Genomic DNA, 56425 nt, shown 5'->3' on the forward strand with positions numbered 1-56425 from the left:
TGACAAGGGCAGAGAACAGACAATAATGATATGATGCAGCAGATGAAGGAGGTCAGCTTTGGACATATTTTTAGTCGTACTCGTACTTTTAACCATTATCGCGATCTCAAATATCGTAAATCGGTTTGTCCCCTTTATCCCGGTGCCTTTGATTCAGGTGGCGCTCGGTATCATTGCGGCGTCATTTCCGCAGGGGCTTCATTTTGAACTGAATACTGAATTGTTTTTTGTTTTGTTTATCGCGCCGCTGCTTTTTAACGATGGAAAACGGACGCCGCGTGCGGAACTTTGGAATTTAAGAGCGCCGATTCTGCTGCTTGCGCTCGGGCTTGTGTTTGCCACTGTGATTGTCGGCGGTTACACGATTCATTGGATGATTCCGAGCATTCCGCTGGCCGCCGCGTTCGGGCTGGCGGCGATCCTGTCACCGACTGACGTTGTCGCGGTCAGCGCACTGTCAGGGCGTGTGAAGATGCCAAAAGGCATTCTGCGTCTCCTTGAAGGAGAAGGACTGATGAATGACGCATCCGGCCTGGTCGCTTTTAAATTTGCGATTGCGGCTGCCGTGACGGGCGCATTTTCGCTGGCGCAGGCCGCCTTCAGTTTCGTTCTGATTTCAGCCGGCGGTTTACTCAGTGGTGTCGTCATTTCTTTTTTGATTATCCGTTTTCGGCTGTTTATGCGGCGCCTCGGCATGCAGGATGTCACGATGCATATGCTGATTCAAATTCTGACGCCGTTCGTCATCTATCTCGCGGCTGAAGAAATCGGCGTTTCCGGCATTTTAGCGGTTGTGGCCGGCGGCATCACGCATGCGGTGGAGCAGGACCGTCTTGAATCAACGATGGTCAAACTGCAAATCGTCTCTTCAAGTACGTGGAATATTATTTTGTTCATTCTGAACGGTCTTGTTTTCGTTATTTTAGGTGCGCAAATACCGGACGTGGTTTCCGTCATCTTTAATGATACCGCGTTTAACAATATGATGGTCATCGGGTATATTATCGTCATTACGCTGACGTTAATGATTCTCAGGTTTTTGTGGGTGCTGTTTTTTTGGAACGGCAAGTGGTTTTTTAACAAGGATCAGAGCATTTATAAACCCGGCCTGCGCTCGACCCTGCTGATTTCGGTTTCAGGCGTCAGGGGAGCGGTCACGCTTGCGGGTTCCTTTTCCATTCCTTACGTGCTCTCTGACGGCTCACCGTTTCCTGAACGGAATTTGATTCTCTTTTTAGCCGCGGGCGTTATTTTGTGCACATTGGTGCTGGCGACAATCGTACTGCCGATTTTGACAGATAAGCCGGAAGACAATGTGAAAGAGAAGAAAGTCAAATTGCTGACAGCGAGACGGAAGCTGATAAAAGCTGCCTTAACCGCCATTAAAGAAAATATGAATGAGACAAACAAAACGGCTTCTTTTGCGGTCATTGCCGAATACAATGAGAAAATGAAAAATCTCAGGTTTCAGCAGTTCACCGTCAAAAACCGCACGAAAAAAGATGAGCGGAAAGTCCGCGCCCAAGGGATACAGGCAGAACAGGAAGAATTGCTGCGGCTGATTGAGCGGGGTGACATACCGGAAGAAACGGCTGACAGCCTTCAGGAACGGTTTGATGAACTGGAAGTGTTGTATACGAATCCGTTTAAAGTCGGCTTATCTAAGAAAAAGCTGAAACGCCTGATGTACTGGATCTTTTTCGGCGAACATAAAAAGCCGGAAATGTCGATTTTAAATGAAGAAGGCCTCATTCGCACCACAAGGGTTAAAACGGCAAAAGCGGCCATTGAAAGCCTGAAAAAACACATGACTGAAGAAAATAAAGATGTGACGCTTGCCGTCATTTCCTTTTACAATCACTTGATTTTCAGGTTGGGGCACTCGTATCACGAACAGAATCCGAGCCGCCGTTTTGAAAATCAAAAACTCGAAATCAAACTGCGGGCCGTACAGGCCATCCGCAACGAAATCCAAACATTATTCGAAGAGCGGGAAATTTCCCGCGACATGTCGCATGAGCTTCGCCAATACATCAATGATGTGGAAGCGGCCATGCTTGACGGAGATGAATAAAAAAAGTCCGGCATCTGTGCCGGACTTTTTTGATTACGGACGATGGAATTCGACGTGATCGCCGTCGCGGTCAAACCAGCCTCTGAAGGCCCAGTTGATCCAGCCGCCATCTCCTTTGTTGGTGAAGCTTCCGTCTTCAAACACCCAAATGCCGTACGTGATGCCGTCATAAACGGCGGAACCGTAAAACTGAACGCCGTTAAAATGATCTTCATATTCCTGGCTTAAATTAAACACCATGACATTATATTTTTGTCCGGAAGCGTAGAATGAAGATTCCATTAAGTTTTTGACGAAGCCGTCACGGTTTTGCGCCGACTTAATCGCGTCAGCAATCGAATTGCCGATGCCGAGCAGGTCAACATCAATGTTTAATCCGACATCTTTTGCTGAGACATCTGATGTTTGCTGAGCCAAGTTTTGAGGGGCCGGGTTTTCTTTTGCGGATACAAAGGACAGAGGAGTCAGAGACAAAGCGGCGCCAAGGGCAACGGACATCGGGATACGCATACGTTTCATATGATTTCCTCCTTCAATTGTGTGGTGGCTACAGTAGCGATTTACCCGGACAGTTACCCGATTAACCGGAATTTTTGAAAAATAGGAAAATAATAACGTTGGTGGTGCTTGGGCACTAAAGATGGTTTTTGTTATAACGATGAGCGTATAATTGGTTTCTTACGGCGGAAATGTGAGATAATAATAACCGTTTACATAATGACTAGAAAGGATGGTTCAACGTGGCAAAAAGCTTAAAAGATACTGTAAAGCTTCATAATGGCGTTGAAATGCCGTGGTTCGGCCTTGGCGTCTTCAAGGTGGAAAACGGAAGCGTAGCGGCGGACTCCGTCGAAGCGGCAATCAGAAACGGCTACCGCAGCATTGATACGGCGGCTATTTATAAAAATGAAGAGGGTGTCGGCGAAGGCATCAGAGCTGCGGGCGTTGCCAGAGAAGAGCTGTTCATCACGTCAAAAGTGTGGAATGAAGATCAGGGATACGAAACGACACTTGACGCGTTTGAGAAAAGCCTTGAGCGCCTCGGCCTCGATTACCTCGACCTTTACCTGATTCACTGGCCTGGCAAGGATAAATATAAAGACACATGGCGCGCTCTTGAAAAGCTGTACAAAGACGGCAAAATCCGCGCCATCGGCGTCAGCAACTTCCAAGTGCATCATTTAGAAGAACTGCTGAAAGATGCTGAAATCAAGCCGATGGTCAACCAGATTGAATTCCACCCGCGCCTGACTCAAAAAGAAGTAAGAGATTTCTGCAAAGCGCAGGGCATTCAAGTGGAAGCGTGGTCTCCATTGATGCAGGGACAGCTCCTCGATAACGAAGTGCTGTCACAAATTGCGGAAAAACATAACAAATCGGTTGCTCAAGTGATTTTGCGCTGGGATCTTCAGAACGAAGTCGTTACCATTCCGAAATCGATTAAAGAGCACCGCATCATAGAAAATGCCGATATTTTTGATTTCGAACTGTCACAGGAAGAAATGGAAAAGATCAGCGCATTGAACAAAGACGAGCGTGTCGGACCGAATCCGGACGAGCTTCTGTTCTAAGAAAAAACAGCCCTTTACGGGGCTGTTTTTCTTTACATAAATGTCTGTGTCTGACGTTTTACGCTGAACCTGTATGCGGCTATTAATAACAGGGCGGCGGCGAAGGCTCCCAAAATGATGATGTTCAGCGTCAGGCTTTGGAGCGTGCGGCCGTGCTGCAATTGATCGACCGTATCAAGCACCCAGCGCTGAGGCAGAAATTCGGCGATTGTCTGCACTGTTTTCGGCATAATATTGCCCGGAAAAAAGCAGCCGGCGAGCAAGCTTGTCGGCACGACGATCAAGTTCAAAAGCGCCGATGCCGAAGAGCTGCTGTTGGAAAAACCGACGGCAATAAAGGCGATCCCGATTGCGCTTAATGCAAACAGCATCATCAGGACGAACAGCTGCCACAGCGGGAATGACGGATGAATATGAAAAGCGGCGCCCATAAAGAGAACGGCGAATATAATTTGGACGGCCATGATGATCATATTCACCGCCGCGTTCGCCAATACATACTGCTTTGACGTGATCGGCGTTGACAGAAGCCTGTAGTACGTCCTGTTTTCTCTTTCTTTAATCATCAGTTCCGTCAGGTTGCCGGCGGAATAAAGCATAATGATAATGAGATACCCGATGACTGAGTAAGTCATTTCTTTATGGTTCGATGTATCTTGTAAAACAGCGGACTCCGTTTGAATCGGAGAATGCTTGAAATCGGCGTACATCGCCTGAAAGGCCTTCGCGTCTCCGCCGGAAGATTTGCCGATTGAGGCGGCGCTGTTCATATAATTGTACAAATAAGAGCTGACATATCCGGTGACCTGGGCGCCTTTCAGCGAGGTCATGCCGATGTGAGACGGTTTCCCGTCTTTTACGCTTTGGGAGAAGCCTTTTTCAAACGTAATGAGCGCCTCCATTTTTCCTGAAGCGATCTTTGATGAGGCGGACGCAGCCGTTTCCTCCGAAATCTTCACATGATCCAGTCCTTTTAAAAACGTGACCGTATCCTGTGCCATTTCTCCGCCGTCTTGATTGAGAATGCCGATATTGAGCGTTTCGGCTCCGCCGTTGGCATTGGTCATGAAGGAGAGGAAGACGCCGATCAGCGGAGCCCCGATATAAAGAATGAGCTGTTTTTTGCTTTTTGTAATTCCTTTGAGAGTGTGTGCAAACAGCCACCAGAAGTTTTTCATATTACAGTCCCTCCCGTCTTTGAAACGTAAATGCGGCGATCAGCAAAAAGAGTGCCGCCAATGCTGTATTTAATCCGAGTGCAGGCCATGCCGCTGATACATCATTTGCGTAAATGATGTTGTTAATCGCCTTATTGATCCAGGATAAGGGCGACAGGGCGGAAATTCCTCCGCCTTCATATTTGTAATAGGCGCCGCCGATAATGGACATTACCTGAACGATGATGACGGTGATTAATCTGGCGCTTTCGGGTTTTCTGGTCAAATAGCTCAGGCTGAGCCCGAAGCTGACGGCCAAAAGAATTTCAGAAACGAGAATCAACAGCACAAGTCCTATGTGGCTGCCCCAGTTCGCTTTCAAGATAAATTTGCTGAAGGCGACAACGGCAAGAATCGTCAGAACATTCACAGCCAAAATGCCGAGCATCTTTCCGAGAAAGATATCGCTTTTCCGGAGCGGGGCGGCGATCAGGCGATCCGCGGTGTGCCGTACTCTTTCCCCGCGGAATAAGGAGCTGGCAAAAATCGAGGCGTACAGCCCGATCATCGTCGTCATGGATATCGCGTAAAAATCTTTCGCCTTCGGTTCTTTCGCTTTGTGTAAAGACGTCTGCTTCATATAATCGCTTTTGATTTGTCCGGCGGAAGGTGCCTTATGCGCCTTGTAAGCGGCGGCGCCTGCTTTGTATTGATTGGTAAAAGCGGTCAGCATGCCTTGGACGATCGTGCCGTTGATGCCGCTCCGGTCATTTGTACAGACTTGGAACCCGGTGTTTTTTACAGTGACGAAAGCATCCGCCTGATTTTCTCGAACCTCGTTTTTGCCTTTTGCCTCCGTGTCCGCTTTTTGAAAATAGACATGCTCTTTTTTGGCGGCTTTCATAAACTCAGTAAAATCATGAGAAAGAGGGCCGTTTGACTGGTCCGTATATACCACCTTGATGTTTCCGACCGTCACCTCTGAATCAAAGGCGTTAGATAATGCCGCGGTAAAAATCAGCATGAAGACAATCGGAAAAGCAAGCATGAAAATAAAAGTCCGTCTGTCGCGGAAACTGATTTTGATTTCTTTCCCGGCGATGTGCAGAATATTCATTTGCAATCCTCCTTTCAGTTAGGTCAGTCGCGCAGGCTTCTGCCTGTCAGCGTGAGAAATACCGTTTCTAGGTCAGGGGCCTGTTCCTGCAAGGAGCGGATTTCAATGCCTTTGTCCATGAAGTACCGGATCAGGCGGTTTAAATTGTTGACCCCTGTGTCAGAGCTGATTTTCACGCTGTTTTCTTCCAGTGCGGCGGCTCTGACACCGGGCAGCTCCTGAATATCGCCGAGGCTGATGCCGTTTCGGGATGACAGCTCAATCACGACGTCCTTCGTGTCGGTAATGATGGAGGTCAGCTGTTCTTTTGTGCCTTCGGCGATGACTTTTCCGTGGTCGATGATGGCGATGCGTGTGCATATTTCTTCCACTTCCTCCATGTAGTGGCTCGTGTAGATGATCGTGCAGCCCATTTCATTGAGCTTTTTCACTGATTGCAGAATATAATTTCTTGATTGCGGGTCAATGCCGACCGTCGGTTCATCCATGATGATCAGTTTCGGCCGGTGGGCAAGGGCGCAGGCGATATTAAGCCGGCGTTTCATTCCGCCGGAAAAATGCTTCGGCAAATATTTGTGTTTATCGCTCAAGCCGACGAATGTCAGGGCTTCCTCGACCCGTTCTTTCAGAGCCGCCCCTCTCAGGCCGTACAGACCTGCGAAGAACTTCACATTTTCATAGGCGTTTAATTCCTCGTAAATCGCGAGGTCCTGAGGGACGATGCCGATATTCATTTTCGTTGCTTTGCTATATTTGAAAATATCTTTTCCGAGAAACAGAATGTCTCCGCCTGAAGGTTTTAAAAGACCTGAGATCATATTGATCGTCGTGCTTTTTCCGGCTCCGTTTGCGCCGAGAAACCCGAAAATCTCACCTTCTTTTACGGCAAGCGACATCTGGTCAACGGCGGCATAATCACCGAATTTCTTACTCAGCTGTTTGAGCTCCAAAATGTTCATGTTTCCACCTCTATGTCTTATGATGCTCTTATTATAAAAAAAAGAATGAACGGCCGTTAGTGCAGCTGTTCATTCCTTTGACATGAGAATCTTCATATTTTTCACATGAAAACATTCACTTATTCAACCGGAAGCAATGTCGTAACGGAAAAACCGGCCGTGCCGTCAAAAATAACGGTTCCGTGCAGGACGGCCGCCCGTTCTTCCATACCGAGCATGCCGAGGCCTTTTTTAAAGCGGACAGCGCCGTTTCCGTTATCTTTCACTTCCGCTTTCACGGCTTTATTCAGTACATGGATATCAATGAAAATCTGCGTGGCATCGGCGTATTTCATCGCATTTGTCAAAGCTTCGGTTACGTTTTCCTGAATGACTCTCCAATGCATTTGCGTCAGCCTGTCCAAATCGCCTTGATGCGTAAACGGAACTGGCATCCCGTTTTTGGCCGAAAATTCATCAATAAACGTTCTTAATCTGTGAATGCCCATTTGTTCAGCGGGCGGTTTCATATTTTTCAGCGTTATGCGGATATCCTCTATGCCCTCTTTGGAAATGGTAATGGCGTTTTGGAGCAGTTCAGCCGCTTTGTCCGGATGGGAGCCGAGCATCCGCTTCGCCGCTTCCATCTGAATGAGCGCGCCGGTCATGGAATGGCCGACTTTGTCATGGATGGCTTGGGATAATCTGTTTCTTTCCTCGAGTTTGCCGGTGTACTCCGATTGTTTGATATATTCCGTGCTGCTGTGCAGCTGTTTTGTCAGTTTTTCAATGCTTGAGCGCATGATGTCCGACTGTTCTTCATATTTCTTCAGCCGATTGCCGGACCGGGCGGCCAAAACGAATATCGCCAAGCAGAACAAGGTCATGACGATATAAGTCGGAAGGTCGCCGTACGGGATAAATAAAAACGGCAAAAACACGAGCAGGCAGAACACATAGCGGTGAACCGGATATTCGGCAAGAACCGCAAAAATGGCGGGCGGCAAAAGAAACAGAAACGCCGGATGGCCCCCGAGGGAAAGCCAAGCGGTCAATGCCAGCGTCATGAGGGTGATCCCGCGCCTCCAAGCGGGCGGCCTGATCATGCAGACCGCGATGCCCAAAGACAGATAAAGCAGCAGAAACAAGACGGCGTACGGCGTGTAAGGGCGGTCAGCCGATACGAACAAAAAAGCCGTATAAAAAATGGCGATCAGTCTGCTCATCAGCATCCAAAAATCCATACCGTTCAACGCCCGTTATCCACCTTCCCGGTGATATAAAAAATGGCGATCTGCGTTCTGTGCTCAAGCCCCGTTTTCCCTAAAATAGATGAAATATAATTGGCCGTCGTCCCTTCAGAAATGAAAAGCTGTTTTGAAATTTCCCTGTTCGACAGTCCTTTCGCAATAAGCGACATGATACTGAGCTCTCTTTCAGTAAACTGGCTTTCATCAATCTGATGCGCGGCTTCCGCCGGCCGGAAAAGGCTGTCTTTTATTTTGTCCAGCACGGTGTCCTGAAGGATGCTGTGCCCGTTGAAAACGCTTTTGATCGCATCGCGGATCCGTTCCGGTTCGGTATTTTTTAATAAATATCCTTTCGCGCCGTTTTTAATTGCTTCTAAAATATACTCATCGTCGTCAAATGTCGTCAGGATCATCGGCTTCGTATCCGTTTCCTCAGCGATCCGTTTTGCGGCTTCGACGCCGTTCATCACCGGCATGCGGACGTCCAGCAAGGCGATATCGACGGGGTTGTGCTTACAATACTCTGCCGCCTCGAGTCCGTTTTCCAACGTTGCCGATACAGTAAATTCCTCATATGTATGCAAAATGATTTTCATTCCTTCTCTGATGAAAGAATTATCATCCGCGATAATGACATTAATCTTCATAGCCGCACCCTTTGTGTGTTTTTGTTTCATTATATACCATCCGATTTTAAATCAAAAAGCCTCCCGGCGAAAGGTGCGCGGAAGGCGGATCGGTCAAGCGGGTTTTTTCAATTGGATGAAAAACAGCATCAGAAAAGAAATGATCACAATACAGATCACCCACACCCAGGCGAGTGTTTCATTGCCGGAGTCCATCGCGACGTAAATCGCTGTCGGCAGCGTTTGGGTGACGCCGGGAATATTTCCCGCAAACATTAAAGTCGCCCCGAATTCACCTAGCGCCCTTGCAATACTGAGAATGCTTCCGGTCAAGAGGGAGGGAAAGGCAAGCGGGACGGAAATACGGGTGAACACCTGCCACCTGCCGGCTCCGTCTACTTTCGCCGCTCCCTCGATGTCAGCATCAATCGCGGCGAAGCCGGTTTTAGCGGACTGATACATAAGCGGGAAGGCGACAATGGCCGAAGCGATTACCGCGGCCGACCACGTGAAAATGACGGGCTGATGAAAAATTCGCTCAATCGCCCGGCCGATAAAGCTGTGTTTCCCGAAAATGATAATAAGAATGAAGCCGACAACGGTAGGCGGGAGAACGAGCGGGAGCATAAACAGGGTCTCCACAGCCGTTTTTCCGGGAAATCGCGCTTTCGCCATCCAGGCGCCGGCAAGCGTTCCGAGAATGATGACGGCGATGCCCGACGCCAAAGCCACCTCAAACGACAGTACGACGGGAGTGAAAAACTCCGAAGCCGTAATGTTACTTGGCAGTAAATCCATATTTCTTAAACACTTTCATCGCTTCATCTGACTGCAGATACTGATAAAACGCTTCTGCTTCTTTACGGTGCTTTGTATCCTTGACGATGCCGACAGGATACACGATCGGATCGTGCGTTTTCGCCGGCGCTTCATCGGTGATTTTCACCTTTTTCGAAATCAGCGCGTCTGTTTTATAGACAAGCCCGGCATCGACATTTCCGGTTTCAACATAAGAAAGCACCTGGCGGACGTCTTTTGCATAGACGGCTTTATCTTTTACCTTGTCCCACAGGGATAATGCCGTCAGTGACTGTTTGGCGTATTGTCCGGCCGGAACGGATTCAGGCGTGCCGAGCGCGATTTTTTCCGTGCTGTCTTTTTTCAGGTCATTCAGATGTGTCAGGTGTGCGCTGTTTTTCTCAGGCACGATCATGACGAGATCATTTTTCAAAAGATCCGTGCTGTCCTTTTTGTCGATATCTCCGTCATGAACGAGCTTTTCGAATTTATCTTCGGCTGCCGAGAAGAATAAATCAGCTCCCGCGCCTTGTGAAATTTGTTTTTGCAATGTGCCTGATGATCCGAAGTTGTCTTGAATGGTTACGTTTGAATGTGATTTTTCGTAGTTGGTCTGGATTTCTTCAAGTGCATCCTGAGCGCTGGCTGCCGCAGAAACGGTCAGCGTGACTTTTTCGTTTTGTCCGCCTTTGGACGATTGTCCGGATGAGCAGCCCGCAGTTGCGAGGAAAACGGCCATAGCCGCAGTTGTGAGTAGTGTCGCTTTCTTTTTCAACATTGTGCACCCCTTATAGCTAAATATCATTAGATCAAACTAATTATAACGCAATTGTACGTGATGGTGCGGTTTTTTTTCAATATCTGAACAGTTATAATAAAAACGGAGCGTGATAATATGACAGAAGCCACTTCCTATACAATAGAAGAAGTTGCGGGCCTTTTGAAGGTCTCCAAACTGACAGTATATGATTTGATAAAAAAAGGACTCATTCCGGCGTACAGGGTCGGAAGACAGATGAGGGTCGATGAAGAGGACTTAAAACAATATAAAGCAAACATGAGAATGTCAAAAAAGCCATCCGCAGCAGAAGCGCCTGACCCGTCACGCGGGCGGGAGCCGGAAAAAAGGCAGTCCGTTATCATCAGCGGGCAGGATGTGTCGATGGACCTCCTCAGCAAACAGCTGGAACAAACAATACAGGCGGCTCCGCTCCGCAAGTACAGCGGCAGTTTGAACAGCCTGATCGAGATGTACCGCGGGGCCTGTGACATCGTCAGTCTGCATTTATACGATGGGGAGACGGGGCAGTATAACATCCCGTATGTGAAGCGCATTCTTTCAGGGGAGCCGTTTGCGCTTTTTCATGTCGTGCTGCGGCAGGCCGGATTATATGTGAAAAAGGGCAATCCGCTGAACATTCAGGGCTTTCAGGACTTGAGCCGAAAGGATGTCCGCATCGTCAATCGCGAAAAAGGATCAGGCGCGAGGGTGCTGCTGGATGAACAGCTCAGATCTTTCGGCATCACGCCGTCTGAAGTCGCCGGATATCATGACATTGTCACGGATCATCTGTCAGCGGCTTCACAAGTGTCAAGCGGAAAGGCGGATATCGGAGTCGGGTCGCAGCATGCGGCGCATATGGCAGGCACGGACTTTATCCCGGTGATCAGTGAGCAGTACGATGTGGTCGTCTTAAAACAAAACCGGGAGCTTGTTCAAAGCGTGCGGGACATCCTCAATTCTGAGGAATTCAAGTCTCAGCTTTCTCAATTATCCGGATATGATACAAAAATGACAGGACGGCTCATATATGAAACATGAAAAATCCCTCCGTTATATGGAGGGATTTTTTTATTGCTTATAAAACCGCAGCAGGTCGCCGTTTAATATTTTATCGGAAAGCATCAGCTCTTGTTCCGCTTTTTCTTTCTCATCGCTGCACGCGCTCATGTCAGAAAGCGGTTCACCCGTTTTACGGCTGTAACACGTATTTTTCGTATAAATATGATCATCCGTGATAAAGCTGCCGTTTCTCAGCACCGCAAACGGGGTCCGCTCTCCGGAAAACAGATCATTGCCGAACTGAATGCTGCCTTTCGTTTCAATGCCGAGCAGGTGAAGCAGCGTCGGCCTTACATCAACCTGTCCCGCGGCGGAAGCAATCGTTTCCGGCGCACGGTCGGTCACCCCGGGAATATGAATGATAAACGGCACGCGTTGAAGCTGAACCGTATCAAACGGAGTGATTTCCTCTTTCCCTAAGAATTCGGCAAGTCCTTGATTATGGGCTTCGGATATACCGTAATGATCTCCCATCAGGACGATCATCGCGTTGTCATACAGGCCTTCTTTTTTCAGCTTCTTGAAAAAGTGTTTCAGAGCCTCATCTTCATAGCGGACCGTCGTCACATAGCGGTTTAATAACTCGCTGCTTGTGTCCGGTTTCTCAATGAGCTGATCCTGTTTTTCAATTTCAAAAGGAAAATGGTTGGTCAAAGTCAGCAGGCTCGCGTAAAACGGCTGCGGAAGCTTTTTTAATTTTTCCGCTGACTGTTCGAGAAATTCCTTATCCTTCAGGCCCCAGCCTGTTGAATTTTCCTGCGTCACCTTAAATTCATCCGCGTCGAAAAAACGGTCGATTCCGAATGCCCCGTACATCTCATCCCGGTTCCAAAAGGCTTTATGATTGGCATGCAGAACGGCTGAATAGTATTGACGGTCTTTTAACATATGGTACATCGTATTGAATCGGTGGCCGCTTTTTGTAAAAAAAACGGCGCCGCTTGAAGACGGATACAGCGAATTCGCAGTAATGAATTCTGAATCTGATGTTTTTCCCTGTTCAGTCTGCTGATAAAAATGAGTGAAGTCATAACTTTTTTTTCGCAGTTTGTTTAAAAACGGGGTAATCTCCCGTCCGTTGACCCGCTCATCCATTACAAAACGCTGTGTTGATTCGAGCGTAACAAAAATCACATTGCGCCCCTTTGCAAGCCCGAATTTTGAATCGGACGGCCTGCTGTAGCCGGCTTGAGTGTAATTCGCGACCGCCGCAAGGCTGTCTTCATCGGCAAACGCTTTAGCCCCTGCATTCAGCGTCTGCGAAATGGTGTCATACAAATGAAAGTGGAACAGGCCGATTCCTTTTACGAGCGCTTCACGATCAAAAGGGTGCTTGAACAGCTTCGGCTGCTCGGCCTCAGACAGCGCAAGGTTGCACAGCATGAGGCCGGCTGATGCCCACGCATACGCTTTAACGGTACGGGCGCCCGCTTTTCCTTGATCGGCTTTATGCCTTTTACCAAGATAAAACAAAACCGCAATATCCAAAAATAAAGCGATGTAAAGCGGGTGAAACAGCTCTTGGACGCTGCTTCCCATATCACCCATATTGCTTGCCTGAAACAAAACCGGTATGGTGATAAAATCAATATAAAACCCGTAAAACACCGTATTCGCGATTAAAATTCCCGTCAGCATCACATTTGCCGAAAGCAGAAAGATCCGCTGTTTTTTTTCCGTTAGCAAGAGGGCGATGCCGAACAGCGGCACAATGAAGCTCAGCGGATTAATGAGAAGCAGACATTCCTCAAGAACCGAATTGTTCTGCAGATCAAAACCGAGCTTATACACGGCATAGGTTTTCATCCACATGAACAGGATGGACAGGCATAAAAACCGATGATTGCTGAAAAAGGTTTTCTTCATATGTATGACTCCTCACCCTAAAAGCGAAAAGACGCTTATTGTTTAAGAGATGCGGCCGTGAACCAGTTCGTATAAATAATAGCAGGATACAATCGTTAAGCCGGCCAGCACAAGCTGCTCCGAAAAGCTCCCCGTTCTCATATAAAGGGGAAGACGGAAGCGGATGGCGGACGGAAACAGCAGTTTAATGCCGTTGACGGTCCATGCGTCAAGCACAAGATGGCTTGCCATTCCGATCATCAGTCCGGCGGAAATGCTCGGATTCGGAATATAGGTTGCCGTAATGAAAAACATAATAAGCATAAACAGCAGGCTGTGTGTAAACGTTCTGTGTCCGAACACCGTGCTAACGATTTTGGACAGAACGGGCAGCGTTCTGCCGATTTTGCTTTTTGTATGGCATATGTCGGGAATCAGCGCCCCGAGGGCACCAGCTGAGGTCATAAGGACCGGATCATACCCGTAATAATACGCAATTGCGGAACAAGAAGCGATGCCTCCCATGATGTGTGTTTTTCCTGTCATTTTTCGCTTCTCCTTTTTATTTTTGCCAAAATCCCCTGAATTACAAATATATCAAGAGAATGCATGTTTGATCAACAAACTTTACCTGTTCCGCCAAAAGGAAGGAGACGCGGATTCCGCATATTCTGCCGCGGAAAAAGACACATTATAGGTGTACCTATATTTGATAAAGAGGTGATACAGATGGCTTTCTTTAACAAAGAAAAAGGAAAAAACAGCGATAAAAACAAAAACGTCATTCAAGGCGCGCTTGACGACGCCGGTGCAGCTCTGAAAGACGATCCGCTTCAAGAAGCTGTTCAAAAGAAAAAAAACAACCGCTGACCATATAAGACGGGTAGGGCGAACGCTCTATCCGTTTTCCGTCTAATATTTCCCTTTGACAGATCTTTTTATCTCTGATAACCTCTGAGTAGAATTGAATGATAAAAATCCTCACTCTTTCTCGGTGAGGTAGAGGTTGCGCTTGATGATGAGTCGCACATGCCAGGCTGATAAGGGGCCGCAAAACATGTGTTAAAGGCATCAGCGCCGAAGTGTAAAGAAAGCCGATCCTTCTTTATGCTGGGACTGTATCTGAATAAGTGCAGGACTGCCGCGTGCTTTTTCGCGGAGGGCTATCCGGAGATCAAGGGTGTGTGTGTTTCTTTAAGCATGGACTTTTGTTCAGGCTTTTTTTGCGTGTAAATATGGTCTCGGGGTCTGGTCCGTACGAATGAACAACCAGGAGGTACAGGAATGGAACAGACGAAAAAATGGGGTTTTTGGTTATTAACGGCGTTTGTCGTAGGAAATATGGTAGGCTCGGGCATCTTTTCGCTACCGAGTACGCTCGCAAAAATCGCGAGCCCGTTCGGCGCCACATCGGCATGGCTTTTAACGGGAGCCGGTGTGTTAATGATCGCGCTGGTCTTCGGCCACTTATCCATCCGCAAGCCTGAGCTGACGGCGGGGCCGCAAAGCTATGCGCGTGCGCTGTTCAGCGATCGGAAAAAAGGGAATGCTGCGGGCTTCACGATGGTGTGGGGCTACTGGGTGGCGAGCTGGATCAGCAACGTGGCGATCATCACGAGCCTTGCCGGATATTTAACATCATTTTTCCCGATTTTAACGGATAAGCGTGAAATGTTTTCGATCGGCGGTCAGGCGGTTACGCTCGGCCAGCTGCTGACGTTTGCCGTATGTACGGTTTTATTATGGGGCACTCACACGATCCTCGTCACCAGCATTAACGGTGCGAGTAAATTAAATTTCGTCACGACGTTTTCAAAAGTATTAGGATTTATCTTCTTTATCATTGCAGGTTTGTTTGTATTTCAAACGTCGTTTTTCGATCATTTTTATTTTCCTGTTCAAACAGGTCCTCACACGGTTGAGGGAATCGGCGGACAGATCCACAATGCGGCGATTTCAACATTATGGGCGTTCGTCGGAATTGAATCGGCAGTCATTTTATCCGGGCGCGCCCGTTCGCAGCGCGACGTGAAACGCGCCACCATTACCGGATTATTGATCGCGCTCAGCATCTATATCATCGTAACATTGATTACGATGGGCGTGCTTCCGCATGGTAAGCTTGTCGGCTCGGAAAAACCGTTTGTTGACGTATTGTACGCGATCGTCGGCAGCGCGGGAAGCGTCATTATGGCGATTCTGGCGATTTTGTGTCTGTTCGGAACGATGCTCGGCTGGATTCTTCTCGGTTCTGAAGTTCCGTATCAAGCGGCGAAATCAGGAGACTTTCCCGCTGCTTTTGCAAAAACGAATAAACAGGGAAGCCCGGTTGTGTCGTTAATCGTAACGAACGTGATGTCACAGATCTTTATCTTTTCGGTTATTTCCCGGACGATCAGTGACGCGTTTACGTTTTTAACAACGGCGGCGACGCTTGCTTATCTGATTCCGTATCTCGTGTCAGCGTTTTACAGCCTGAAGCTCATTTTTACGGGTGAAACGTATGACGAGATAAAGGGCTCAAGAGTAAGAGACGGTATCATCGCCATCCTTGCCTGCATTTATTCTTTTTACGTCATTATTACCGGAACGGCCGATTTAACGACCTTTATTCTCGGTATCGGGCTGTTTTTCGTCGGTTTGCTGTTATATCCTTTCGTCTCAAAGAAATTTGCAAACAACAGACAATCGGTATGACAAAAAGACATCTCACGTCTGTGAGATGTCTTTTTTTGTTTGCGGCAGCGGATTACTTTTTGACGGCGTGTATATAATGAATGGTCTCGAATGCGGTTAAATGGTCAGTGCGTCCGCTGAAAAAACGGTCATTGACGTCCGCCGGAGATAAATGTTCATAAATAAGCAGACCTGATGATTCTAATATCTTTTCGATTTCTTTATAACTGAAACACGATAACATCGGTTCCCCGCTTGCTGCAGCCATTTTCACCATGTTTTCCACTCTGTTTGACAGTCCTCTTTCTTCAAAGAGCGACTCATCTGCATAATCAAACACGATAGAGCTTCCTGGCGGGACTTCGGCAAATAATTGTGTGAGCAGGCGGGCGAGATGCTCTTTCGTAAGGTAGTATGACACACCGAGCAGGCTGAAAAAGGTTTTTTGGCGTGAAAAACCTTCCTGATACAGACGGCTGAAAGAAAGCGAAGCGGCGAAGTCCATCGGTACAAAATGAAGATGATGGGAAATGTCGAGATTCAGATGTTTCAATCTGTTTATTTTGTCTTCCTGTGAAGCGGGATGATCGATTTCAAATATGTCTAAGGCGTTTGTCACCCCAGGATGTCTGAAACAGAAAGTATCCAGCCCCGCGCCAAGGATAACATACTGTTTGGCCCCGAGCTTTACTTCATTCAAAAGCACTTCTTCACAATATGCGGCACGGGCTAACGGTGCAGGAGACAGCTGTACTTGAGTCACCCATTTTAAGATGTCATCCGGTTGGCCTTGAAGCCTCTGTGCCATGTCTTTGCTGAAAAATGATATACCTTGAATGAGATGATCGCGGATGTCCGAATGCTCTTTTTCAGAAATCAGATCTTGTGCCAAAAAATCATCAAATATCACCGGGGTATCGTATTTACTATGGTACGCCCTTCCGAAAGCAGACAGCAGGGAAGTCATACTCGCCTTGTTTTCTTTCATATAAAGATCCTCCGTTATTTACATCAATCTCCGGCCGGGAGAATCTTATTATACATGTTAATCCAAAAATGTAAATTATAGCATAAATAAATTTTTTTGTCAAGTTTTAAGCGTAATAAAAAGCCGCTGTGACAGCGGCTTCGGGGTTACTTCGTTAAGCTTTTTGTGATGTAGTCGAGCTGGCCTTCAAGTGAGATCGGGTCTGAGAAATAGAAGCCGATCGGATCAATGCGGTAGACATGGTTCTGTTTGACGGCATCGAGGTTCTTCCAGATTGAGCTGTCAAGCACGCCTTTGTCGTCACCGCCGGCCTGCCATGGCCCCATAAAGATGTAGTCTCCCGCGAAGTCAGGCAGTTTCTCGAGTGAAATGCTGGCGTAGCCCGGCCCTTGATTAATGGCTTTTTCCTGCGTCAGTTTTGTGGCCTTCAGCCCGAGTTTGTCATAAATAATGCTTCCGCCGCGGCCGAAGTCTTTACCGAATACATAGATGTCTTTTCCGTTTGTCTGCATGATGGAGATGGTTTTTGAGCCGACCGCTTTTTGAACCTTTGTTTTAGCGGCAGCGGTTTTTTTATCCCATTCAGCCAGCCATTTGTCTGCTTTATCTTCAGTGCCTGTCATTTTCGCAAACTCTTTGAATTGATCAATGTTGCTGAGCTTGTCATATTTAATGGCGATTGTCGGCGCGATTTTTTCCAGTTTTTCAATATCGGCGCCTTGTGTCGTCCAGACAACGATTAAATCCGGCTTTAAGTCAATGATTTTTTCAACGGACGTGCCGTCGCCGATGTTTGTGACACCTTTTGTTTTCCCTTTGTAATAAGGGTTTTTAAATACGTTTTGCGGCGCGCCGACAACATTGATGCCGAGCTGTTTGAAGTCGCCGTAGTAGCCGTCAGCCATGACGACGACCCGTTTCGGGTGCTTCGGAATTTTAATATTGCCGTTTTCGGCTTTATACGTGATGGTTTCTTCTTTTTCAGAAGAACCTTTCGTGTCTGAAGAATTGCCGCATGCGGCCAAAGCGGCGATGAGCAGCATGGCAATCAGCGCTGCGCCGATTTTCTTGTATGTATGGAACATCTGACATTCCTTCTTTCATAAAAATTAGTGATAAAGAGAATCATTATCAGTGTGATTATATCACTGCTTTCATAGAGAAGCACGCTCTTTTTTAAGAAAAACTTTCTTTTTTTATATGAAATTAGGTCTATTAAAAGAGAAGATAAAAGTGCTATACTGAAACAAGTCATTGATAATCATTATCATTACCATTTTTGTTTTGAGAAAGGAAGAACGAGTGTTGGGTCTATTGAAAAAGAAACAGACAATGACGGCTCAAGGGGCATCAGGGAGTGAAATCCAGTGGACGGCGCGTTCATTCAGAGCGGCTGTGCTGCTGTGTGCCGGTATTGCGGTTTTATTGATCGGCGCGGCTCTGTCTGTTTCCATCGGAGCTGCCGATATTCATCTGCGGACGGTGTGGGATGCTCTCTTTCACTTTCAGCCGCAAAAAACATCTCATCAAATCATACGTGATCTGAGGCTGCCGAGAACCGCCGCCGCCGCGCTCGTCGGGGCTTTTTTAGCTGTGTCCGGAGCGATTATGCAGGGGCTGACGCGGAACCCGCTTGCTGAGCCTTCCATTATGGGCGTGACGTCGGGGTCAGGATTTGCGATCGCATTGGCATTTGCTTTTTTTCCGGGTCTGTCTGCGGCGGGACTTGTTTTGTGGTCCTTTGCGGGAGCGGGAATCGGAGCGCTTATTGTGTTTGGCATCGGCCTGTTTTCAAAAGGCGGGCTGACACCGGTGAAGCTCGCGCTGGCCGGTACGGCAGTCGGCTATTTCTTAACGGGGCTTTCAAGCGCGATTGCGATCCGTTTTGATGTCGCCCAGGATGTGAAGTTCTGGTATGCCGGAGGAGTGGCTTCCGTGAAATGGGAAGGCGTGCAGCTGCTGTTGGCGGCCGGTGTTATCGGACTATTGCTGGCATTTCTGATTGCGCGCTCAGTGACGGTGCTGAGCTTGGGTGAGGAACTGGCCAAAGGGCTCGGGCAGTACACATCGCTTGTGAAAGTAATCGGAATGTTTGTCGTTGTCCTCTTGACGGGGGCTTCAGTCTCAGTCGCCGGAGCCATTTCTTTTATCGGCTTGGTGATTCCGCATATCACCCGATTTTTAGTCGGGGTAGATTACAGGTGGATCATTCCCTGTTCGGCGGTATTCGGCGCCGTTCTGTTAGTCTTCAGTGATATTGCCGCAAGACTCGTCAATGCGCCGTTTGAAACACCGGTCGGCGCTTTAACCGCCCTTATCGGCGTTCCCTTTTTCTTTTATTTGGCGCGCAGGGAAAGGAGAGGGCTGTAATGAATGTAAAATCGAAAAAACCGCTGGCGGTCATGGCCGTTACGTTTGTGCTCATATGCATCGTCTTTTTTATCAGCTTAAACATGGGTGTGATCCGGATTGCGCCACTTGATACGATGCGTGTCTTTTTCGGACAGGGGGATGCCCGGGATCAGCTCGTTTTATTTGAATTCAGACTGCCGCGCATGGTGCTGTCATTGCTTGTCGGCGCAGGAATCGCGGTTTCAGGCGCGATTTTTCAAAGCGTGTCTCAAAATGACTTGGCGGAGCCGGGCATTCTCGGTATTAACGCCGGGGCGTCTTTGGCGGTCGTTCTGTTTATCTTCTTTTTCCAAGGGTCAGCTGTTGATCTAAGCATGGCCAGTACATGGCTGCTTCCGGTGAGCGCTTTGGCGGGGGCTTTTCTGGCTGCGCTGCTCATCTATGTGCTGGCTTGGAAAAAAGGCGTTTCACCTGTCCGGCTCGTTTTGGTCGGGATCGGCGTCAATGCGGGGTTTAATGCGCTTCTCTTGATTTTTCAGCTGAAAATGGACCCGCGGGATTTCATGCAGGCGCTTGTATGGATTTCCGGTTCGATTTGGAACGCCAATTGGAAAATGGTGCTGTCCATTTTGCCGTGGCTGCTGGTTCTTTTACCGTTCAGCCTCTATAAAGCCAGGTATTTAAATGTGCTCCAGCTCGGTGATCAGCTGGCGGCGGGGCTTGGCACCCGGGTTGAAAAGGAGCGGCGCGTTCTGCTGATGTCCGCCGTTGCCCTGACCGCGTCATGTGTTGCGGCAGCCGGCGGAATCGCTTTTCTCGGACTCATTGCGCCGCATTTGGCCAGAAGGCTTACCGGGCCGCGCCACCAGACGCTTATTCCGGTTTCAGCTTTGATCGGAGCATTTTTATTTCTGCTTGCCGATACGCTGGCGAGAAATGTGCTTGCACCGTCCGAAGTTCCCGTCGGCCTGGTGATTTCCGTGCTCGGAGCGCCGTATTTTGTATATTTGCTGATGAAAACGAAATAGAGGAAGGAGACTGCCGCGATGAACTCATTATCGGCGGAACAGCTTACTGTCGGTTATGGCGACCGTTTGATAGCGAAAGAATTGGATATCGCCATCCCGAAAGGAAAAATTACAACGCTGATCGGTCCGAACGGCTGCGGAAAATCGACGGTTCTCAAAACGATGTCAAGAATCATGAAACCGAAATCCGGCGCCGTCTATTTAAACGGACAGGCGATCATGCAAAAATCCACGAAGGACATCGCCAAGGAAATGGCAATTCTTCCGCAGACGCCTGAAGCGCCGAGCGGGCTGACGGTGTACGAACTTGTTTCTTACGGCAGGTTTCCGCATCAGTCCGGAATGGGACGCTTGAGTGATAAAGACCGTGACATGATCAAATGGGCGCTTGAAGAGACGGGGATGGCCGAATTTTACGACCGGCCGATCGAAGCGCTTTCCGGGGGGCAGCGGCAGCGTGTGTGGATCGCCATGGCGCTCGCTCAAGAAACGGAGCTGCTGCTTCTTGATGAACCGACCACTTATTTAGATCTCGCCCATCAGCTTGAAATTTTGCAGCTGCTGGACAAATTAAACAAGGAGCAGGGCCGCACCATTTTAATGGTCATTCACGATCTGAACCATGCCGCCCGTTTTTCCCATTACATGATCGCCCTGAAAAAAGGGCGCGTCATCAAGGAAGGAACGGCGGAGGAAGTCATGACTCCCGGCATATTGGAAGACGTGTTTCAAATTGACGCACAGATTGTAAAAGATCCGCGCACGAACAAACCGGTCTGCTTAACCTACGATTTAATCCGGCATGAAAACGCAACGGTAAGATGAAAAAAAAACGCAGAGCCATTCCGGCCTGCGTTTTTTTATTGCGCCCGGGGCTGCTTTTGTCCGGAGACGCATTTATCCAAAACGAAAAAAACCCCCGCCACAATCAGCTCCTCCGTCGTTGACAGCCAAATCTTTTCAATCAGTTTATCCGTCGTATACGCGGTCATCCAGAGGAACAGCAGCTGAACGGTGCCGGCTAAAAGGAGAAAAGGCAGCCTGCCCGTCCCAAAAAAGGTAAAGCTATGTATCATCAGCCGTTCAAGCGGTTCAAAACATAAACCGAGAAGAATAAAAAGCACGGAAAAAAGCAGGACGTACGCCATCGATCCGTAGCTCGTCCCGGCTAATGAAAATACGGCCATCATCACGATGAAATACCCGAATAATACGGCAGCGGCTGCCAGGGCATACCGGAGCACCTGAAGAAAAAACATTTTCGTCCCGTTTTGATTGATCATCTGTTCAGCTCCTTTTCACACAGAGGAGACTTGCAGAGACGGAACTCTGCAAGTCGGTGTGTGTCTTCAGCATTTCTTTTTGACGACAGGGTGTTTCTCTTTCGAAAGAATATCCGTAAAGTCTTTGCCCAGATCCAGATGCTGCTGGACGAATTTCTCAGGAAGCATGGCAAGCCATTGGTTCAGGGACACATCGGCATAGTGATCATCCTTGAAGATTTCCAGGAAGACGAGCGGCTCATCCCCCAAATTCTCCACATAGTGGCCCATTGCGAACGGAACGTAACCGACATCCCCGGCCTGATAGTTAAATGTTCTTGCATGGCCGTCCGATGCAAAAACCGTCATCCGCCCTTTACCGGAAATATAATACTGCCATTCATGCGTATTCGGATGCCAGTGCAGCTCTCTCATTGCGCCCGGTTCGACCACGACAAGCGCTGAAGCGATCGTTTTGGACACTTTGAAGTTTGTGGAATCCGCGATATATACTTTGCCGCCGTCCGTCTCAGCAGTCGGACCTTCATCCAGCAGGCGGTAAGTGAACGGATAAGGCACTTCGCCGTTCGGGCCTTCCACAATGTCGTCTTTCAGCTTCCCGGGAACCGGCTCTTCAAAGATATATTTTTCTTTCCGAGGCAGGCCGGCGAGGTCTTTTTCTGAAACCCCGAAGTTGTTGGCGATGACATCAAGCGGCGTGTGGGCAAGCCAGTCAGTCACTTGGAATGTGCTGTTTTCTGAGAAGGAACCGTCATCAAAAACCAAGAGGAATTCACAGCCTTCTTTCAGCGCCTGAATGGAGTGCGGCAGGCCTGACGGGAAGTACCACAGATCTCCCTCCTTCACGTCATCGATAAAACTGCGTCCCTGTTCATCAACGATCGTGACCCGCGCTTTGCCCGTCAGCATATATGCCCATTCCGCTTCTTTATGCCAGTGCAGTTCACGGATGGCGCCCGGTTTTAAACGCATGTTGACAGATGCCAGATTTTCAGAAATCGGCAGCTCGCGAACGGTCACCTCACGCGCGTATCCGCCCTTTTCCAGCCGGTTGTGCACATCTGAGAAAGAGAATTTCATATTATCCACTGTGCCGTGATCCGTTTCCGGCGGCGTCAGCATATCCGGATTTTGGCGGTCTCTTTCGAGGTTGCGCGGAATCGTGACGGTCGCTCCTTTGTCTCCTCTGATCGGCTGCGGGATATTGCAGTTGTTTTCTTTTGACATGTAAATCGTCTCCTCTCAAGCTTTGTTTTTTCAGAAAGAGAATGTGAAAGGCCTTTCGTTTTCCCTTCTGCTTTGTTAAGTGATGCGTTCCGATGAAAAGTCAACTTCGTGTGAAAATTAATTTTTCATTTTCTGCTCTTTCAGTTCCGTCATCAGTTCGATCAGGGCGTCAAACTTCTTCTCAAACCGTGTGAGAAGATACATGGCAATCAGAGCCGGAAAGCCGAGATTGCCGATCTGTCTGACCGCTTCTTCTATAAAAACCTGATCCATCACCAGCCACCTCCTGACTTGACCTGCAGTCATGTATATAAGTGAAAGAAAGAGCGGCTCCTGTAAACCTGATATCCCGGTTGAGGGTCTTTTTTTTGTTCCGGCAAATCCGGGACATAAGGAATGCGGAATCTTAGTCGGAAAGGAGTAGTTTACTTTTTTTTGCTTTCTTTCATTTAATTTAAATAGGGGGCGGTTTTATGGACTATCAAGTTCTTTTACGGTCAAAATGCAAGGAAATTATGAAACATCCGATCGTTAAACATTTTTTAAGTGACCCAAAGCATTACGAGAAATTTAAAAATGTGCTGGAACATTCAGACGAGAAGGATGCAAAATCACTGGACGACCATTTTAAGCAGTTTTATAAGGAAATCCGGATCATCAAATATATGAACTCTATGATCCGGATTTTCTCCATCGATTTTGACAAGCGCATCCGTAAAAATCAGAAGCGCTATCCGCTGACGGTGGATCAGCCGGAGGGAGGTGAAGCGCTTCCCTATGAAATGGGAAAAGACGCGTATGAAGAGTTTCTGCGGAAGCAGGGGGATTTGAGCCAGCATGTCCAAAACCGTGATTTATACGAAGCGCTTCAGACGTTAACCGATAAACAAAAAAGCGTGCTGACGAATATTTATCTTCACGGAGCGACGATGAAAGAGATTGCCGAGTCGCTGGGTGAATCACGGCAGAACATTTCCAATATTCATAAAAAAGGGCTCGATAATCTCAGAAAGCAGCTGGACAAGCAAAAAAAGGGGGAAAATAAGCAGTGAACGGGCCATTTGACTTCAACAAAGAGAACACAGATACCGACGAAATGGAACTTTTGATTTCGCGTTTTTCGCCAATGATAAAAAAAAAACTGAGCAATACATCATACCAGGAAAGAGAAGATCTTGAACAAGAATTGAAGATTAAAATAGTTGAAAAAGCGGACATGCTGTTATGCCAGGAAGTGCCGGGTTTTTGGGAATTTATTCTTCATCTTATAAATGAAAGCTCCTGACAAAAGCGGCGGAATGATGGATATTCCGCTCTGACAACGTGAGAAAAACGAGAAGAGATGTCCGGTCTCGTTTTTCTTTTCTGTTTCCCCGCAAGACCTCCGCACTAAAAAAGTACCAAATCTTATCCATATAATGATATGATGAAAAAAACAAAGAGAAAGGAACGTCCAAGGTGGAAAATGCGTCAATTTTAATTGTAGACGATGAGAAGGCGATCGTTGATATGGTCAAACGCGTTCTCGTCAAAGAAGGCTATCACAACATTAAGACAGCCGGAAGCGCTGAGGAAGCGATTGAGTTTGTTAAACATGAATCCGCGGATCTGCTCGTGCTGGATGTGATGATGGAAGGCATGTCCGGTTTTGAAGCATGCACCGAAATCCGGAACTATACCGACGCTCCGATCTTTTTTCTGACTGCCCGTTCTTCTGATGCGGATAAGCTGTCAGGATTTGCATTGGGAGCTGACGATTATATAACAAAGCCGTTTAATCCGCTCGAATTGGCGGCGCGGATCAGAGCGACGTTAAAGAGAACCTATAAGCGCGAAGAGAAAACGGCGGTAAAAACGTATTCATACAGCCATTTTTCCTATTCGCCGCAAAACGCCGAGCTGATCGTCGGGGGCGAGCCCGTCAGCTGCTCCGCACAGCTTCTGCAATTGCTTCAATATTTCTGTGAACATCCTGATGTGGTGCTCTCTAAAGATCAGATCTATGAAAAAGTGTGGGGATATCCGTCTTACGGCGACAACAACACCGTCATGGTTCACATCCGCAAGCTCAGAGAAAAGATTGAAAAAGACCCCAGCAATCCGTCCTATATTGTAACGGTGCGCGGCCTCGGCTATCGGTTTATTCCCGATCAAGGAGAAAAAGGAACCCGCTCATGAGAATGCGCGGAAAATTTCTGCTCCACTTTTTCGGACAGCTTCTGCTTGTCATCCTGCTGATGTCCGTTTTGGCCGTCGCTTCTTTCTTCTATTTGGATTGGCGTTTCAGCGAAGCGGAAGCCAATGCGGGACTGACCAAAGCGACGGCAGACTCGTTTGAAGCGTGGCTTGATAAAAACGAAGACGGCACATGGGATGTCGATGAATTTTTAAAGATGTCGGTCAGAAAGCAGAAGGGCTGGCTGCAGATCATTAATGACAAAGAAAAAACGGACTACGCGTACAGAGTGCCGAAAGACGTGCCGAGCCATTACAGCAGAAAAGACCTCTTATCCATTTACCAGTACCGGAATTTTGACAACTACAAGCTGAATTACTGGACGGTCACGATAAATGATGAGACCTATTTGATTCTGTTCGGCTGGAAATCCGCCAGTGAGCAGCTTCTCACTTACATCGAATCACAGGAGCCATCCCTCGCTTCCCTTTCTCAATATAAAAAAAGCACGGTTGATTATATTAAACGGGAAAAAGGGGCGGTCTACCTTCTCGAAGACAGCGGCAGACTGCTCGGGGATATCAACAGCACGAAAAAAGAACGGAACACCGTCAATGAGCTTGAATTGCTGAAATACAGTTCCAAGCCGTGGAATTACAAACGGGAAATTTCTTTTAAAAGACTCGATAAAACGAAATGGATGGTCGCGTCGGTGCCGAACCCCGTGTACATCCCCGATCACGAGTTTAACAAATCATTTTTGAGAAATGTGATGAAAACCCTCTTCCTCTTGATCGGAATCTTAGTATTTATGATCTGCATCCTGACCATCTGGTACTCTTTCCGTTTCGGCTGGCCTCTGTTTCATACCATCAAATGGCTTGTCAATTTATCAAAGGGCCGGCTTGAAGAGCCGAAGAACCGCAAAGGACAGCCGGTCAGCAAAAACAAAAAAGGCAAAACAAAACAGCCGTTCCGCTTTTTCGCCGAGATTTTCGAATCGATGGATCAGCTGACCGACACGCTGAAGCGGGATAAGAAAAACAGAGAAAAAATCCAGGCGACAAGGGAAGAATGGATCGCCGGGCTGAGCCATGACTTAAAAACCCCGCTGAGCACGATTTACGGCTACAGCATGATGCTTGAATCGAAGCAATACGACTGGACACCGGAAGAAGTCAAAGAAATGGGGCAGATCGTCCGGGAAAAATCAGAATATATGTCGAAGCTGATTGAGGATTTAAACTTAACATACCGCCTCAAAAACGCGGCCCTCCCGATCGAACGGCGGCTGATCAACGTCGTGCCGTTTATCAGAAACGTCACGAACGATTTCACGAAAAACACGTTCTCGGAAGGCTATGACATCGCCTTTGAAACCAAAAAGGAAGACATTCTTTTCGCCATTGATGAAGCGTGGTTCCGCCGTATTCTGGAGAATCTGCTGGCAAACGCGGTTAAGCATAATAAGAAAGGGACCGCCATTCGGGTCGTGCTTGAGGAATCAGCCGAACAGCTCATTCTGAAGGTGAAAGATAACGGAAGAGGAATGGACGATGAAACGATTCACCAGCTGTTTAACCGTTATTACCGGGGAACGAATACGAAGGGGCCGTCAGAAGGAACTGGACTCGGGCTCGCCATTGCCAAAGAGCTGGTTCACCTTCATAACGGAACCATCCATGTCAACAGCAGAATCAGCGCCGGAACGGTGATTACGATTCTTTTTAAAAAAGATTGAGTTTGGACGCCGCTTTGTCGGGAATAACAATAGAAGACTGACAAGCAAAAGAGGTGTTCACATATGGAAGCAGCATTACGAGCAGATACGAGAGCAGTTATCGGAGAAGGCCCTTTATGGGACAAGGATAAGGAATGCCTGTACTGGGTGGATATACTGGGCAGCCAGCTCCATATCTTCACTCCGGCTGACGGAATCAACCGTTCCGTTAAATTCAAATCATTTGTCACGGCTCTGGCCTTGTATTCAAAAGAAGAGCTGGTGATGACGATGAAAGACGGGTTTTACCTGTACAATCTGCGGGAAGACACATTGACGAAGATGAAGCAGCCGAAAGACATGCGGGAAGATATCCGTTTCAATGACGCAAAATGCGACCCGTCCGGCAGATTATGGGCGGGAACGACGAGCATGGAAGGCAAAGAAGAGGAGGCTTCGCTGTACCGTCTGAATACGGACGGCAGCCTTGCCAAAATAAAAGACCAGGTCTCTACCTCGAACGGTTTGGATTGGGATCGGGACCGAAACCTGATGTACTATATTGATACTCCGACGCAGGAAATCGTCTGTTATGCATACGATCCTGAAACCGGAGCCGTATCAGATCCGAAAACGGTCTACCGCTTTCCGGAGTCGCAAGGATCTCCCGACGGAATGACCATTGACCGTGACGGAATGCTGTGGGTGGCTCTGTTCGGAGGCGGCCGCGCCGTCCGGATTGACCCGTTTTTGCATAAGGAAATTGCATCTATCGAAGTTCCGGCGAAATACGTCACCTGCTGTGCGTTCGGAGGCAGAGATTTGAACACGTTATACATTACGACCGCGACGGAAAAATTGACGGAAGCCGAAAGACTTGAACAGCCGCATGCGGGCGGCCTGTTTTCAGCAGAGCTTGAGACGGGCGGCTGGGAGCCGGTTCCGTTTGCAGGCATGATGTAAAAAAAGCCCTGGCATATGGGGAAGTTCCCATTGTGCCGGGCTTTTTTGTGTTAAATGGAGCGGATGATGCCGCCTTCAACCCGCTGTGCGGTGCCGTTAATGGCAGAAGCCGCTGATGAAGCGAGAAATACAATCGTATTGGCGACTTCTTCCGGGGTTGCATAGCGCTGAATCAAAGATGTCGGTTCATTCACTTTAAAATAATCCCGGACGAAGCTGTCCGTGTCTTCTCCGGCAGCCTTTGCGGCTCCTTCCATGTAAGAAGCGACGCCTTCGGTCCATGTCGGTCCCGGCAGCACGGAGTTGACCGTGACATTTGTGCCTTTCGTCATTTCCGCCATTCCCCGGGACAAGCTGATTAACGCCGTTTTCGTCATTGAATACGGAATCATTTGCGCAAGCGGTTTGACTCCGGCTTCACTGGAGATGTTCAAAATCCGTCCGCTGTTTCTTTCAAGCATTTGCGGCAGAAAACGCCGGCACAGGCGCACGGCGCTCATAACATTCACTTCAAAATACCGAGTCCATTCGTCATCAGACACCTCAGCGAAGTCCTTTACTTCAAAAAAACCGAGATTATTGACGAGAATATCGACTTCCCCGATTCCCCCGGCGCGCTTGATCAAGTCATCCGCCTCATCCTGACGCGATAAATCCGCAGCGATGCCGTGAACCGTTCCGTAAGCGGAGAGCTCCTCAACCGTCCGTTCCACGGTTTCTTTTTTTCTTCCGTTTACAATCACCTCGGCGCCTTCGGCTAAAAAGCTTTTTGCCGCGGCTTTTCCGATCCCTGAAGTTGATCCTGTAATCAACACGAGCTTTCGTTCAAGCTGTAATTCCATGATAATCCTCCTTTTTACACCATTGTGTAACAGTATACATGATGAATTTTAGTGTGTACGAACAATTTGCTTTCATGCAAAAAGGCCGGATATACAAGCCTTAAAGACTTATAGTATAATTACTGCGAAAAAAGGATACGAATGTCAAAGAGACAGTCGTTTACCATAATCAGGGGGAGTTAAAAGAATGAAGAAGATCACTGCCGTCTGGGCGGCGCTCTTGGTCACCGCCTTTGTGATCGCCGGCTGTTCCGGCGCACAGGAAGAAGGAAGCGCGGCCAAACAAAAAGCCGTCTCAACCGAAGCATTCCCGGTAACCATTAAGGATGCCGCGAACGAAAAAGTAACCATAAAGCAGGCACCGGAAAAAATCGTTTCCCTCATGCCGAGCAATACGGAAATTACATACGCGCTCGGACTGGGAGATAAGGTCGCAGGCGTCACGACAAATGATACATATCCGAAAGAAGCCGTAAAAAAACCGAAAGTCGGAGATATGAATGTGAACGCTGAAAAAGTCATCGCGCTGAAGCCGGATCTCGTGCTTGCCCACGCGTCCTCTATGTCCGCTTCCGCCGATGCGATGAAGCAGCTGAAAGATGCGGGCATCACCGTCTTAACGGTCAATGATGCGCAATCGTTCCAAGATGTGTACAAATCAATCAGCATGATCGGAAAAGCGGCCGGCATAGAAAAGCAGGCGGATCAGCTGATCCAATCGATGAAATCCGACCTTTCCGGCATAGAAAAGAAAGCGGCTGCCATTTCTGAAAAAGACGAAAAGAAAGTATTCGTCGAAGTGTCTCCTGACGGCTACACGACGGGGAAAGGCACGTTTATGAACGAAATGCTTGAAGATATACATGCGAAAAACGCCGCCGGCAGCCAGACCGGCTGGGTGCAGCTGACGGATGAAGCGATTGTCAAAATGAATCCGGACGTCATCATTACGACAGACGGCGTAAAGGCCGCTGAAGTGGAAAAACGCGCCGGCTGGGGTGCCGTCAATGCGGTCAAACACCACAATGTCTATTCTGTTGATCCTGACCTTGTCACACGCTCAGGCCCGCGCCTTGTCAAAGGGGTCGAGAAGCTTGCAGAAAGCGTTTATCCTGAAACGTTTAAAAAGTAACCGCCCGCTGGCCTACACGGTCAGCCTGCTGTTTTTAGCCGTTTGTACGGCACTCGGCATTTCAATCGGCAGTCTGCATATTCCTTTATCCGACGTTTTTTGGATCGGGATCGGCCGGACATCCTCTGTTGATCCCATGAATGTAAATATTATGATCAATATCCGCCTGCCGAGAGTCGTTCTGGCCGCTCTTGTCGGAGCCGCGTTATCCATTGCGGGGGCGGCGTTTCAGGGACTTCTGAAAAATCCGCTCGCCGACCCTTATACACTCGGGGTATCTTCGGGAGCCTCGGCGGGAGCCGTTATCACCTTGTTTTTCGGCATTCAGATTCCCGTCATCGGCCGGTTCACACTTCCGGTTGTCAGCATCGCCGCTGCCATTGCGGTTATGGCGGCGGTTCTGTTTTTCAGCCGCCTCGTTCATGCGTCGATGTCGGTTTCGACGCTCATTTTGACAGGCATCATTATGAATTCTTTTCTCGGGGCTCTCATTTCGCTTGTGATTGCTTTAACGGGAAATGATCTGCTCCCGATTGTCCGCTGGCTGTTGGGAAGCGTGTCCATGAGGGGCTGGGGCTATGTCGCGCTGTTTCTGCCTTTTTTTCTGGCCGGGACGGCGCTTCTGCTTATCAATGGCAGAGAATTAAACATTATGACTTATGGAGAAGAAAAAGCAAGGCTGTTAGGCGTCAGTACGGGAAAAAGAAAACTGCTGATGATCGCCGCCGGATCTCTGCTGACGGGAGGCGCGGTTGCCGTCTCGGGGACGATCGGGTTTGTCGGCCTTGTCATTCCCCATGTGACTCGGCTTTTGTGGGGGACGGATCATCGCCATTTACTGCCGCTGTCAGCATTGACGGGCGCCGGATTTCTCATTTTGGCGGATTTGTTTTCCCGCACCGTCATTGAGCCTGTCGAATTGCCGATCGGCATTATGACGGCCTTGGCGGGAGCGCCTGTTTTTGCCTTGATTCTGCTTCGCCAGCATCATGGAGGGAACCGCTTATGATCAGAGTGAGCAGCCTGTCCGGCGGGTACGGAGGCCGGATGATTGTAGAAGATGTCAGTTTTACCGCCGGAAAAGGTGAATTTGTCGGCATACTCGGTCCGAACGGCTCAGGAAAAACAACGCTGATGAAATTGCTGACGGGAATGCTCTCTCCGTCAAAGGGCGAGGTGCTCGTCGCAGGCAGGCCCGCGGGCAGATACAAGCCGCGGGAGCTTGCGAAAATCATGGCCGTTTTGCCGCAGCATACGGAGCAAGCTTTTACATTTACCGTTAAGGAAACGGTGTCCTTCGGCAGATACCCGTATCAAAAAGGACTCTTCAGACAGATGGATCAACATGACGAAGACATTGTCCGGGAAGCGATGGAAATGACGGGCATCGACCGATATGCGCAGCAATCGGTCCGCAATCTGAGCGGAGGGGAGCGGCAGCGCGTCTATCTGGCGCAGGCGATGGCTCAGCAGCCTGAGGTGCTCTGTCTGGATGAGCCGACGACCTTTCTTGATCTCAAATATCAAAAAGACCTGTTTGATACGGTAAAGCGGCTGACGAGAGAAAGAGGCCTGACGGTCATCAGTATTTTTCACGACCTCAACGCCGCAAGCCAATATTGTGATCAGCTCCTGATGATGAAAGACGGACGCGCTATTCCGAAGCAGACGCCGGATCAGGCTTTAAAAAAAGAGACGATTGAAGACATTTACGGCATCACCGTCAGCGCTGTTGCCCAGCAATCGTCGCCGAAACCGCTGATCTCTTTTATGCCGGAAGCGCGGGAGGAAGGAGAGCCCGCCGGCGTTCCGTTCGCCTCTCTGATAAACAAAAGCGGAAATACCGTAACGCTTCATACAGAACGGCCGTTCAGAATGCTGTCAACCGCATCTGACGGCCCGGGCTTTTCGTGGAGCCGCCGGCTTTCCGGCTCGGCGGCAGCTGGTTTGATCTGCCGTACGTTTGATTCGGTTACGATAGCCGTGACTGCGCAGTATACCGTTTGGGTGCTGATCAGCGGACATTTATCTGAACAGGGATTTGTTCGGCTGTTAACGGCAGCGGCTGAAGCGAGAATGCAGGCCCTTTCCGGCAGACAGGCAAAAGGCGACATCGTCATTTGTGCCTTGCAGACAGGAGAGGCAATGGACGTCCCTCACGCGGAAAGAGCCGTCAGAAGAGGAACCGCGGCATGTGTAAAAGCGGCGGAAGAAGGAGGAAGACAACGATGAAGCTGTATACGAAAACCGGTGATAAAGGACAGACAAGCCTGATCGGCGGCAGAACGGATAAAGACAGTCTGCGGGTTGAAAGCTACGGGACGATTGATGAGCTGAACAGCTTTATCGGGCTTGCGCTTGCGGAGCTAGATGATTGTGAGAATTGCGGTGATGTGAAAGCCGAACTCCGAAACATTCAGCATGAGCTGTTTGACTGCGGCGGCGACTTGGCGACGGTCACTGAACATAGAAACTATACATTAAGAGAGACATCTATTTCCGCATTGGAAGACTGCATAGACCGTTACACGTCTGAAGCGCCCCCGCTTGAGAAATTTATTCTTCCGGGCGGGCATAAGGCGGCTGCTCAGCTTCATATCGCGCGGACCGTCACAAGACGGGCTGAGCGTCTCGTCGTGAAACTGGGCAAAACAGAAGAGATAAATGATACGGTGATGCGTTACTTGAACCGCCTGTCTGATTATTTTTTCGCGGCGGCAAGAGCAGTTAACGCAAGACAGGGCGTTCAGGATATAGAGTATGAAAGAAGCGCCGCGGTATTCCGTGATGATGAATAACGTTTTGTTCAGCCGGCAGCAGCAAGCCGGCTGTTTTTTTATAGAGATATCCATCAATTGAACCTTTATTGACAGAAGGAAAATGTATCTTATGCATTATTGACTGAAAAATTAAAAAATGAGATATTATAAGAAACATTGTAAAATAATGGGGGATTTGATAGATGGATACATATAATAAGAGCGAGAGCATCTGGAATAAAAATTTCACCCTTCTGTTTATCTCGAGGCTTGTTAAATTGTCGGGCGACGGTTTTGCCTTTAATTCCATTCTGTGGTTTTTGATTTTTGACGGGGAAGGCGCGATCGGCACGTCCCTGCTCATTGCGGTCACGTTCCTTCCGGAGGCGATGCTGGCGCCGATTACCGGGCCTTTTATGAAGCAGCATACGCTGAAATTCTGGATGTATTTCTCCGATCTCACGCGCGCGGCGGTCGTGTTGATCATTCCGGTCTGTTACTTTAACGGTTTTTCTCCTTTATGGTTTGTCATGCTTCTCATGATTTTGCATTCAGCCACGGGAGCCGCTTATAATCCTGCATCTATCTCATTAATCCCCAATATTGTCGGAGAAAACAGCCTGCAGAAAGCGAATGCGGTCATCCAGTCATCAGGCCAGATCGTCAGACTTGCAGCCATTACGCTGAGCGGGGTGTTCTTAACATTTATCAGTCCCGCTTATTCTTTGTTTATCGCTCTTATATTCTATCTTCTATCAGGTTTTCTCGTACTCTTTATGTCATACCAAGTCCAGCATGCCAAAGAGGATACCGTCGCCGTCAGACAGCGCGGGACGTATTTCGGAAGGCTCAAACGGGGTTTCGTTCTTGTCAGGAAACACCAGATTTTATACCCGCTCGCCATCTATTGTATCTTCATGAATTTTGCGGCCGCTCCGTGGGAGGCGCTCTCTGCCGTTTATGTCGCCGAAGATTTAAACATGCCGCCGATCATCTACTCGCTTTTGAAAGCGACAGGCACGGGCGGAGCCTTTTTAATGGGTTTTATTTTGGCTAAGGTGAAGGTGAACAAATACGGTCTCCTGTTTGTGTCAGCGGGAATCATAGAAGGGGCGGCATTTTTCATCACCGGCCTCAACACTTTTCTGCCGCTCGTTTTCCTCGCCGCGTTTGCGTTCGGATCTGCCGTCAGCGCGATTAATGTGCCGGAATATACGATTATTCAGACGTCTGTGGACCATGATGACCAGCCGCAAGTCTATGCCGTCATCCATATGATCTCAAACATATCCATTCCGCTCGGCGCAGTTCTTTGCGGATACGCGGCTAACGCCTTCGGTCCCGGGAAAGTCATTGCCGCCGGCGGTCTCGTTGAAGTCCTGTCCGGTCTCGGAATATTGATCTTTACGAAGCTGGCCAAAGCTGAACGCTCAGATCTCATCAGGGAAAAAGAAGCGAGCATCAGAATATAGATTTTTCGTGAAACGCCCTGCGCCGTCCGGTGCAGCGGCGTTTTTTTATGCGAAGGTCCGGGGGGTTATACGACTCCGGTCTGATATGAAAATCAATCTCTGACTCGTTTTGCCGGCCGCGGGATTTGTTTATAGTAAAGACAAGGAAAACGAAAGGAGGATCTGCATGAATATAAATGTAAAAACGGCAGGCGGCTTTCTGCTGATTGTGTTCGGACTTTCTGTCTTTTTCGGAGGAGGCCATTTCGCATTTATCATCCCGCTGGCGATCGGAGGCCTGATGCTTTACTGGGGAATCAAACGTTTTTCAAAAGGCCGGGCGGTATCGGGTATCATCGCGGGCTTCATCGGAGCTATGATTCTCGTCGGTTCTCTTCCATTTATCGTTGCCATCGGACTGGCCGGCGCCATGGTGTATTTCGGGTGGAAGATGATGAAGCAGGGCGGCTCAGACACCGCTTCCCGCCCCGGAAGCGGCATCACCGGGCTATCAATCCGGATTTGACTCTGAATGGGAAGAATTTCTGAAGAAAAAATAAGGAGGAAGACAAAATGGTCTTAAAAAGAATAAGAAATATGTTCGTCGCATCTGTTAACGAAGGGCTTGATAAATTAGAAAATCCGAAAGTCATGCTGAATCAATATGTGCGTGATATGGAAAGTGACATCGCTAAGGCGAAACAAACAATTGTCAAACAGCACACGATCGTCCATCAGTTTAAGAAAAAACAGGAAGACGCCTCCGAAACGGCGGCAAAACGGAAAAATCAGGCTCAGCTTGCTTTTGATGCCGGGGAAGAGGAGCTTGCGAAAAAGGCGCTGACTGAAATGAAATACCTTGAGGGAAAAGCGGCCGAACATGAAAAAGCGTATGAACAGGCGAAAACACAGCTGGCAGAGCTGAAAGAGCAGCTGGAAACTTTAGAAACGCGCCTCCGCGACGTAAAGGATAAAAAACAGGCGCTCATCGCCCGTGCCAACGCGGCAAAAGCGAAGGAACATATGAACGCTTCTTTCGACAAAATTGACAGTGAAAGCGCCTATAGAGAGTTCCTTCGAATGGAAAGCCGCATTGAAGAAATGGAAGTCCGCGTCAAATACGGGACTTCAGCCGAGGCGAACACAGAATACAGCCGCTCCCAATATTCAGACGAGGTGGAAGCTGAGATTGAAAAAATGCGCTCGCTTTCTCTGGAGAAAACAGAGCATCAAAAAGCGGCTCATGAATAATGTGCACAAGGGAAGATCGGCGCTTTTACGCCTCTTCCCTATACGCACGTATCAATTCTCCGGCTTTTCCTTTATAATAAAATGAATGAAAAAGGATGGAACGTAATGAAGCGTAAGATGGCCAAAGGACTGATGGCGGCGTCCGTTCTGATCTGCTGTCTGTTTTTGGTGAAAGAAGTGTTTGCCGGGCGTTTTTTTCCGCTTTACGAAACAGAAGCGGAATCGGCAAGCATACCGCCGCGTGCCGTCAACAGCCTGTCGGTTTCATCGGAACAGACGGATGTAAAAATCATCGCGGAAGCGCGGAATGATATCGCGGCAAACATGGCGGGACCGGCGGGGAAAATGTTTGTCCAAAGCAGGGGAAAAACCCTCAATCTCAAAGCGAAGGAGAAAGGGTTTCAATTTCTGAATCTCTTTCAGCGTCCTCTGCTGATTGTCCGCATTCCGTATGATTATCATCGGGGCATTACCGTCCATACGTCAAGCGGCAGCATTGCCGTTGACGGAAACAAGGGGCTGTCTCTTGCGCACCTCGGCGTCCGTTCTGTAAGCGGGGATATGTCGCTGAAGCACGTGAAGACGGATGTGTTTGAAGCGAAAGGGCTGTCGGGCAACCTCACAGCATCAGGCCTTGCGGCGAAAACGGGGGATATCCGCTTATCCTCCGGACATGTCGGGCTTCAACATGCGGCGGGCGCCCTTGACGTGCGGGTCGCTTCCGGCAGTGTCGACGCCTCGCTTGAGACAGCGGATGCTCCCGTATCCGTCAGGCTTGCGAGCGGCAGCGCAGCGATCAGCCTGCCGAAAGACGGAAGTTTTACGGTGAACGCCGAGACGGCAAGCGGAAGGATTCAGCCGTCTTATTCCTTTGAGAAAACGAGTAAGGACGGCGGGGCATTCACCGGTATGAAGGGCAGCGGCGCCAGGCCGATTGATATAAAAGTGACGAGCGGCAATATTGCACTGCAATAGTCAAGGAAAGGAGGGGCAGGCAGCTGATGGCAAAAAAACAGATTCTCGGACTTATCATCGCCTTATTAGGCGTCAGCATGTTTTTGCGTATTATCGGCATCGGCGACTTCTTGTTTTGGCCGCTCTTTTTTCTGATCACAGGTTATATTTTTAATAAATATTCCCGCGGCTGGCTCGGCTCCGTCCTGTATATCTTCGCCGCTTTTTTATTTTTGAGGAACCTGTTCAGCGCCACCTTTAACCTGTTCGGCTATGCCTTCGCCGCCTTTCTCATATACGCGGGCTACAGGCTCCTGAAAGGAAAGCGCGTGTATGAACATAAAGAGAAGAAAATCAATCTTGAAAAAGAAGAGCAGCCAAAGCCTTCCGCCCAGACGGAAAGCAGACAGCCGGATCTCCGCAGCTTTTTTATCGGCGAGCTGCGGATGATGAAGGACCCGTTTGAGCTGAATGATTTAAATGTTTCCGGATTCATCGGCGATGTGAAAATTGATTTGTCAAAAGCGATGATTCCCGAAGGAGAAAGCACGATGACCATCAGCGGTGTCATCGGCAATGTCGATGTGTACGTCCCGCCGGATATCGAAGTGTCCGTCAGTTCATCGGCTTTTATCGGCGATATGAACCTGCTCGGCTCTAAGAAAAGCGGCATGAGCCCGAATCTTTATAAAGTATCGTCTGAGTACGGCGACTCGCCGCGGCGGATTAAAATTTCAATTTCGTTATTCATCGGCGATGTGGATGTGAAGTATTTATGAGGAAAAAATTACTCGCCAATATTCAGTGGCGCGCCATGCGGATGACTGCGGGGCTCAGTCTGCTCCTTTGCGCGGTGTTTATTACGCTGATGCTGCTGTATTACGGGCTTGACCCGATGCTGCTGTTTTCTTCCGGCTGGTTCGGTATTCCGTTTGTGGTCATCCTGCTTCTGGCGTCTCTTTCGGCGGGATTGATTTCCGGTTATGTATACGGAGGCCGCCTGAAAACAAGAATGGATACACTGATTGAAGCGGTTTTGAAATTTGAAAACGGCAATTTCGCTTATCGGGTGCCGCCGCTCGGCGATGATGAAATCGGTCTGGCGGCAGATCAGCTCAACGAAATGGCCAAGCGGGTCGAACTCCAGGTCACATCGCTGCAAAAGCTCTCCAACGAGCGGGCGGAATGGCAGGATCAAATGAAAAAATCGGTCATCACTGAAGAACGCCAGCGGCTGGCGCGCGATCTGCACGATGCCGTCAGCCAGCAGCTCTTTGCCATTTCTATGATGACATCCGCCGTCTTAGAGCAGGTGAAAGATGCGGATGACAAAATCGTCAAACGGATTCGCATGGTTGAACATATGGCGGGGGAAGCGCAAAACGAGATGAGAGCGCTGCTATTGCATCTGCGGCCCGTCACTTTAGAAGGAAAAGGCTTAAAAGAAGGGCTGATTGAGCTGTTAAAAGAGTTCAAAGCGAAGCAGCCGCTGGATATTGAGTGGGACATCAGCGATACGGGTGTGTCAAAAGGCGTTGAAGACCATCTGTTCCGCATCGTGCAGGAGGCGCTTTCCAACGTTTTCAGACATTCAAAGGCGACCAAGGTCACCGTCAGACTCGGCGCGAAACATCAAAAGCTGCAGCTTAAGGTCATTGATAACGGGGCGGGTTTTACGATGGATCAAGTGAAAGCATCCTCATACGGCCTGCATTCCATCAAGGAAAGAGCGAGTGAAATCGGCGGCATAGCGGAAATTATCTCCGTAAAGGGAAAAGGCACGCAGATCGACGTGAAAGTCCCGATTTATCAGAAAACAAAAGGAGAGAACGACAGTGATTCGAGTGTTACTGATTGATGATCATGAGATGGTCAGGATGGGTCTGGCCGCATTTTTAGAAGCACAGCCGGACATTGAAGTCGCCGGTGAAGCATCAGACGGGCAGCAGGGCGTCGATCTGGCCGCAGAGCTTTTGCCGGATGTGATTTTAATGGACCTTGTCATGGACGGCATGGACGGCATCGAAGCGACAAAACAGATCTGCGCGAAACTCAATGACCCGAAAATCATCGTGCTGACGAGCTTTATTGATGACGACAAAGTGTATCCGGTGATCGAAGCGGGAGCGCTCAGCTATTTGCTGAAAACGTCCAAGGCGGCAGAAATAGCCGAAGCCATCAGAGCGGCTGCCAAGGGCGAACCGAAGCTTGAATCGAAGGTGGCGGGAAAAGTGCTGTCAAGGCTGCGCCATTCAGAGAATCAGCTTCCGCATGAAACGCTGACGAAAAGAGAACTGGAAATCCTCTGTCTCGTCGCGGAAGGCAAGACGAATAAAGAGATTGGTGAAGAGCTCTTCATTACGATTAAAACGGTGAAAACCCACATTACGAATATATTGTCAAAGCTTGATGTCAGTGACCGCACGCAGGCAGCCGTATATGCCCACCGCAATCATCTCGTGACATAAGAAAAGGAGAGCGGCGCATGCACACTCTCCCGAGGGACGGGGTCATTGGGACATTCCCTTTGTTCCGAAATCCCTGATGGCGACTTTGACTTTGTATTCAATATCCGATTCACTGAAGTGATGATCCCAGTCAGAGGATATCTTTTTCCATTTATCGGGATAATGAATCCGGACTTGATCGCCTAACCCGGTAATATCCACTTTCAACTCATGCTGCATGTAATCAATGAATGCCATAACATCTGAATGAATGCGGTGTTTTACCGCGTTTTTGATTTCATTTATATAGGACTCCTTGAAAGAATCTTCTTTCGGGTTCCAATCCTCAGACAGACGGCCTTCAACAAACCGGGTGACGATAAACTTGAATTTTCCGTTTTTATATTCTGTTTTTACATTATATTTGCTGGAAAATACCTCGAAGGATAAATAATAATTGTCATGCTTTGCAAACGTGACGCCTCCCTTTACCGTGCCTGTGAACAGGTTCATATTCTGGACTTGTAAAGGCGTTAAATTCGCATACCAGAATTTATTTTTAATAATGGTAGCGCCCCAGATTTCCAGTCTGCTGCCCACTTTGCGCACTTGAGGAAGGGCAAAGGTCTCGCCTTTGGCGATTTTCTCTGATATTTCCCCCAATGTCACGGGCTCCATCATCCGGATGGTGACCGCATTGTTCTCCGTTAAGTCATAGATCGTATTTGACGCAGGCTCTCCCTGGTCACTGATATTGAAAATATCTTTCGTTTTATCCGGCACCGTCATCACATTGCAGCTTCTTCTCGTACCGTTGTCCCTGATAAATTGGTTCATCAACGCGTCAAGCGGGATGTGATCCTTTAACAGCGCTTCGGAAAACAGCATGATACGCAAGTGCTGGGAGAAGGCGGGGTGATTTTTTAACGATGCCGTTCGTAATGCTTGATGGACGGTTTCCCCTGGAGTGGAAGTCACCTTTGTCGTGTCACCTGACGACGACTGCTGGGCACTTGCTTTTTGCGGAACCAGAATCTGCTGTGTCACTTCCACATTTTCTTCCGCGGGTTTATCGAGCCCGACTCCGATAACGAGGCTCAAGTCTTCTAAATTGCGGCTGTCCCAGCACCCGGCCAAAAGCAATGTGCAAAATATGATTACGATATATTTCTTCATTGCGCTTTTTTCACCTTCCTTTTCACAGCGACGACTGCAAACATCAGTAAAGGCAGCAAAAAGAAAACCAAGAAGATATAGCCGAGAATATCACTGAACAGCATCAGCTTGTTTCCGTCTTTTGGCAACAATGATCCGAAGAATGTCGCGATGCCTACGAAGATGATGCCTTTTTTCTGTTTCAGCCCGAAAATTTTATGAAGAGCTGATGTCGCGAAATATCCGTATGATACATAGGTGGCGAAAAACTGGATGATCCAGACAACAAGCAAAAAGGACTCGAACCTTTCAATAAAAAGCCCTTTGATTTCAAATGATTGAAAGAGCGCGATCGTTGGCCAGATCATTGTTTTGACATCCTGGGTGGTTAAGGCGCCGACGACGAGAACGTAGGTAATGATGTATAAAATAATCGGGATGCCAAAGCCTATGGCCGACATGCGGAATGTGTGCTTTTTATTTTTGAGGTACTCGGGGAGAAACAGCATAATCTCAATTCCCAAGAAGGAAACAGAAACGACGGTCAAGGAAGCCATAACGGGAGAAAATCCCTGCCCGAGCACCGGCCGCAGGTTGTCGATATCAAATATTTTAAAGCTGAAGGAAAACACCACCAGCAAAATAATAATCGTAATCGTTAAATAGAAAGGAAAGAGCCTGCCGATATCGCTCATGCCGCCGATAATTAAATAAACGGAACAGGCGATAAAGATAAACAGCGTGACCGGCACGGGCGTTCTTTCCAATAAAAAGAACTTGACCATTTCCGCCATCGCCCGGGCTTCGAAGCTGGCGACTCCTATAAAATAGAGACAGATCATAAGATTGACGATATTTCCCGCCCATTTGCCGAGTCCTTCATTCATATAGTCAAATAATGATCCGTACTGATGCTTTTTCATAATGAGCGTATTGAGATAAATCAAAAAGATAAAGATGACGCCTTCCAGACATAACGCGATCCAGCCGTCCGGCGAATTTGCCCTGGATGACAGCGCCCGCGGCATGGTGAGGAGCCCCGCGCCGAGCATCGTGTTTGCAATCAATGCTGTCCCTTGATAGCTTGTAAGCTTATTGTGAGTTGTTTTCTGGCTCATTTACGTTTTTCGCCTCTTTTGGTTGATTTTTAATAGGGAGACGGAGAATAGAGTCGTTTGCGTTTTTTAAGCTGAAAAATCCATTCGGCGAGAAATACGGAGAACCGAAGCTTCGCTGTCTCGATAAATGAGTGTAGATCGCCAGCATAAATAAAATCATGCCGTACAGCCCGAAAGCTGCCGCGGTAAACATCGAAATAAAACGGAGCACACGGAACGACAGACCCATCCCGTACTGCGGCACCGTAAATGAAGCGAGCGCGACAATGCTGACCACGATGACCATGATGGAGCTGACAATATTCGCTTCAACGGCCGCCTGGCCGATGACGACTCCGCCCACCAATCCGATCGTCTGGCCGAGCGGGCTGGGAAGCCTCAAGCCCGCTTCTCTCAGCAGCTCGATCGTAATTTCCATTACCATCGCTTCAATGATAGGCGGGAAGGGAACGTTTTCTCTGTTCGCCGCGATGGTGACTGCAAGCGACGTCGGCAGCAGCCCTTGGTGAAACGAAACGAGGGCGATATAAATGGACGAAAAAAACAGCGTGATAAAAATAGACGTAAACCTGAGCGCCCGGATGAGTGAGGCGGAAATCCACCGTTCATAATAATCATCGGGAGACTGCATTAAAATTCCTAAAGAAGCCGGAACCACCAGCGCAAACGGCGAGTTGTCGACAAGGATGGCGACGCGGCCGTTGAACAAGGCGGAAGAGACTTTATCAGGCCGTTCCGTATTTTGTATTTGCGGAAAGGGCGAATACTTATTATCCTCAATAAGCTCCTCAAGCGTTCCGGAATCCTGGATGTCGTCCATCTTCACTTCGCTGAGGCGCTTTACAACATCGCTGACGACAGACGGGTCCGCTTTATCATCTATGTACATGACCGTGGCGTATTTTAACTTGTTTTCTCCGATCGGAACCTTTTTCGTTTTCAGCTTCGGATGGTTCGTGCGCTGCCTGATCATGGCGATGTTTGTATCAGAATCTTCTATGAAGGCGATTTTCGGACCTCTTACGACCTTTTCGGATGTGGGTTCATTTACGCTTCTTTTTTCTCTTTTTCCCGTGGACAAAATGTATACGCTGTCAAGTCCGTTAATAAACACGGCGCATTTTCCCCGCAGAATGGAGATGACGGCTTCCTTCGACGTAAAGACGGGACGGGCGTTGATCTTATCAAGACGTTTCGCCACCGTATCCAGCGTCAGAGTGTCTTCTTCCTGAAGCAGCGTTTCAATCGCCTCTTTTATTTTGTCTTCGTCGTTCATTTCACTCAGATACATATAATAAAAAACAAGCCCGTTCGGAAGCATCTTTTTATTTTGAACCAGGTCATCATTCTGCTCTACGTGGGGAAGCACCAGTGCCAGATTAACGTGTATGTATTCCTTGAATTCCGATTGCGCCATCGACAGTCACCCGCCTTCCAATCCTTAATTGAGGTTATCTTTTCCTGTTAAAAAAATGATATACTATGATAAAGTATTTAATGGTACAAGTTTTTTTATGAAAGCGGAGGAGAGATGTGGCACAAGTCAGACTGGCAGGGAATGCCGAAGAAATTGAACAGCTCATCAAATCATTTGAAGCGCATTACGAAGTGGCTTACACGTCGAAAGAATACCGTAAAACAAATCCGAAGTATAAATACTCTAAGGATTCGCGCGTCTATCTTGAGCTGAAATTAAAAACGGCCAAGGCCGAAAAATAAAAAGGGTTTCATCTGTTACTGGCGAATAATACTCAGGGTGAAGCAACTGTTATGGAGGGATACATAAATGGACTACAGAATTGAAAAAGACACCATGGGAGAAGTTAAAGTTCCGGCAGATAAATTTTGGGGCGCTCAGACACAGCGCAGCAAGGAGAACTTCAAAATCGGTTCAGAAAAAATGCCTCAGCGTGTTGTGAAGGCGTTTGCAATATTGAAAAGAAGCACAGCGATCGCCAACGAACGCCTCGGCAACTTAGAGTCTGAAAAAGCACAGGCGATTGCCGCTGTATGTGACGATGTTTTAAACGGCAAATACGACGATAACTTTCCGCTCGTTGTCTGGCAGACGGGAAGCGGCACGCAAAGCAACATGAACATGAATGAAGTGGTGGCCAACCGCGCGACTGCTTTATTGAAAGAAAAAAATTCCGAGCTTAAGATTCATCCGAATGATGACGTCAACCGCAGCCAAAGCTCAAACGATACATTCCCGACGGCGATGCACGTTGCGGCGGTTCTTGCCGTATATGAGCAGCTCGTTCCGGCGCTTGATCAGCTGCGCGCGACGCTTGATGAAAAAGCGAAAGCTTATCAGGATATTGTGAAAATCGGACGCACGCATTTGCAGGACGCCACTCCGCTGACGCTCGGACAGGAAATCAGCGGCTGGGTATACATGCTTGACCGTTCGAAAGAAATGATTCTTGAGTCAACGGAAAAAATCCGCGCGCTTGCCATCGGAGGCACGGCAGTCGGCACGGGAATCAACGCCCATCCGCAGTTCGGTGAATTCGTCGCGGAAGAAATCACAAAAGTAACGGGGCAGACATTCAAAAGTTCGCCTAACAAATTCCACGCGCTCACAAGCCATGATGAAATCACTCACGTTCACGGCGCGTTAAAAGCATTGGCTGCCGACCTGATGAAGATTGCCAACGATGTCAGATGGCTGGCTAGCGGCCCGCGCTGCGGAATCGGCGAAATCGTCATTCCTGAAAATGAGCCGGGAAGCTCTATCATGCCGGGCAAAGTCAACCCGACGCAAAGTGAGGCGCTGACAATGATCGCCGCGCAAGTGATGGGAAATGACGCGACAATCGGATTTGCGGCCAGCCAAGGAAACTTTGAGCTGAATGTCTTCAAACCGGTTATTATTTATAACTTCCTGCAGACCGTGCAGCTGCTCAGTGACGGAATGAATTCCTTCCATGACAAATGCGCTGTCGGTATTGAGCCGAACCAAGAGACGATTCAGGAAAATCTCTCTAACTCATTAATGCTTGTTACGGCGCTTAACCCGCACATCGGTTATGAAAACGCCGCGAAAATCGCCAAGCTTGCCCACAAAGAAGGCCTGACACTGAAAGAAGCGGCATTACAGCTGAACCTTCTGACAGAAGAACAATTTAATGAAATGGTGCGTCCGGAAGATATGGTGCACCCGAAAGCATAAAAAGAAAGAACGGCTGCAGATATTGCGGCCGTTCTTCTAAATAAACTGCTGTTTCAGTAAAAATCTGAGCTGTTCTGCATCTTCAGCCAGCAGGTCGGATTCCTTCAAATTCAAAATCATTCCTTTGATGATTGCCGGTTTCGGTGACTTTTTCTTCATTTCCGCTTCCAGAATATCCAAGCTCTCGGTGAATTCAGATGCTTGCGCCTTGTCCATCGTGCCGATGCGGGTGCGGAGGGTCTGCAAGATCGATTGACTTAAAGGATCGGGCTGCCCGTTATGAAGGGGCCCAAACAGCGAGCTTGCCTCATCAAGAGAAATAAATGCTTCATCATGTCTGTCCGCCATTCCGTTTACGATGTCATCAATTCTGTGAATCACGGTATTTGCCAGAAGCGAAGGCTGTACGGACCGGCCGGTCAGAATCAGATACTCAAGATACATCTGACTGATTCCTTCTATTAAAAAACAAAGCTCGGCTGTGTATGGTTCAGCTTTTTCTCCGTAAATAGCAAGAAGACTGTCGATATGAAACTGCAGGATCGACCGGCGGATTCTCTTTCCGCACTGCGCCGCTTCTTCGGTATAAGGAAGTGAACCGTCTTTCATCTGCACCGTAATAAAATCCTGATGGGCGAGAATCGATTCGTAAAACACCGCAAGCTGTTTTTGGTAAGCGGCTCTCGGACTGTCACCCTCCGTTTGGATCGTCGTGATTCGGGTAAACGTTTTATCATAGTAGTAATTCAGCATGGATAGGAGCAGTGCTTCTTTGGAAGGAAAGTAAAGATAAAAAGCGCCTTTTGAGATTTTGCATTCATCGGCGATTTCCTGAACCGATGTAGATTTGTACCCTTTTCGGGCAAACAGTTTGATTGCTGCTTCAATGATCAGCTTTTCTTTTTCCTTCAATGGTTCCACCCTTTCGGAGCCAGGAGGCTGGCTTGTGCTTCTCATGTATGACTATATGGTCATATTGATATTCCGTAAATTTAACCTGATTGTAACTTGTTTTTTTGTTTTGTTTTATTTATATTATAAAGTGAGCTGACCGAATGGTCAAAGTTCTGGCGAAAGGGTGAATCTGAAAATGAAAGAATTAGATGAAATGATCAGCCGCTTGCGAAACAGAGGAATTAAAGTCGAAAAGGTGAAATATCCGAAAAAGACAATTTGTGAAAAGAAATGGGTTCATCAATGCCAAAAACCGCTGAAAGCAAACTACAGAGATTTTAACGGCTATTCCTTCACATAAAAAAGACTGCAATGAAACACTACAGTCTACTTTGGTATGATAATTCGGTAGATTACACCCGATTGGTCATTTTCAATTGAAATTGATGCTTTATGCAGGGTTAAAATCCGTTTTACGATGCTGAGTCCTATGCCGAACTCGCCTTTCTTCCCTTTATTAAAAGGCTCGTACAAGCTGGATAGCATCTCATCCTCAATCGGAGGCCCGTCATTTTTAACCGTCATGACAATCTGCTGCTGATTTTGGCTGATCCGAATGTGAATCGCCGTTTCTGCATAGCGGATTTGATTTTCGAGAATGTTTTCAAGAAGTTTGCTCCATTGTTCCGGATCACCGGGCATCATTAATGCATCTTCTGTATCAACGCTCCACGATAATTCCTTCCGGGCCCATTTGAGCCGTTCAATGACTTCTTCCGTGACCTTCACAATGTCAAATGTCTCATGATGCACCCGCTGCTTCATTAAATAATCAAGCTTCGTTAAATATAATAAATCCTTAATTTTCTTCTCAAGTTTTTCTGCTTCGCCTTCAATGACATCAATTGTGGTTTCCAGATCCCCCTTAGGAAAAATCCCGTCCTTTATTGATTGAGTATAGCCCCTTATCACCATGACAGGCGTTTTTAAATCATGAGAGATATTTTGCAGGAGCGTTCTTTCCGTTTCATCTTTTTGCACCAGCTTGCTCCGCATGTCTTCAATGGTATGGCCTAATTTTCCGATTTCGTCTTTTCTGTCGACGATGACCGGATCATCCCAGTCCTGTTCGGAAATCCGTTTGACATGCTTCTCTAAGGAAACGAGCGGGCGCGAGAGATATTTGGCAAGCCAAATCGCCGGAATCCAGCTTAACAAAATCACGCCGGCAATGATAAAGAGCAGCTGCTTGAACAGGGTGAATGCCAGATCATCACGATAAGAATCAAGGGCGTAAGACAGCATCATCGCATCCTGGCCGTTAATGGTGAGGCCTTTTTTAATGACGAAAAATACTTTTTCACCGCTGATGTCCGCGCTGTATCGTTTCGTGACGCTGTGCTGGCGGCCCGCGAGCTTGTACACCTTATGGATAAAGGAAGAAGAAAAGTAGTTCAAGTCTTTGTCACTGGCCGATTCCTCCCGTTCAGGCAGAAGAACGTGCTGAACGGATCGGAAAGTCGTCGGAGCGGTCGCATCCTCGCTGTAATATCCCCGCTCGATCGATCCGGGCAGCCGGTACTCCGTCAGTACATGCTGTTCATTTTCAATGGTCGTATACGTTTCATCCGTGAAAAAATGACGCAGCGTATTTGAGAACAGCACGAGAAGCAGAATCGAAATGGCTAAGAGGATGCCTGAGATGACCACCCATATTTGAAAAGCAAGCGGCTTATTTTTCATGACGTCATCATCCTGTAGCCGAATCCGTAAATGGTCTCAACCTTTAACCCGGGCATTTTTTTTCTCAGTCTCCGCACAAGATCATCAACCACCCGGTCAGTGCCGAAATAATCATGGCCCCATATTTTCAGCAGGATATCTTCTCTGGAAAAGGGGTGTCCTTTATGGTGAAGAAATAAAAGCAGCAGATCAAATTCCTTAGACGTCAAATTGACCAGGCTGCCGGTTTCATCATAAACCTCTCGGGCATCCTCGATCACATTGTAGGAAGAAACGGTGATGCCGGTTTTTTTTGCGGCGGGCTGTTCTTTATACACGAGCTCGAGCAGTTTCTGGACCCGTATAATAAGCTCTCTCGGCAAAAAAGGCTTGGCGATATAATCATTGCTTCCAAGCTCTAACCCGAGGACTCTGTCAATATCGGCATCCCGCGCGGAAATGAAAATGACCGGCACATCGGGATCTTTTTCTTTTATTTCTTTTATCAATGTATAGCCGTCCGTATCCGGAAGCATGATGTCAAGAATCCACAAGTGGGGAGACGGCTGCATCTGCTTTCTGGCATCTTCGCCTTTTGTGAAAGATGTAATGTTCCAGCCTTCATTCTCTAAATATTTTGTGAGCAGTTCATTCAGGTTATCCTCATCTTCAACTAGATAAATGGTGTATGACAAGGCATTTCACATCCTTTCAACGTCATTATACTAGTTTTAACATACTCAAGCCGCATTTTCATAATTTCACATATTCTTTTCATTTTTATCCCACAATGTTTGTTTATGATGTGTATAAGGGAAGAAAGGAAGAAAAAAAGCGGGGAAGATAACATGTTCAAACACATTTTGTTTTGGAGCTTTGCTTTTCTCCTTATTATTGGGACAATAGAACTTGTACATGCGATGAATATGTAATCGATAGAATGAAACATGCTGAAGGAGTGTGCGTGAATATGAACGATCATCGAGATGACGGCAGAAGCCGCGATCAGTCAGATCTTTCACATACGGAGCAAAACAGAAATGAACAGCAGCAGATCAGCCATCAGGAGCCCGAGCTGCTTGAAGGGCCCGTCTCGAAAGAAGCGGAAAACGAGACGGCTGCCGGTACGGAATTTGAAAAAACGGCTGCCGTGAAAAAAGAAAAAAAACGGAGAGCCGCTTGGCTGAGCCCGATTTTAGGCGGCATTATCGGCGGCGGCCTCGTGCTTGGCATCGTGCCGAACCTGCCGGGTGAGCAGCATAAGACAGAAGCCGTTTCTGATACGAAACAAGTTCAGTCTTCGAATTTTACGTCAACGCCGTTGAAAAATACCTCAAGCGTAGCGGATATGGTAGAAGAGTTGGAGCCTGCGATTGTCGGAGTGTCCAACTACCAAGCTTCGCAAAGCAGCCAGTTCGGACTTGACGGCGGTTCAAGCTCTGAAACGGAAAGCGGCACGGGGTCAGGCGTCATCTTCAAAAAAGACGGCGAAAAAGCGTACATCATTACAAACAATCATGTCGTAGAAGGGGCGAACAAACTGTCGGTCACTCTTTACAATGGGAAAACCGAAACGGCAAAGCTTGTCGGAAAGGATGCCATCAGTGACTTGGCTGTATTGGAAATCAGCTCATCCAATGTCAAAAAAGCCGCCAGCTTCGGGGATTCCTCCAAGCTCCGCATTGCCGATAAAGTGATTGCCATCGGCAACCCGCTCGGCCAGCAGTTTTCCGGCACCGTCACACAAGGTGTCATCAGCGGGCTGAACAGAACGGTGGACGCCGATACATCCCAAGGCACGGTGGAAATGAACGTGATTCAGACGGATGCGGCGATTAACCCCGGAAACAGCGGCGGCCCGTTAATCAACTCAAGCGGCCAGGTCATCGGGATCAACAGCATGAAAGTCAGTGAAAACGGCGTGGAGTCACTGGGCTTTGCCATTCCGAGCAATGATGTAGAACCGATAGTCGACCAGCTGCTTGCAAAAGGAAAAGTCGAGCGCCCGTTTTTAGGTGTGCAGATGATTGACATGGCGCAAGTGCCGGAAACCTATCAGGAAAACACGCTCGGACTGTTCGGCGACCAGCTGTCTAAGGGTGTTTACGTAAAAGAAGTGCAATCCGGCTCACCGGCTGCGAAAGCGGGCATCAAATCAAATGACGTCATTGTACAATTGAACGGCAAAGATGTCGACAGCAGCGCTGATATCAGACAGATCTTATATAACCAGCTGAAAATCGGCGATAAAACGACTGTTCAAGTGCTCAGAAGCGGAAGCAAAAAGACGCTGAACGTCACATTAACGAAACAAACTGAAAGCGCAAGCTGAACGCATAAAAAAAGCTGAACCTTCAACTGAGGTTCAGCTTTTTTCGTCATTCTCCCAAGTAGGCTGACAGCATCCACACATGCTTGTCCGCTTCTTCAACTAATCCGACAAACAGGTCGGCAGTTGACGGGTCATTTTGTTCCTCGGCGATGCCGATGACAAATTTTGATTCGCGGCTGATTTGTTTATAGTCTTGAACCAGTGATTTCACCATTTCAGACGCCGTTTTTTCCTGACCTTCATCCGTAATGGAAGCTTGTTCAAGGTAAGTGTGCAAAGTCGCCGCAGGCTGTCCGCCGATGGCCAGAAGACGCTCTGCGATGGCATCCGCCGTTTCCGCCGCTTCGTTATACAGTTCTTCAAATTTTTCATGAAGCGTAAAGAAGTGAGGGCCTTTTACATACCAATGGAAGCGGTGCAGTTTAGAGTAAAGGATAAACCAGTTTGATAATTGTGTGTTCATTGATTTCTCAACAAGAGTTTCAGTTTTTTTCGCGTTTTGTGTATTCATATTCATCGTCCTCCCTGTGATCTGTTAATTTAATTATATCACGTATCAAATAAAAATCAATACTAAATTATAATTATTATAATTTAGTTTAAGTGAACAGCTTTTTCTTTATAATCGATTCCCAAGCGGACCACGGAAAGAGTGAGCGGAAAGCCAATGTCAGCTTAACGCCCCTGCCGATCGGATACCGCAGTTTCTTCAGCCGTTTCCTTTGTGCCAATTGATAAATCAGCTCCGCTACGTCATCAGGATCGCCGCTTTTGGATGCGTTGGCTTTGAAGTAAGCTTCAAGGGGCTGATAAAAGCGATAATAAGGCGAGTCTTTGCCGGGCGCCGTAATATGGCGGGAGAGAGACGTCTCCCAAATAGACGTTTTATAGGAGCCCGGTTCTATTAAAGCGGCATCAATTCCTAAAGGCAGAAGTTCGAGGCGCAGACACTCTGTAAACCCTTCAACCGCGAATTTGGAAGAGACATACGGAGATAGAGCCGGAAAGCCGGTCAGTCCGCTGATACTGCTGATATTGAAGATTTTCGCCCCGCCATGTTTTCGCATATAAGGCAGCACGGTTTTTGTGACATGAATCAGACCGAATACATTTGTTTCATACTGCTGTCTGTAATGTTCCATCAGCACATCTTCAATAAACCCCCCGTACGCAGTGCCGGCGTTATTGACAAGCAGGTCAATCGATCCGAAACCGCTGATGGTGTTCCCGAAGTCAGACACCGACTGCTCATCTGTCACATCTAAAGAAACGACCGTAACATGTTCGGATACACCCGCTTGAGCGTCGGCCTCTTTCAGTATTTCAGCTTTCTCCGGCTGTCTGGCTGTTGCGATGACGTGATAAGACCGGGCGAGCTTCAGCGCTGTCAGCAGCCCGAATCCGCTCGTCGCGCCGGTTACAATGGCAATTTTTCTGTTCATCTTATAATCCTCCCCGTTTGTTCTTATCTCATAGTGTATATCATCTCGCGGAAAGAAGGAGAAATCGTTCGGAAATATGTCAGAATTGTTTTATAATGGAGTCAGCTTCGGGTAGAAAGGGGTAAAGAAAAGATGGCATTAGAGGGATTGAAGGAAACATGGGATTTAAACTCCATTTTTGAGGGCGGGAGCCGGTCGGAAGAGTTTCAGCAATACATACAAGAGCTCAAAAAGCATCTAAGCGCTTTTCAACATGCGGTTGAAGCATTTACAGTTCCGACGCATGCGGATGAGAGCCGGGAGCTGATCAATCTGATTGATAGGTTTGAACGGTCAGCGATCATGATCAGGCAGGCGGGAGCGTTCGTCGGCTGTCTTCAGGCTCAGAACACTCATGATCAGAAAGCGAATGAATGGAGGGCGCGGATCAATCAGCTGAGCAGTGATTTTAAATCCGCTCTGGTGACCCTTGACGATACACTTGCCCGGATTGACGAGCGGGTCTGGGAGGAGCTGCTGCAAAAACCGGAACTTCAGGATCTCACATATGTCTTAAATGAGAGAAGAGACCGGGTCAGAGAGAAGCTCAGCGCTTCAGAAGAAAGGCTGATTGAAGGCCTGGCCGTTGACGGCTATCACGCATGGGGCGACCTGTATAATGCGGCTGTCGGCAGAATGAAGATTCCGTTTGAGGATAAAGAGCTGTCGGTCGGCCAAGCGGAAAATATGATGGCGCACCCGGATCGCCGCATCAGACGTCAAGTGTTCAAAGAGCTTAATGAAGCCTGGAAAGAGGAAGAGGAGCTTTTCAGCAGCACGCTGAACCATCTGGCCGGCTTCCGCACGGAAATCTATAAAGCGCGGGGCTGGAAAAGCGCTTTGGAAGAGCCGCTTGCGATCAATCGGATGAAAAAAGAAACGCTGGATGTCATGTGGCAGGTCATTACCGATCATAAAAAGCCTTTTGCCGAATACCTGAATCGAAAGGCGTCTCTTTTAGGGCTTGAGCGGCTGAACTGGTATGATGTGGACGCGCCGATCGGCGAAGCTCCGAAAGAATACACATATGATGAAGCGGCTAATCTGATCGTCAGCCAATTTTCGACGTTTGGCAAAAAGCTGTCCGCATTCACGGAAAAAGCGTTCCGCGATCGGTGGATAGAAGCGGAAGACCGCAGCGGCAAACGGGTCGGCGGTTTCTGCACCAGCTTTCCCGACAGCGGAGAATCCCGGATTTTTATGACGTTTTCCGGAAGCGCTTCGAATGTATCGACGCTGGCGCATGAGCTCGGTCACGCGTTCCATCAGGAGGCCATGCTTCAAGTGCGGCAGCTGAACAGAGCCTACGCCATGAATGTGGCTGAAACAGCCTCGACCTTTGCGGAAATGATCGTCGCCGACGCCGCTTTGAAACAAGCGGAGACAAAGGATGAAAAGCTGTTCTTGCTTGAAGATAAAATTCAAAGAAGCGTAGCCATGTTTATGAATATTCATGCGAGGTTTTTATTTGAAACGCGTTTTTATGAAGAGCGGAAGCAGGGCGTCGTTCCGGCTGATAAATTGAATGAATTGATGGAAGCGGCGCAGAAAGAAGCATTTTGCGATTCATTAGGGGAATACCACCCTCATTTCTGGGCATCAAAACTGCACTTTCATATTACGGGAGTGCCGTTCTACAATTTTCCGTACACGTTCGGTTATTTATTTTCGCTTGGAATATACGCAAGAGCTCTTCGGGAAAAAGCGGATTTTGAAGAAAAATATATCGCGCTATTGTGTGACACGGCTTCGATGACCGTTGAGGATTTGGCGATGAAGCACCTTGGAGCGGATCTCACAGAACGGTCGTTTTGGGAAGACGCGGTCCGCCTTGCCGTACAGGATGTGCAGGAATTTTTAGAGCTGACTGAATGATAATCTGGAGATGAACCGGCCGGAGCTGTTACCGCTCCGGTTCTTTTTTGTTCTGTGAATGACAGCCGCCTCCCTTGGAAATACCTAAAAACGATCGGAATGGAATGGGAGTGAATCGCATGAAATGGATCAGAACGGCGGGCGTTTTATGTCTTACGCTGATGCTGATTGCCGGCTGCCGATTGAATGAAGAAAAACGGGAAGCGGAACAAGACAGCACACCCGTGTCATCCGCGAAGCCGGTTCCTTACAGCAGCTTTTCCCTGCGCGTCAGCTACGGAGCCGGAGAGCATAACCGCTATGAAGGTTTGTATGAAAGAAAAAGCGGTCATGAAAAGGCGGACATCCGGGACAAGCTCTCAGGGGTTCACAGAGAGGGCGAGGAAGCGCTTGATGAAATGAAGATGATCCTCGGAGAACTTGCCGTAAACGGCCGGATGCAGGAAAGCGAGGTCGTCCGGCAGGTGCTCTCGGCTTTTAATTTAGACAGCCGCTATGAACATTTTTATCTGAAACTGAAAAAGAACGACGGAGAAATGACGGAAATAAAAAAATAACCGCCGTCCGCTGCTTTTTTGCCCAAAACTAATTGATAATGATATTCAGAGTCATTAATTTCTGTTACAATATAATCATGATCTCACGTTGAATGTTTAGGCAATTTGTTTATATACATAGTGTTGGGAAACTCAAAAAAGGAGCGGTTAGCGGTATGAGTGCAATTTCTACAGAGACGCTGAGCTTAGGGTACGGAGAGACTGTTATCATTGACGAATTGGATGTCGCGATTCCAAAAGGCGAAATCACTGTATTGATCGGAAGCAACGGCTGCGGAAAATCGACGCTTTTACGTTCATTGGCCCGGCTGATGAAACCGAGGGGCGGTTCTGTGCTTTTAGAAGGAAAAGCTATCGCTAAGCTTCCGACGAAGGAAGTGGCAAGAGAGCTCGCTATTTTGCCGCAGAGTCCGTCAGCTCCCGAAGGCCTGACGGTGCATCAGCTTGTGAAGCAGGGAAGATACCCTTATCAAAGCTGGCTGAAGCAATGGTCCAAAGAGGACGAAGACGCAGTCACAAAAGCGCTAAAAGCGACGAAGCTTGAGGAAATGGCCGACCGTCCTGTGGATTCCTTGTCAGGCGGACAGCGCCAGCGTGCATGGATTGCGATGACACTCGCTCAGGATACGGATATCATTCTGCTTGACGAGCCGACAACTTATCTCGACATGACGCATCAAATTGAAATTCTTGATTTGCTGTTTGAATTAAATGAAAAAGAAAAACGCACAATCGTCATGGTGCTGCACGACCTCAATCTGGCATGCCGTTATGCCCATTATCTGGTCGCCATTAAGGATAAACAGATTTACGCAGAGGGCCGTCCCGAAGAAGTCATCACTTGCGAGCTTGTACAGCAGGTCTTTGCGATGAACTGCCAGGTAACGCAAGATCCGCTGTTCGGCACGCCGCTTTGCATTCCGCACGGACGCGGCAGATGTATCGTGCAGGAAGCGGCCCTCACCGCCCGATTGTCATAATCATGAAAAAGGGAAGGGAACGGTATGGAAGAGAAACTGCAGCAGCAGCTGGACGGCCTGCTTGAGAAATACACGGAACTATTGCTTGGCGAAACAAACCCGGATGTAAAGGAAGAAGTCAGGCAGTGGATTTTGTATACACATATCGCAAAAAGCATGCCTCCGCTCGTCAAACATTGGAATCAATCCTACCCGGACGCCAAAGAGGGCATCAAAGCTGCGATACAGCACATTAAACAGCTCAATGAAGCTCACAGAAAAAAACAATAAAAAGCTTTCGGCATCAAAGAGAGGTGCCGGAAGCTTTTTTTGCTGAAAAGGAATCAATAAAGGCGCCGTTCAATTCATAACGAAGAACTTTTATGTAACTAACACACCCATTTGTTTACTTGCTGAACCAAGAAAAAAGGACTGCCGCAGCAATCCCTTTCTCTCTTTCCTATATATCACATTTCCTTTCGGATACGTAATAACTCTTCATAGGCTTTTATATTTGTATCAAAATTGGGCACTGTTTGAGATTCCTCGGCACATTTGACTTGTGCTACAACCAAATCATGAAAAGGTGTTGAAATTCCAGTACCTTCTGCCATTTTGGGAATAACTCCATTAATATAATCAATTTCAGTTTTACGTTTTTTCTCAAGATCCTGAAGCATACTTGCTCTTAAAAGCCTGGATGGTTCCATGGCTGCCCTAAATGTTTGAATACGTTCAGGAATCTCATTTTCACTTCTTAATTCCAAAGATTCTAAATCAAGGCCGCCCATTTTCGCAAATTTGACACCATTGGCGTGTCCAACCTTAATCGTCTCATCTGCGATATGAACTGCGCTGACAATGCCGATTTCATGGTCAAGAATGTCTCCGTATTCTCCGTTTAATGCTGCCGATAAACCACTGAACGCATTATTGATAAGTAATTTTGACCACTTCGTTCCAACTAAATTATCGGAAATATGTGTTCCGCCGATAAGGTCTAAAACCGATTTAATACGCTGGATTCTTTCTGTTGTTTCACCATTTAATTCTCCAATTTGAAAAGCGTACTCTTTAAATTGAGTATACTCAGTTGTAAGTCTGGATACGCCTGGTTCAATAAACGTAGCACCAAATTCAACAGAACCCGCAATAACACGTTCATCACCAACGATCGAAGCAACTTTCTGTTCAGGTATACCGTTTTGCAAGGAACATACTACACTGTCATCCTTTAAAAAAGGCAGTAACTCTTTAAGAATGGAGTCATTATATAATTGTTTCGTCAGAAGTAATATGAAATCATACTTGCCTGACTTGTTTTCAGGGGTAATGGCTTTTACCTTTGCCTGAAATGCCGTTGTACCAACTACTTTAGCACCTATTTGATTTAAAGTATCTACATGTTCTTTGTATGAATCAATCAATTCGACATCCATTCCGCCAGCAGACAGATATGCTCCAACTATGGTTCCTAAAGAACCTGCTCCTAAAATTGCAATTCTCATTGTAAACGTCTCCTTATTTTTCCTCTAAGTATTTATAAACCGGCTGTGCTGCATTTAAGGTTAAATCCGTAATAATATGAGATGCTGATAAGACTTCTAATACAGGCAAATCTGCAAGAGGCGCCAGAGCATGTTCAAATAATTGAAGCCGCGCCGGTCCAGACCAGGCACCTTTAACTTCTATATTCGTTATTTGCGTCCGCACCAAATCGCAAACCCTTAAATCACCATTGTAATCAGTAGCAATCTTAACCATAAAATTAGGTCGGCAAATTTCCCTTTTCGCTTTTTCCTTGTCCATTTCGAAATGTTTATATCCCATAGTCGCAGCTGCCACACGAAGACTGCCATAATCTAATGTGCCAACGAGAGTATCAGAGTCTATATACAGCTTAGGGGCGCCCAATTTCTTTGGATATGCAGTAAGTTCCCGTCCGCTTGCAATAGCCGGGAAATTGTCTACATACATAGAATGTACATAATCTCCTTCTTCACCATTAAAGCTGACAGGGATGACTTGTCCCGCCTCTGTATAGGCACCAAGTCCGGAAACATCGGGCATCCGCATCACTTCGAATTTCACTAAAGGTTCAGTAATTTCAAGAGGTTCCGGCACTGCCGCACGTAAAGCTTTTTCATCCGTTCGGTAAATAATATTTAAATATTCACGGTTAACAAATTTATAATTTGGGATAGGATAAGCAGGAGCCGTTAGCGGTGTATTTAAATTTTTTGCTATATCTTTCACATCAATTTTCATTGCATGACACCCTTTCCTTTTCTTTAACTATGCTATTATCTTACATCCGCATTTACATTTAATATAATACATAATAAGTTATATATATATTTATTGAAATAAATGAGGGGGATGCAGACAGATGGAATTGCTGCAGCTAAAATACTTTCAGACAGTTGCCTATACTGAGCATATTTCTAAAGCAGCAGAACAATTAAAGATTGCCCAGCCTTCTTTAAGTCTCACTATAAAAAGACTTGAGAATGAACTGGGAACAGCTTTGTTTGAGAGAAAAGGCAGAAATATTAAGCTGAGTTCATCAGGGAAAATTCTTTTAAAACATGTAAACAGGATTTTTACTGAGATTGAAAATGCACAAACGGAAATTCAATTGGAGGAACATCAAATGTCTGACACCATAAGAATATCTATTTCCAATCCA

General features: G+C 47.7%; 57 protein-coding genes, 2 pseudogenes and 1 riboswitch (1 of these 60 cut by a window edge). Of the genes and pseudogenes, 33 read left to right on the plus strand and 26 right to left on the minus strand.

Annotated features, from left to right (window positions below; genetic code table 11):
- Nucleotides 1–58: 58 nt before the first annotated feature.
- Complete coding sequence (locus G9F48_RS08750; RefSeq protein WP_156735776.1) at nt 59–2074, plus strand: Na+/H+ antiporter; 2016 nt, start codon at nt 59–61, stop codon at nt 2072–2074.
- Between the two features lie 33 nt (nt 2075–2107).
- Here the strand turns inward: G9F48_RS08750 and G9F48_RS08755 are convergent, their stop codons facing one another.
- On the minus strand, nt 2108–2593 hold the full coding sequence (locus tag G9F48_RS08755) for a hypothetical protein (protein WP_025853859.1): 486 nt from the start codon (nt 2591–2593) through the stop codon (nt 2108–2110).
- Nucleotides 2594–2814: 221 nt separating this feature from the next.
- On the opposite strand from G9F48_RS08755, the gene G9F48_RS08760 reads away from it, so the two are divergent.
- Nucleotides 2815–3645 carry an aldo/keto reductase gene (locus tag G9F48_RS08760; RefSeq protein WP_007410023.1) on the plus strand — a complete coding sequence of 277 codons (831 nt, stop codon included), beginning with the start codon at nt 2815–2817 and terminating at the stop codon, nt 3643–3645.
- Between the two features lie 32 nt (nt 3646–3677).
- Here G9F48_RS08760 and G9F48_RS08765 read toward each other — a convergent pair whose 3' ends face one another.
- The 7 genes from G9F48_RS08765 to modA all read right to left on the minus strand — a co-directional run bounded on the left by G9F48_RS08765 (nt 3678) and on the right by modA (nt 10309).
- Nucleotides 3678–4823, minus strand: a complete 1146-nt coding sequence (locus G9F48_RS08765) for an ABC transporter permease (protein ID WP_165409366.1) — start codon at nt 4821–4823, stop codon at nt 3678–3680.
- A 1-nt stretch (nt 4824) separates the two neighbouring features.
- Nucleotides 4825–5919, minus strand: coding sequence for an ABC transporter permease (locus tag G9F48_RS08770; protein WP_165409367.1), 1095 nt, complete (start codon nt 5917–5919; stop codon nt 4825–4827).
- A 23-nt stretch (nt 5920–5942) separates the two neighbouring features.
- Nucleotides 5943–6878 carry an ABC transporter ATP-binding protein gene (locus tag G9F48_RS08775; protein WP_046341419.1) on the minus strand — a complete coding sequence of 312 codons (936 nt, stop codon included), beginning with the start codon at nt 6876–6878 and terminating at the stop codon, nt 5943–5945.
- A gap of 119 nt (nt 6879–6997) precedes the next feature.
- Nucleotides 6998–8101 carry a sensor histidine kinase gene (locus G9F48_RS08780; RefSeq protein WP_185153152.1) on the minus strand — a complete coding sequence of 368 codons (1104 nt, stop codon included), beginning with the start codon at nt 8099–8101 and terminating at the stop codon, nt 6998–7000.
- Between the two features lie 5 nt (nt 8102–8106).
- Nucleotides 8107–8754, minus strand: coding sequence for a response regulator transcription factor (locus G9F48_RS08785; protein WP_003151754.1), 648 nt, complete (start codon nt 8752–8754; stop codon nt 8107–8109).
- Between the two features lie 93 nt (nt 8755–8847).
- Complete coding sequence (modB, locus tag G9F48_RS08790; protein ID WP_003151755.1) at nt 8848–9531, minus strand: molybdate ABC transporter permease subunit; 684 nt, start codon at nt 9529–9531, stop codon at nt 8848–8850.
- Nucleotides 9512–10309, minus strand: a complete 798-nt coding sequence (modA, locus tag G9F48_RS08795; RefSeq protein WP_003151756.1) for a molybdate ABC transporter substrate-binding protein — start codon at nt 10307–10309, stop codon at nt 9512–9514. The genes modB and modA overlap by 20 nt, the downstream gene beginning before the upstream one ends.
- A gap of 117 nt (nt 10310–10426) precedes the next feature.
- Here modA and G9F48_RS08800 point away from each other — a divergent pair, with 117 nt between their 5' ends.
- The gene (locus G9F48_RS08800) at nt 10427–11353 is read left to right on the plus strand and encodes a substrate-binding domain-containing protein (RefSeq protein ID WP_165409369.1); all 927 of its coding nucleotides are present in this window, start codon (nt 10427–10429) and stop codon (nt 11351–11353) included.
- Nucleotides 11354–11383: 30 nt separating this feature from the next.
- Here the strand turns inward: G9F48_RS08800 and G9F48_RS08805 are convergent, their stop codons facing one another.
- Nucleotides 11384–13240, minus strand: coding sequence for an LTA synthase family protein (locus G9F48_RS08805; RefSeq protein WP_156735771.1), 1857 nt, complete (start codon nt 13238–13240; stop codon nt 11384–11386).
- Nucleotides 13241–13282: 42 nt separating this feature from the next.
- Nucleotides 13283–13765: a metal-dependent hydrolase gene (locus G9F48_RS08810; RefSeq protein ID WP_003151759.1), complete on the minus strand. Its 483-nt coding sequence runs from the start codon at nt 13763–13765 to the stop codon at nt 13283–13285.
- 183 nt (nt 13766–13948) lie between these two features.
- Here G9F48_RS08810 and sspJ point away from each other — a divergent pair, with 183 nt between their 5' ends.
- Complete coding sequence (gene sspJ, locus G9F48_RS08815) at nt 13949–14089, plus strand: small acid-soluble spore protein SspJ (RefSeq protein WP_021494114.1); 141 nt, start codon at nt 13949–13951, stop codon at nt 14087–14089.
- Nucleotides 14090–14211: 122 nt separating this feature from the next.
- Nucleotides 14212–14393, plus strand: a riboswitch (Lysine riboswitch).
- Between the two features lie 110 nt (nt 14394–14503).
- Nucleotides 14504–15916, plus strand: coding sequence for an amino acid permease (locus tag G9F48_RS08820; RefSeq protein WP_071392268.1), 1413 nt, complete (start codon nt 14504–14506; stop codon nt 15914–15916).
- 52 nt (nt 15917–15968) lie between these two features.
- Here the strand turns inward: G9F48_RS08820 and G9F48_RS08825 are convergent, their stop codons facing one another.
- On the minus strand, nt 15969–16883 hold the full coding sequence (locus tag G9F48_RS08825; protein WP_165409370.1) for a class I SAM-dependent methyltransferase: 915 nt from the start codon (nt 16881–16883) through the stop codon (nt 15969–15971).
- A gap of 146 nt (nt 16884–17029) precedes the next feature.
- Nucleotides 17030–17968, minus strand: a complete 939-nt coding sequence (locus tag G9F48_RS08830) for an iron-hydroxamate ABC transporter substrate-binding protein (protein ID WP_012118425.1) — start codon at nt 17966–17968, stop codon at nt 17030–17032.
- Nucleotides 17969–18215: 247 nt separating this feature from the next.
- Here G9F48_RS08830 and G9F48_RS08835 point away from each other — a divergent pair, with 247 nt between their 5' ends.
- The 3 genes from G9F48_RS08835 to G9F48_RS08845 are packed head-to-tail and all read left to right on the plus strand — an operon-like array spanning nt 18216 to nt 21088.
- Complete coding sequence (locus tag G9F48_RS08835; RefSeq protein WP_185153153.1) at nt 18216–19253, plus strand: FecCD family ABC transporter permease; 1038 nt, start codon at nt 18216–18218, stop codon at nt 19251–19253.
- Nucleotides 19253–20263, plus strand: coding sequence for a FecCD family ABC transporter permease (locus G9F48_RS08840; protein WP_025853867.1), 1011 nt, complete (start codon nt 19253–19255; stop codon nt 20261–20263). Before G9F48_RS08835 ends, G9F48_RS08840 begins: the two co-directional genes overlap by 1 nt.
- Nucleotides 20264–20281: 18 nt before the next feature.
- The gene (locus G9F48_RS08845; RefSeq protein ID WP_003151771.1) at nt 20282–21088 is read left to right on the plus strand and encodes an ABC transporter ATP-binding protein; all 807 of its coding nucleotides are present in this window, start codon (nt 20282–20284) and stop codon (nt 21086–21088) included.
- A 35-nt stretch (nt 21089–21123) separates the two neighbouring features.
- Here G9F48_RS08845 and G9F48_RS08850 read toward each other — a convergent pair whose 3' ends face one another.
- The 3 genes from G9F48_RS08850 to G9F48_RS08860 all read right to left on the minus strand — a co-directional run bounded on the left by G9F48_RS08850 (nt 21124) and on the right by G9F48_RS08860 (nt 23046).
- The gene (locus G9F48_RS08850) at nt 21124–21546 is read right to left on the minus strand and encodes a regulatory YrvL family protein (protein WP_043867414.1); all 423 of its coding nucleotides are present in this window, start codon (nt 21544–21546) and stop codon (nt 21124–21126) included.
- Between the two features lie 66 nt (nt 21547–21612).
- Nucleotides 21613–22773 (minus strand): oxalate decarboxylase family bicupin, encoded by a 1161-nt coding sequence (locus G9F48_RS08855; RefSeq protein ID WP_003151773.1) that lies wholly within the window; start codon nt 22771–22773, stop codon nt 21613–21615.
- A gap of 117 nt (nt 22774–22890) precedes the next feature.
- Nucleotides 22891–23046, minus strand: coding sequence for a YvrJ family protein (locus tag G9F48_RS08860; protein WP_003151774.1), 156 nt, complete (start codon nt 23044–23046; stop codon nt 22891–22893).
- Between the two features lie 242 nt (nt 23047–23288).
- Between G9F48_RS08860 and G9F48_RS08865 the strand changes: the two genes are divergently transcribed.
- From G9F48_RS08865 to G9F48_RS08885, 5 genes are all read left to right on the plus strand, one after another.
- Nucleotides 23289–23825 (plus strand): sigma-70 family RNA polymerase sigma factor, encoded by a 537-nt coding sequence (locus tag G9F48_RS08865; RefSeq protein WP_087920805.1) that lies wholly within the window; start codon nt 23289–23291, stop codon nt 23823–23825.
- On the plus strand, nt 23822–24058 hold the full coding sequence (gene rsoA / locus G9F48_RS08870) for a sigma-O factor regulator RsoA (RefSeq protein WP_003151778.1): 237 nt from the start codon (nt 23822–23824) through the stop codon (nt 24056–24058). Before G9F48_RS08865 ends, rsoA begins: the two co-directional genes overlap by 4 nt.
- A gap of 173 nt (nt 24059–24231) precedes the next feature.
- On the plus strand, nt 24232–24951 hold the full coding sequence (locus G9F48_RS08875; RefSeq protein ID WP_070082352.1) for a response regulator transcription factor: 720 nt from the start codon (nt 24232–24234) through the stop codon (nt 24949–24951).
- Nucleotides 24948–26690, plus strand: coding sequence for a HAMP domain-containing sensor histidine kinase (locus G9F48_RS08880; RefSeq protein ID WP_070082351.1), 1743 nt, complete (start codon nt 24948–24950; stop codon nt 26688–26690). Before G9F48_RS08875 ends, G9F48_RS08880 begins: the two co-directional genes overlap by 4 nt.
- Before the next feature lie 63 nt (nt 26691–26753).
- Nucleotides 26754–27632, plus strand: a complete 879-nt coding sequence (locus G9F48_RS08885) for an SMP-30/gluconolactonase/LRE family protein (protein ID WP_071392260.1) — start codon at nt 26754–26756, stop codon at nt 27630–27632.
- Between the two features lie 50 nt (nt 27633–27682).
- Here the strand turns inward: G9F48_RS08885 and G9F48_RS08890 are convergent, their stop codons facing one another.
- Entirely contained in the window at nt 27683–28474 is a 792-nt protein-coding gene (locus tag G9F48_RS08890) for an SDR family NAD(P)-dependent oxidoreductase (protein ID WP_003151783.1), read from the minus strand.
- Nucleotides 28475–28661: 187 nt separating this feature from the next.
- Here G9F48_RS08890 and G9F48_RS08895 point away from each other — a divergent pair, with 187 nt between their 5' ends.
- From G9F48_RS08895 to G9F48_RS08945, 11 genes and pseudogenes are all read left to right on the plus strand, one after another.
- Entirely contained in the window at nt 28662–29606 is a 945-nt protein-coding gene (locus G9F48_RS08895; protein WP_165409372.1) for an ABC transporter substrate-binding protein, read from the plus strand.
- A complete protein-coding gene (locus G9F48_RS08900) occupies nt 29569–30615 on the plus strand; it encodes a FecCD family ABC transporter permease (protein ID WP_017418939.1) in 1047 nt (348 codons plus the stop codon). The genes G9F48_RS08895 and G9F48_RS08900 overlap by 38 nt, the downstream gene beginning before the upstream one ends.
- Nucleotides 30612–31838, plus strand: coding sequence for an ABC transporter ATP-binding protein (locus G9F48_RS08905; protein WP_165409373.1), 1227 nt, complete (start codon nt 30612–30614; stop codon nt 31836–31838). The genes G9F48_RS08900 and G9F48_RS08905 overlap by 4 nt, the downstream gene beginning before the upstream one ends.
- Nucleotides 31835–32404 carry a cob(I)yrinic acid a,c-diamide adenosyltransferase gene (locus tag G9F48_RS08910; protein WP_165409374.1) on the plus strand — a complete coding sequence of 190 codons (570 nt, stop codon included), beginning with the start codon at nt 31835–31837 and terminating at the stop codon, nt 32402–32404. Before G9F48_RS08905 ends, G9F48_RS08910 begins: the two co-directional genes overlap by 4 nt.
- A 164-nt stretch (nt 32405–32568) precedes the next feature.
- Nucleotides 32569–33837 (plus strand): MFS transporter, encoded by a 1269-nt coding sequence (locus G9F48_RS08915; RefSeq protein WP_071392257.1) that lies wholly within the window; start codon nt 32569–32571, stop codon nt 33835–33837.
- A gap of 166 nt (nt 33838–34003) precedes the next feature.
- A pseudogene (locus G9F48_RS08920) lies at nt 34004–34376 on the plus strand (protein liaI).
- A gap of 13 nt (nt 34377–34389) precedes the next feature.
- Nucleotides 34390–35067, plus strand: coding sequence for a stress responsive protein LiaH (gene liaH, locus G9F48_RS08925; protein WP_003151791.1), 678 nt, complete (start codon nt 34390–34392; stop codon nt 35065–35067).
- A gap of 105 nt (nt 35068–35172) precedes the next feature.
- Nucleotides 35173–36042, plus strand: coding sequence for a LiaG family protein (gene liaG / locus G9F48_RS08930; RefSeq protein WP_165409375.1), 870 nt, complete (start codon nt 35173–35175; stop codon nt 36040–36042).
- A 26-nt stretch (nt 36043–36068) separates the two neighbouring features.
- A complete protein-coding gene (gene liaF, locus G9F48_RS08935; RefSeq protein WP_003151794.1) occupies nt 36069–36800 on the plus strand; it encodes a cell wall-active antibiotics response protein LiaF in 732 nt (243 codons plus the stop codon).
- Nucleotides 36797–37879 carry a two-component system sensor histidine kinase LiaS gene (liaS, locus tag G9F48_RS08940; RefSeq protein ID WP_003151796.1) on the plus strand — a complete coding sequence of 361 codons (1083 nt, stop codon included), beginning with the start codon at nt 36797–36799 and terminating at the stop codon, nt 37877–37879. The genes liaF and liaS overlap by 4 nt, the downstream gene beginning before the upstream one ends.
- Nucleotides 37857–38489, plus strand: a complete 633-nt coding sequence (locus G9F48_RS08945; RefSeq protein ID WP_003151798.1) for a response regulator transcription factor — start codon at nt 37857–37859, stop codon at nt 38487–38489. Before liaS ends, G9F48_RS08945 begins: the two co-directional genes overlap by 23 nt.
- Nucleotides 38490–38531: 42 nt before the next feature.
- Here G9F48_RS08945 and G9F48_RS08950 read toward each other — a convergent pair whose 3' ends face one another.
- The 3 genes from G9F48_RS08950 to G9F48_RS08960 are packed head-to-tail and all read right to left on the minus strand — an operon-like array spanning nt 38532 to nt 42158.
- On the minus strand, nt 38532–39644 hold the full coding sequence (locus G9F48_RS08950) for a Ger(x)C family spore germination protein (protein WP_165409376.1): 1113 nt from the start codon (nt 39642–39644) through the stop codon (nt 38532–38534).
- Entirely contained in the window at nt 39641–40741 is a 1101-nt protein-coding gene (locus tag G9F48_RS08955; protein ID WP_109567189.1) for a spore germination protein, read from the minus strand. The genes G9F48_RS08950 and G9F48_RS08955 overlap by 4 nt, the downstream gene beginning before the upstream one ends.
- The gene (locus G9F48_RS08960; RefSeq protein WP_165409377.1) at nt 40716–42158 is read right to left on the minus strand and encodes a spore germination protein; all 1443 of its coding nucleotides are present in this window, start codon (nt 42156–42158) and stop codon (nt 40716–40718) included. Before G9F48_RS08960 ends, G9F48_RS08955 begins: the two co-directional genes overlap by 26 nt.
- Nucleotides 42159–42274: 116 nt before the next feature.
- Between G9F48_RS08960 and G9F48_RS08965 the strand changes: the two genes are divergently transcribed.
- Nucleotides 42275–42460: a YvzF family protein gene (locus tag G9F48_RS08965; RefSeq protein WP_003151806.1), complete on the plus strand. Its 186-nt coding sequence runs from the start codon at nt 42275–42277 to the stop codon at nt 42458–42460.
- Nucleotides 42461–42527: 67 nt separating this feature from the next.
- Nucleotides 42528–43916 carry a class II fumarate hydratase gene (fumC, locus tag G9F48_RS08970; protein WP_007410064.1) on the plus strand — a complete coding sequence of 463 codons (1389 nt, stop codon included), beginning with the start codon at nt 42528–42530 and terminating at the stop codon, nt 43914–43916.
- A gap of 36 nt (nt 43917–43952) precedes the next feature.
- Here the strand turns inward: fumC and G9F48_RS08975 are convergent, their stop codons facing one another.
- On the minus strand, nt 43953–44828 hold the full coding sequence (locus tag G9F48_RS08975; RefSeq protein ID WP_017418948.1) for a TetR/AcrR family transcriptional regulator: 876 nt from the start codon (nt 44826–44828) through the stop codon (nt 43953–43955).
- Nucleotides 44829–45006: 178 nt separating this feature from the next.
- Here G9F48_RS08975 and spxO point away from each other — a divergent pair, with 178 nt between their 5' ends.
- Nucleotides 45007–45171 (plus strand): anti-adapter protein SpxO, encoded by a 165-nt coding sequence (spxO, locus tag G9F48_RS08980; RefSeq protein ID WP_003151811.1) that lies wholly within the window; start codon nt 45007–45009, stop codon nt 45169–45171.
- 26 nt (nt 45172–45197) lie between these two features.
- Here the strand turns inward: spxO and G9F48_RS08985 are convergent, their stop codons facing one another.
- On the minus strand, nt 45198–46553 hold the full coding sequence (locus G9F48_RS08985; RefSeq protein WP_070082341.1) for a sensor histidine kinase: 1356 nt from the start codon (nt 46551–46553) through the stop codon (nt 45198–45200).
- Nucleotides 46550–47227 carry a response regulator transcription factor gene (locus G9F48_RS08990; protein ID WP_007410069.1) on the minus strand — a complete coding sequence of 226 codons (678 nt, stop codon included), beginning with the start codon at nt 47225–47227 and terminating at the stop codon, nt 46550–46552. Before G9F48_RS08990 ends, G9F48_RS08985 begins: the two co-directional genes overlap by 4 nt.
- A 275-nt stretch (nt 47228–47502) precedes the next feature.
- On the opposite strand from G9F48_RS08990, the gene G9F48_RS08995 reads away from it, so the two are divergent.
- Nucleotides 47503–48864, plus strand: a complete 1362-nt coding sequence (locus G9F48_RS08995; RefSeq protein WP_156735761.1) for a S1C family serine protease — start codon at nt 47503–47505, stop codon at nt 48862–48864.
- Nucleotides 48865–48910: 46 nt separating this feature from the next.
- On the opposite strand, the gene G9F48_RS09000 is transcribed toward G9F48_RS08995, so the two are convergent.
- Complete coding sequence (locus tag G9F48_RS09000; RefSeq protein WP_014305778.1) at nt 48911–49375, minus strand: Dps family protein; 465 nt, start codon at nt 49373–49375, stop codon at nt 48911–48913.
- An 88-nt stretch (nt 49376–49463) separates the two neighbouring features.
- Complete coding sequence (locus G9F48_RS09005; protein ID WP_165409378.1) at nt 49464–50306, minus strand: oxidoreductase; 843 nt, start codon at nt 50304–50306, stop codon at nt 49464–49466.
- Nucleotides 50307–50438: 132 nt separating this feature from the next.
- Here G9F48_RS09005 and G9F48_RS09010 point away from each other — a divergent pair, with 132 nt between their 5' ends.
- The 4 genes and pseudogenes from G9F48_RS09010 (at nt 50439) to G9F48_RS09025 (ending at nt 54027) form a co-directional block, all read left to right on the plus strand.
- A complete protein-coding gene (locus tag G9F48_RS09010; RefSeq protein WP_165409379.1) occupies nt 50439–52220 on the plus strand; it encodes a M3 family oligoendopeptidase in 1782 nt (593 codons plus the stop codon).
- Between the two features lie 119 nt (nt 52221–52339).
- Nucleotides 52340–52777, plus strand: coding sequence for a YusW family protein (locus tag G9F48_RS09015; RefSeq protein WP_077722810.1), 438 nt, complete (start codon nt 52340–52342; stop codon nt 52775–52777).
- A 155-nt stretch (nt 52778–52932) separates the two neighbouring features.
- The gene (locus G9F48_RS09020; RefSeq protein ID WP_003151820.1) at nt 52933–53757 is read left to right on the plus strand and encodes an ABC transporter ATP-binding protein; all 825 of its coding nucleotides are present in this window, start codon (nt 52933–52935) and stop codon (nt 53755–53757) included.
- 2 nt (nt 53758–53759) lie between these two features.
- A pseudogene (locus G9F48_RS09025) lies at nt 53760–54027 on the plus strand (YusU family protein).
- Between the two features lie 176 nt (nt 54028–54203).
- Here the strand turns inward: G9F48_RS09025 and G9F48_RS09030 are convergent.
- Both G9F48_RS09030 and G9F48_RS09035 read right to left on the minus strand, forming a co-directional pair.
- Nucleotides 54204–55244 carry a ketopantoate reductase family protein gene (locus G9F48_RS09030; RefSeq protein WP_146284091.1) on the minus strand — a complete coding sequence of 347 codons (1041 nt, stop codon included), beginning with the start codon at nt 55242–55244 and terminating at the stop codon, nt 54204–54206.
- Nucleotides 55245–55257: 13 nt separating this feature from the next.
- The gene (locus G9F48_RS09035; protein WP_165409380.1) at nt 55258–56004 is read right to left on the minus strand and encodes an acetoacetate decarboxylase; all 747 of its coding nucleotides are present in this window, start codon (nt 56002–56004) and stop codon (nt 55258–55260) included.
- A 121-nt stretch (nt 56005–56125) separates the two neighbouring features.
- On the opposite strand from G9F48_RS09035, the gene G9F48_RS09040 reads away from it, so the two are divergent.
- On the plus strand, nt 56126–56425 hold the beginning of the coding sequence (locus G9F48_RS09040) for a LysR family transcriptional regulator (RefSeq protein WP_101562408.1). The gene runs 588 nt beyond the window's last position; only the first 300 of its 888 coding nucleotides appear in the window; its start codon is at nt 56126–56128; its stop codon lies beyond the right edge, outside the window.

The organism is Bacillus sp. EKM420B (assembly GCF_011065565.1).
Lineage (GTDB): Bacteria > Bacillota > Bacilli > Bacillales > Bacillaceae > Bacillus > Bacillus velezensis.

Bases quoted from the DNA above. Each gene is read 5' to 3' on its own strand.
- G9F48_RS08880 (WP_070082351.1), top strand. From the start codon at position 24,948: ATGAGAATGCGCGGAAAATTTCTGCTCCACTTTTTCGGACAGCTTCTG.
- liaH (WP_003151791.1), top strand. From the start codon at position 34,390: ATGGTCTTAAAAAGAATAAGAAATATGTTCGTCGCATCTGTTAACGAA.
- G9F48_RS08835 (WP_185153153.1), top strand. From the start codon at position 18,216: ATGACGGCTCAAGGGGCATCAGGGAGTGAAATCCAGTGGACGGCGCGT.
- G9F48_RS08820 (WP_071392268.1), top strand. From the start codon at position 14,504: ATGGAACAGACGAAAAAATGGGGTTTTTGGTTATTAACGGCGTTTGTC.
- G9F48_RS08785 (WP_003151754.1), bottom strand. From the start codon at position 8,754: ATGAAGATTAATGTCATTATCGCGGATGATAATTCTTTCATCAGAGAA.
- G9F48_RS08845 (WP_003151771.1), top strand. From the start codon at position 20,282: ATGAACTCATTATCGGCGGAACAGCTTACTGTCGGTTATGGCGACCGT.
- G9F48_RS08915 (WP_071392257.1), top strand. From the start codon at position 32,569: ATGGATACATATAATAAGAGCGAGAGCATCTGGAATAAAAATTTCACC.
- G9F48_RS08865 (WP_087920805.1), top strand. From the start codon at position 23,289: ATGAAACATCCGATCGTTAAACATTTTTTAAGTGACCCAAAGCATTAC.
- G9F48_RS08995 (WP_156735761.1), top strand. From the start codon at position 47,503: ATGAACGATCATCGAGATGACGGCAGAAGCCGCGATCAGTCAGATCTT.
- G9F48_RS08885 (WP_071392260.1), top strand. From the start codon at position 26,754: ATGGAAGCAGCATTACGAGCAGATACGAGAGCAGTTATCGGAGAAGGC.
- G9F48_RS09030 (WP_146284091.1), bottom strand. From the start codon at position 55,244: ATGAGAATTGCAATTTTAGGAGCAGGTTCTTTAGGAACCATAGTTGGA.
- liaF (WP_003151794.1), top strand. From the start codon at position 36,069: ATGGCAAAAAAACAGATTCTCGGACTTATCATCGCCTTATTAGGCGTC.
- G9F48_RS08840 (WP_025853867.1), top strand. From the start codon at position 19,253: ATGAATGTAAAATCGAAAAAACCGCTGGCGGTCATGGCCGTTACGTTT.
- G9F48_RS09020 (WP_003151820.1), top strand. From the start codon at position 52,933: ATGAGTGCAATTTCTACAGAGACGCTGAGCTTAGGGTACGGAGAGACT.
- G9F48_RS08810 (WP_003151759.1), bottom strand. From the start codon at position 13,765: ATGACAGGAAAAACACACATCATGGGAGGCATCGCTTCTTGTTCCGCA.
- G9F48_RS08905 (WP_165409373.1), top strand. From the start codon at position 30,612: ATGATCAGAGTGAGCAGCCTGTCCGGCGGGTACGGAGGCCGGATGATT.
- G9F48_RS08890 (WP_003151783.1), bottom strand. From the start codon at position 28,474: ATGGAATTACAGCTTGAACGAAAGCTCGTGTTGATTACAGGATCAACT.
- G9F48_RS09005 (WP_165409378.1), bottom strand. From the start codon at position 50,306: ATGAACAGAAAAATTGCCATTGTAACCGGCGCGACGAGCGGATTCGGG.
- G9F48_RS08780 (WP_185153152.1), bottom strand. From the start codon at position 8,101: ATGGATTTTTGGATGCTGATGAGCAGACTGATCGCCATTTTTTATACG.
- G9F48_RS08770 (WP_165409367.1), bottom strand. From the start codon at position 5,919: ATGAATATTCTGCACATCGCCGGGAAAGAAATCAAAATCAGTTTCCGC.
- G9F48_RS08825 (WP_165409370.1), bottom strand. From the start codon at position 16,883: ATGAAAGAAAACAAGGCGAGTATGACTTCCCTGCTGTCTGCTTTCGGA.
- G9F48_RS08755 (WP_025853859.1), bottom strand. From the start codon at position 2,593: ATGAAACGTATGCGTATCCCGATGTCCGTTGCCCTTGGCGCCGCTTTG.
- fumC (WP_007410064.1), top strand. From the start codon at position 42,528: ATGGACTACAGAATTGAAAAAGACACCATGGGAGAAGTTAAAGTTCCG.
- modB (WP_003151755.1), bottom strand. From the start codon at position 9,531: ATGGATTTACTGCCAAGTAACATTACGGCTTCGGAGTTTTTCACTCCC.
- G9F48_RS09015 (WP_077722810.1), top strand. From the start codon at position 52,340: ATGAAATGGATCAGAACGGCGGGCGTTTTATGTCTTACGCTGATGCTG.
- G9F48_RS08985 (WP_070082341.1), bottom strand. From the start codon at position 46,553: ATGAAAAATAAGCCGCTTGCTTTTCAAATATGGGTGGTCATCTCAGGC.
- modA (WP_003151756.1), bottom strand. From the start codon at position 10,309: ATGTTGAAAAAGAAAGCGACACTACTCACAACTGCGGCTATGGCCGTT.
- G9F48_RS08955 (WP_109567189.1), bottom strand. From the start codon at position 40,741: ATGAGCCAGAAAACAACTCACAATAAGCTTACAAGCTATCAAGGGACA.
- G9F48_RS08960 (WP_165409377.1), bottom strand. From the start codon at position 42,158: ATGGCGCAATCGGAATTCAAGGAATACATACACGTTAATCTGGCACTG.
- G9F48_RS09000 (WP_014305778.1), bottom strand. From the start codon at position 49,375: ATGAATACACAAAACGCGAAAAAAACTGAAACTCTTGTTGAGAAATCA.
- liaG (WP_165409375.1), top strand. From the start codon at position 35,173: ATGAAGCGTAAGATGGCCAAAGGACTGATGGCGGCGTCCGTTCTGATC.
- G9F48_RS08765 (WP_165409366.1), bottom strand. From the start codon at position 4,823: ATGAAAAACTTCTGGTGGCTGTTTGCACACACTCTCAAAGGAATTACA.
- G9F48_RS08800 (WP_165409369.1), top strand. From the start codon at position 10,427: ATGACAGAAGCCACTTCCTATACAATAGAAGAAGTTGCGGGCCTTTTG.
- G9F48_RS08895 (WP_165409372.1), top strand. From the start codon at position 28,662: ATGAAGAAGATCACTGCCGTCTGGGCGGCGCTCTTGGTCACCGCCTTT.
- spxO (WP_003151811.1), top strand. From the start codon at position 45,007: ATGAAAGAATTAGATGAAATGATCAGCCGCTTGCGAAACAGAGGAATT.
- liaS (WP_003151796.1), top strand. From the start codon at position 36,797: ATGAGGAAAAAATTACTCGCCAATATTCAGTGGCGCGCCATGCGGATG.
- sspJ (WP_021494114.1), top strand. From the start codon at position 13,949: ATGGCTTTCTTTAACAAAGAAAAAGGAAAAAACAGCGATAAAAACAAA.
- G9F48_RS09010 (WP_165409379.1), top strand. From the start codon at position 50,439: ATGGCATTAGAGGGATTGAAGGAAACATGGGATTTAAACTCCATTTTT.
- G9F48_RS08860 (WP_003151774.1), bottom strand. From the start codon at position 23,046: ATGGATCAGGTTTTTATAGAAGAAGCGGTCAGACAGATCGGCAATCTC.
- G9F48_RS08910 (WP_165409374.1), top strand. From the start codon at position 31,835: ATGAAGCTGTATACGAAAACCGGTGATAAAGGACAGACAAGCCTGATC.
- G9F48_RS08830 (WP_012118425.1), bottom strand. From the start codon at position 17,968: ATGTTCCATACATACAAGAAAATCGGCGCAGCGCTGATTGCCATGCTG.
- G9F48_RS08950 (WP_165409376.1), bottom strand. From the start codon at position 39,644: ATGAAGAAATATATCGTAATCATATTTTGCACATTGCTTTTGGCCGGG.
- G9F48_RS08805 (WP_156735771.1), bottom strand. From the start codon at position 13,240: ATGAAGAAAACCTTTTTCAGCAATCATCGGTTTTTATGCCTGTCCATC.
- G9F48_RS08855 (WP_003151773.1), bottom strand. From the start codon at position 22,773: ATGTCAAAAGAAAACAACTGCAATATCCCGCAGCCGATCAGAGGAGAC.
- G9F48_RS08775 (WP_046341419.1), bottom strand. From the start codon at position 6,878: ATGAACATTTTGGAGCTCAAACAGCTGAGTAAGAAATTCGGTGATTAT.
- G9F48_RS09035 (WP_165409380.1), bottom strand. From the start codon at position 56,004: ATGAAAATTGATGTGAAAGATATAGCAAAAAATTTAAATACACCGCTA.
- G9F48_RS08850 (WP_043867414.1), bottom strand. From the start codon at position 21,546: ATGATCAATCAAAACGGGACGAAAATGTTTTTTCTTCAGGTGCTCCGG.